The sequence below is a fragment of the Microbacterium sp. 10L49 genome, assembly GCF_056395125.1.
Window position 1 is genome coordinate 789,723 of record NZ_JBFTIW010000001.1, and the last position, 56,580, is coordinate 846,302.

General features: G+C 68.9%; 52 protein-coding genes, 1 tRNA gene and 1 other RNA gene (2 of these 54 running past the window's edge). 24 read left to right on the forward strand and 30 right to left on the reverse strand.

Annotated elements, in window-relative coordinates:
• Positions 1-178, forward strand: partial view of an ABC transporter permease gene (locus tag AC1DCT_RS03760; protein WP_477427554.1) — the 3' end only. Its footprint begins 1,355 nt before the window's first position; the window shows 178 of its 1,533 coding nt (coding positions 1,356-1,533); the start codon falls outside the window, past its left edge; it ends in the stop codon at positions 176-178.
• A complete protein-coding gene (locus AC1DCT_RS03765; protein ID WP_477427556.1) occupies positions 175-1,299 on the forward strand; it encodes an ABC transporter ATP-binding protein in 1,125 nt (374 codons plus the stop codon). The genes AC1DCT_RS03760 and AC1DCT_RS03765 overlap by 4 nt, the downstream gene beginning before the upstream one ends.
• Positions 1,300-1,372: 73 nt before the next feature.
• Here AC1DCT_RS03765 and ilvC read toward each other — a convergent pair whose 3' ends face one another.
• From ilvC to AC1DCT_RS03800, 7 genes are all read right to left on the reverse strand, one after another.
• Positions 1,373-2,401, reverse strand: a complete 1,029-nt coding sequence (gene ilvC, locus AC1DCT_RS03770) for a ketol-acid reductoisomerase (RefSeq protein WP_440732068.1) — start codon at positions 2,399-2,401, stop codon at positions 1,373-1,375.
• 90 nt (positions 2,402-2,491) lie between these two features.
• A complete protein-coding gene (ilvN, locus tag AC1DCT_RS03775; RefSeq protein ID WP_477427558.1) occupies positions 2,492-3,001 on the reverse strand; it encodes an acetolactate synthase small subunit in 510 nt (169 codons plus the stop codon).
• Between the two features lie 2 nt (positions 3,002-3,003).
• Positions 3,004-4,806, reverse strand: a complete 1,803-nt coding sequence (locus tag AC1DCT_RS03780) for an acetolactate synthase large subunit (RefSeq protein WP_477427560.1) — start codon at positions 4,804-4,806, stop codon at positions 3,004-3,006.
• Positions 4,796-5,221 carry a hypothetical protein gene (locus tag AC1DCT_RS03785; protein ID WP_477427562.1) on the reverse strand — a complete coding sequence of 142 codons (426 nt, stop codon included), beginning with the start codon at positions 5,219-5,221 and terminating at the stop codon, positions 4,796-4,798. The genes AC1DCT_RS03780 and AC1DCT_RS03785 overlap by 11 nt, the downstream gene beginning before the upstream one ends.
• A gap of 9 nt (positions 5,222-5,230) precedes the next feature.
• On the reverse strand, positions 5,231-6,019 hold the full coding sequence (gene otsB / locus AC1DCT_RS03790) for a trehalose-phosphatase (RefSeq protein ID WP_477427563.1): 789 nt from the start codon (positions 6,017-6,019) through the stop codon (positions 5,231-5,233).
• Positions 6,016-7,434, reverse strand: a complete 1,419-nt coding sequence (locus tag AC1DCT_RS03795; protein WP_477427565.1) for an alpha,alpha-trehalose-phosphate synthase (UDP-forming) — start codon at positions 7,432-7,434, stop codon at positions 6,016-6,018. The genes otsB and AC1DCT_RS03795 overlap by 4 nt, the downstream gene beginning before the upstream one ends.
• Before the next feature lie 74 nt (positions 7,435-7,508).
• Entirely contained in the window at positions 7,509-8,753 is a 1,245-nt protein-coding gene (locus AC1DCT_RS03800; RefSeq protein ID WP_477427567.1) for an MFS transporter, read from the reverse strand.
• 201 nt (positions 8,754-8,954) lie between these two features.
• On the opposite strand from AC1DCT_RS03800, the gene AC1DCT_RS03805 reads away from it, so the two are divergent.
• Positions 8,955-9,239 (forward strand): hypothetical protein, encoded by a 285-nt coding sequence (locus AC1DCT_RS03805; protein ID WP_440732074.1) that lies wholly within the window; start codon positions 8,955-8,957, stop codon positions 9,237-9,239.
• 39 nt (positions 9,240-9,278) lie between these two features.
• On the opposite strand, the gene AC1DCT_RS03810 is transcribed toward AC1DCT_RS03805, so the two are convergent.
• From AC1DCT_RS03810 to AC1DCT_RS03825, 4 genes are read right to left on the reverse strand one after another with little or no spacing between them, the layout of a single operon-like run.
• A complete protein-coding gene (locus tag AC1DCT_RS03810) occupies positions 9,279-9,725 on the reverse strand; it encodes a GNAT family N-acetyltransferase (protein ID WP_440732075.1) in 447 nt (148 codons plus the stop codon).
• A gap of 56 nt (positions 9,726-9,781) precedes the next feature.
• Positions 9,782-10,966: an acetyl-CoA C-acetyltransferase gene (locus AC1DCT_RS03815; RefSeq protein WP_441976151.1), complete on the reverse strand. Its 1,185-nt coding sequence runs from the start codon at positions 10,964-10,966 to the stop codon at positions 9,782-9,784.
• Between the two features lie 2 nt (positions 10,967-10,968).
• Entirely contained in the window at positions 10,969-11,613 is a 645-nt protein-coding gene (locus tag AC1DCT_RS03820) for a 3-oxoacid CoA-transferase subunit B (protein ID WP_477427569.1), read from the reverse strand.
• Position 11,614: 1 nt separating this feature from the next.
• Positions 11,615-12,406 carry a CoA transferase subunit A gene (locus AC1DCT_RS03825; RefSeq protein ID WP_477427571.1) on the reverse strand — a complete coding sequence of 264 codons (792 nt, stop codon included), beginning with the start codon at positions 12,404-12,406 and terminating at the stop codon, positions 11,615-11,617.
• Between the two features lie 105 nt (positions 12,407-12,511).
• Here AC1DCT_RS03825 and AC1DCT_RS03830 point away from each other — a divergent pair, with 105 nt between their 5' ends.
• The 6 genes from AC1DCT_RS03830 (at position 12,512) to AC1DCT_RS03855 (ending at position 16,881) form a co-directional block, all read left to right on the forward strand.
• The gene (locus AC1DCT_RS03830) at positions 12,512-13,309 is read left to right on the forward strand and encodes an IclR family transcriptional regulator (RefSeq protein WP_477230633.1); all 798 of its coding nucleotides are present in this window, start codon (positions 12,512-12,514) and stop codon (positions 13,307-13,309) included.
• A 156-nt stretch (positions 13,310-13,465) separates the two neighbouring features.
• Complete coding sequence (locus AC1DCT_RS03835; protein WP_477230634.1) at positions 13,466-13,897, forward strand: MarR family winged helix-turn-helix transcriptional regulator; 432 nt, start codon at positions 13,466-13,468, stop codon at positions 13,895-13,897.
• Positions 13,894-15,123, forward strand: coding sequence for an MFS transporter (locus AC1DCT_RS03840; protein ID WP_440732080.1), 1,230 nt, complete (start codon positions 13,894-13,896; stop codon positions 15,121-15,123). The genes AC1DCT_RS03835 and AC1DCT_RS03840 overlap by 4 nt, the downstream gene beginning before the upstream one ends.
• A 100-nt stretch (positions 15,124-15,223) precedes the next feature.
• The gene (locus AC1DCT_RS03845) at positions 15,224-15,499 is read left to right on the forward strand and encodes a hypothetical protein (RefSeq protein ID WP_477427572.1); all 276 of its coding nucleotides are present in this window, start codon (positions 15,224-15,226) and stop codon (positions 15,497-15,499) included.
• 15 nt (positions 15,500-15,514) lie between these two features.
• Positions 15,515-16,369, forward strand: a complete 855-nt coding sequence (locus AC1DCT_RS03850) for a transposase (protein ID WP_477427574.1) — start codon at positions 15,515-15,517, stop codon at positions 16,367-16,369.
• A gap of 179 nt (positions 16,370-16,548) precedes the next feature.
• Positions 16,549-16,881, forward strand: coding sequence for a DUF7882 family protein (locus tag AC1DCT_RS03855; protein ID WP_440732083.1), 333 nt, complete (start codon positions 16,549-16,551; stop codon positions 16,879-16,881).
• A gap of 114 nt (positions 16,882-16,995) precedes the next feature.
• Here AC1DCT_RS03855 and AC1DCT_RS03860 read toward each other — a convergent pair.
• Positions 16,996-17,068: transfer RNA gene (locus tag AC1DCT_RS03860), tRNA-Lys, on the reverse strand.
• 164 nt (positions 17,069-17,232) lie between these two features.
• Between AC1DCT_RS03860 and AC1DCT_RS03865 the strand changes: the two genes are divergently transcribed.
• The 9 genes from AC1DCT_RS03865 (at position 17,233) to AC1DCT_RS03905 (ending at position 33,147) form a co-directional block, all read left to right on the forward strand.
• Entirely contained in the window at positions 17,233-18,078 is an 846-nt protein-coding gene (locus AC1DCT_RS03865) for an inositol monophosphatase family protein (protein ID WP_477427576.1), read from the forward strand.
• Complete coding sequence (locus AC1DCT_RS03870) at positions 18,078-18,656, forward strand: hypothetical protein (protein ID WP_477427578.1); 579 nt, start codon at positions 18,078-18,080, stop codon at positions 18,654-18,656. The genes AC1DCT_RS03865 and AC1DCT_RS03870 overlap by 1 nt, the downstream gene beginning before the upstream one ends.
• 46 nt (positions 18,657-18,702) lie before the next feature.
• On the forward strand, positions 18,703-21,888 hold the full coding sequence (locus tag AC1DCT_RS03875; protein WP_477427580.1) for a tetratricopeptide repeat protein: 3,186 nt from the start codon (positions 18,703-18,705) through the stop codon (positions 21,886-21,888).
• 424 nt (positions 21,889-22,312) lie between these two features.
• Positions 22,313-22,852, forward strand: a complete 540-nt coding sequence (locus AC1DCT_RS03880; RefSeq protein ID WP_477427582.1) for a HutD/Ves family protein — start codon at positions 22,313-22,315, stop codon at positions 22,850-22,852.
• A gap of 431 nt (positions 22,853-23,283) precedes the next feature.
• Positions 23,284-23,430, forward strand: coding sequence for a hypothetical protein (locus AC1DCT_RS03885; protein WP_477427583.1), 147 nt, complete (start codon positions 23,284-23,286; stop codon positions 23,428-23,430).
• 142 nt (positions 23,431-23,572) lie between these two features.
• Positions 23,573-27,511 (forward strand): helix-turn-helix domain-containing protein, encoded by a 3,939-nt coding sequence (locus AC1DCT_RS03890; RefSeq protein WP_477427585.1) that lies wholly within the window; start codon positions 23,573-23,575, stop codon positions 27,509-27,511.
• 911 nt (positions 27,512-28,422) lie between these two features.
• Positions 28,423-30,129 (forward strand): SIR2 family protein, encoded by a 1,707-nt coding sequence (locus AC1DCT_RS03895; RefSeq protein ID WP_477427586.1) that lies wholly within the window; start codon positions 28,423-28,425, stop codon positions 30,127-30,129.
• 23 nt (positions 30,130-30,152) lie between these two features.
• Positions 30,153-30,707, forward strand: coding sequence for a hypothetical protein (locus tag AC1DCT_RS03900; RefSeq protein ID WP_477427588.1), 555 nt, complete (start codon positions 30,153-30,155; stop codon positions 30,705-30,707).
• A complete protein-coding gene (locus tag AC1DCT_RS03905; RefSeq protein WP_477427590.1) occupies positions 30,700-33,147 on the forward strand; it encodes an AAA family ATPase in 2,448 nt (815 codons plus the stop codon). The genes AC1DCT_RS03900 and AC1DCT_RS03905 overlap by 8 nt, the downstream gene beginning before the upstream one ends.
• Here the strand turns inward: AC1DCT_RS03905 and AC1DCT_RS03910 are convergent.
• The 3 genes from AC1DCT_RS03910 to AC1DCT_RS03920 all read right to left on the reverse strand — a co-directional run bounded on the left by AC1DCT_RS03910 (position 33,144) and on the right by AC1DCT_RS03920 (position 34,786).
• Positions 33,144-33,446, reverse strand: coding sequence for a hypothetical protein (locus AC1DCT_RS03910; protein ID WP_477427592.1), 303 nt, complete (start codon positions 33,444-33,446; stop codon positions 33,144-33,146). The two genes, AC1DCT_RS03905 and AC1DCT_RS03910, sit on opposite strands and share 4 nt — an antisense overlap.
• Before the next feature lie 455 nt (positions 33,447-33,901).
• Positions 33,902-34,271, reverse strand: a transfer-messenger RNA (tmRNA) gene (gene ssrA / locus AC1DCT_RS03915).
• Positions 34,272-34,450: 179 nt separating this feature from the next.
• Positions 34,451-34,786 carry a hypothetical protein gene (locus AC1DCT_RS03920; RefSeq protein WP_477427594.1) on the reverse strand — a complete coding sequence of 112 codons (336 nt, stop codon included), beginning with the start codon at positions 34,784-34,786 and terminating at the stop codon, positions 34,451-34,453.
• A 181-nt stretch (positions 34,787-34,967) separates the two neighbouring features.
• On the opposite strand from AC1DCT_RS03920, the gene AC1DCT_RS03925 reads away from it, so the two are divergent.
• Positions 34,968-35,624, forward strand: a complete 657-nt coding sequence (locus AC1DCT_RS03925; protein ID WP_441976063.1) for an SIMPL domain-containing protein — start codon at positions 34,968-34,970, stop codon at positions 35,622-35,624.
• A 36-nt stretch (positions 35,625-35,660) separates the two neighbouring features.
• Here the strand turns inward: AC1DCT_RS03925 and AC1DCT_RS03930 are convergent, their stop codons facing one another.
• Both AC1DCT_RS03930 and hflX read right to left on the reverse strand, forming a co-directional pair.
• A complete protein-coding gene (locus tag AC1DCT_RS03930) occupies positions 35,661-37,607 on the reverse strand; it encodes an MSCRAMM family protein (RefSeq protein WP_477427596.1) in 1,947 nt (648 codons plus the stop codon).
• A 95-nt stretch (positions 37,608-37,702) separates the two neighbouring features.
• Positions 37,703-39,208, reverse strand: coding sequence for a GTPase HflX (hflX, locus tag AC1DCT_RS03935; protein ID WP_477427598.1), 1,506 nt, complete (start codon positions 39,206-39,208; stop codon positions 37,703-37,705).
• Positions 39,209-39,282: 74 nt separating this feature from the next.
• Between hflX and AC1DCT_RS03940 the strand changes: the two genes are divergently transcribed.
• The gene (locus tag AC1DCT_RS03940) at positions 39,283-39,924 is read left to right on the forward strand and encodes a class I SAM-dependent methyltransferase (RefSeq protein WP_441976060.1); all 642 of its coding nucleotides are present in this window, start codon (positions 39,283-39,285) and stop codon (positions 39,922-39,924) included.
• 106 nt (positions 39,925-40,030) lie between these two features.
• Here AC1DCT_RS03940 and dapF read toward each other — a convergent pair whose 3' ends face one another.
• Positions 40,031-40,903 (reverse strand): diaminopimelate epimerase, encoded by an 873-nt coding sequence (dapF, locus tag AC1DCT_RS03945; RefSeq protein WP_477427600.1) that lies wholly within the window; start codon positions 40,901-40,903, stop codon positions 40,031-40,033.
• A 165-nt stretch (positions 40,904-41,068) separates the two neighbouring features.
• On the opposite strand from dapF, the gene AC1DCT_RS03950 reads away from it, so the two are divergent.
• Both AC1DCT_RS03950 and AC1DCT_RS03955 read left to right on the forward strand, forming a co-directional pair.
• Complete coding sequence (locus AC1DCT_RS03950; RefSeq protein ID WP_440732094.1) at positions 41,069-41,689, forward strand: ClpP family protease; 621 nt, start codon at positions 41,069-41,071, stop codon at positions 41,687-41,689.
• Position 41,690: 1 nt separating this feature from the next.
• Positions 41,691-42,329: a ClpP family protease gene (locus tag AC1DCT_RS03955; RefSeq protein ID WP_440732095.1), complete on the forward strand. Its 639-nt coding sequence runs from the start codon at positions 41,691-41,693 to the stop codon at positions 42,327-42,329.
• Here the strand turns inward: AC1DCT_RS03955 and AC1DCT_RS03960 are convergent.
• A complete protein-coding gene (locus AC1DCT_RS03960) occupies positions 42,311-42,682 on the reverse strand; it encodes a helix-turn-helix domain-containing protein (protein WP_477427602.1) in 372 nt (123 codons plus the stop codon). The two genes, AC1DCT_RS03955 and AC1DCT_RS03960, sit on opposite strands and share 19 nt — an antisense overlap.
• Before the next feature lie 169 nt (positions 42,683-42,851).
• Between AC1DCT_RS03960 and AC1DCT_RS03965 the strand changes: the two genes are divergently transcribed.
• The gene (locus AC1DCT_RS03965) at positions 42,852-43,103 is read left to right on the forward strand and encodes a DUF4242 domain-containing protein (protein ID WP_440732097.1); all 252 of its coding nucleotides are present in this window, start codon (positions 42,852-42,854) and stop codon (positions 43,101-43,103) included.
• Between the two features lie 16 nt (positions 43,104-43,119).
• A complete protein-coding gene (locus tag AC1DCT_RS03970) occupies positions 43,120-45,687 on the forward strand; it encodes an ATP-binding protein (RefSeq protein ID WP_477427604.1) in 2,568 nt (855 codons plus the stop codon).
• A 32-nt stretch (positions 45,688-45,719) separates the two neighbouring features.
• On the opposite strand, the gene AC1DCT_RS03975 is transcribed toward AC1DCT_RS03970, so the two are convergent.
• The 11 genes from AC1DCT_RS03975 to AC1DCT_RS04025 all read right to left on the reverse strand — a co-directional run.
• The gene (locus AC1DCT_RS03975; protein WP_477427606.1) at positions 45,720-46,187 is read right to left on the reverse strand and encodes a GNAT family acetyltransferase; all 468 of its coding nucleotides are present in this window, start codon (positions 46,185-46,187) and stop codon (positions 45,720-45,722) included.
• Complete coding sequence (miaA, locus tag AC1DCT_RS03980; RefSeq protein WP_477427608.1) at positions 46,184-47,158, reverse strand: tRNA (adenosine(37)-N6)-dimethylallyltransferase MiaA; 975 nt, start codon at positions 47,156-47,158, stop codon at positions 46,184-46,186. Before miaA ends, AC1DCT_RS03975 begins: the two co-directional genes overlap by 4 nt.
• Positions 47,155-48,708, reverse strand: coding sequence for a tRNA (N6-isopentenyl adenosine(37)-C2)-methylthiotransferase MiaB (gene miaB, locus AC1DCT_RS03985; protein WP_477427609.1), 1,554 nt, complete (start codon positions 48,706-48,708; stop codon positions 47,155-47,157). The genes miaA and miaB overlap by 4 nt, the downstream gene beginning before the upstream one ends.
• A 98-nt stretch (positions 48,709-48,806) precedes the next feature.
• On the reverse strand, positions 48,807-49,637 hold the full coding sequence (locus AC1DCT_RS03990; RefSeq protein ID WP_477427611.1) for a regulatory protein RecX: 831 nt from the start codon (positions 49,635-49,637) through the stop codon (positions 48,807-48,809).
• A gap of 28 nt (positions 49,638-49,665) precedes the next feature.
• Positions 49,666-50,718 (reverse strand): recombinase RecA, encoded by a 1,053-nt coding sequence (gene recA / locus AC1DCT_RS03995; protein WP_477427612.1) that lies wholly within the window; start codon positions 50,716-50,718, stop codon positions 49,666-49,668.
• Between the two features lie 272 nt (positions 50,719-50,990).
• The gene (locus AC1DCT_RS04000; RefSeq protein ID WP_440732105.1) at positions 50,991-51,215 is read right to left on the reverse strand and encodes a DUF3046 domain-containing protein; all 225 of its coding nucleotides are present in this window, start codon (positions 51,213-51,215) and stop codon (positions 50,991-50,993) included.
• A gap of 4 nt (positions 51,216-51,219) precedes the next feature.
• On the reverse strand, positions 51,220-51,528 hold the full coding sequence (locus AC1DCT_RS04005) for a helix-turn-helix domain-containing protein (protein ID WP_233309681.1): 309 nt from the start codon (positions 51,526-51,528) through the stop codon (positions 51,220-51,222).
• Between the two features lie 141 nt (positions 51,529-51,669).
• A complete protein-coding gene (locus AC1DCT_RS04010) occupies positions 51,670-52,209 on the reverse strand; it encodes a CinA family protein (RefSeq protein ID WP_477427614.1) in 540 nt (179 codons plus the stop codon).
• Positions 52,209-52,796 carry a CDP-diacylglycerol--glycerol-3-phosphate 3-phosphatidyltransferase gene (gene pgsA, locus AC1DCT_RS04015; RefSeq protein WP_441976050.1) on the reverse strand — a complete coding sequence of 196 codons (588 nt, stop codon included), beginning with the start codon at positions 52,794-52,796 and terminating at the stop codon, positions 52,209-52,211. Before pgsA ends, AC1DCT_RS04010 begins: the two co-directional genes overlap by 1 nt.
• Positions 52,796-55,597, reverse strand: a complete 2,802-nt coding sequence (locus tag AC1DCT_RS04020; RefSeq protein WP_477427616.1) for a DNA translocase FtsK — start codon at positions 55,595-55,597, stop codon at positions 52,796-52,798. The genes pgsA and AC1DCT_RS04020 overlap by 1 nt, the downstream gene beginning before the upstream one ends.
• A gap of 93 nt (positions 55,598-55,690) precedes the next feature.
• Positions 55,691-56,580, reverse strand: partial view of a ribonuclease J gene (locus AC1DCT_RS04025; RefSeq protein ID WP_441976048.1) — the 3' portion only. 787 nt of this gene lie beyond the right edge of the window; the window shows 890 of its 1,677 coding nt (coding positions 788-1,677); its start codon lies off the right edge, out of view; the stop codon is at positions 55,691-55,693.

Genomic DNA, 56,580 nt, shown 5'->3' on the forward strand with positions numbered 1-56,580 from the left:
CTGGAGCCTGTCGAGCGAGATCGACTTCGCCGGCGCGGCGCCCTATGCGACGCTGCTGATCGTGCTCTCCGCCCCCATGACCTACCTGCTGTTCCGCCAGTCCACGGTGCTCTCCACCGCGGACGCGTCGGCCGGCCGCTCCACGACATCCGCCCCCACGACCGCGGAGACCGCATGACCGCACACAATCTCGGATCCGTCGGCGCCGTGCCCTCCCCCGGCACGGGCCCACTGCCGACCGCGCACCTGCAGGTCGCCGGCGTCACCGCCTCCTACGGAGGCCATCGCGTGCTGCACGGCGTCGATCTCGCCGTGCAGACCGGCGGCATCACGGCCATCGTCGGCGCTTCGGGCTCGGGCAAGACCACCCTGCTGCGGATCATCGCCGGCTTCGAGCGCCCCGACGAGGGCGAGGTCGTGCTCGGCTCCGCCACGGTCGTCGGGCCCGGAACCTGGGTGCCCGTGCACCGCCGCGACATCGGCTACGTCACGCAGGACGGCGGGCTCTTCCCGCACCTGACGGTCGCGCGCAACATCTCCTTCGGGCTGGACGATCTCAGCCGAGCCGAACGGAACCGCCGGGTGGCCGAGCTGCTGGACCTCGTTTCGCTCCCGAGCGACGTCGCCGACCGGCGCCCCGATCAGCTCTCCGGAGGACAGCAGCAGCGCGTCGCGATCGCCCGGGCGCTTGCGCGCGAGCCGGAGCTGATGCTGTTGGACGAGCCGTTCTCCGCGCTCGACACCGGCCTGCGCGCCGCGACGCGCGAGGCGGTGGCGCGAATACTGACGGACGCCGGGACGACGACCATCCTCGTCACGCACGACCAGTCCGAAGCGCTGAGCTTCGCCGACCAGGTCGCCGTCATGCGCGACGGCCGCCTGGTGCAGACCGGGCATCCGTTCGTGGTGTACACGCGCCCCGTGGACCGCGGCGTGGCGGAGTTCCTCGGCGATGCGATCGTGCTGGATGCGTGGCTGGACGGGTCCCTCGCCTCCTGCGCGCTCGGCTATGTGCCTGTGCGCAACCCGCCGGCGCGAGGCCACGTGCAGCTGATGCTCCGGCCGGAGCAGGTGCAGCTCGTCGCCGACTCGCCCATCCGCGCGACCGTGGAGAAGGGCGTGTACTTCGGCGCGGAATCGTCGGTGCGGATCCACCTGGAGCCGCGCGCCGACACCGATCCTCGGTTGTCCGCGGAACCGCCCACGATCACGATCCGCCACTGGAACGCGGCTCTGACCCGGCCCGGCCAGCGCATCGCCCTGCGTGTGGTCGGCGAGGGCGTGGCCTTCCCGGTGTAGCGCCGCGCCGTCGCTCATGGACGAAGAGCGGGCGCCCCCCGAAAGGCACGCCCGCTCCGTATGGCTGGCGAGGTCAGCGCGCGGCGCTGCCCTCGACGTAGTCCTCGTCCTGCGACTTCCAGGCGAACAGAGCGCGCAGCTCCTTGCCCGTGGCCTCGATCGGGTGGCCCTGCTCCTTCTCGCGGAGGGCGAGGAACTCGACGGCGCCGTTGTCCTGGTCCTCGATGAAGCGGGTCGCGAAGGCGCCGGACTGGATGTCCGCGAGGACCTCCTGCATGCGCTGCTTGACGCCGGCGTCGATGACGCGGGGGCCGGAGACGTAGTCACCGAACTCGGCGGTGTCGGAGATCGACCAGCGCTGCTTGGCGATGCCGCCCTCCCACATCAGGTCGACGATCAGCTTGAGCTCGTGCAGCACCTCGAAGTAGGCGATCTGCGGCTGGTAGCCCGCCTCGGTGAGCACCTCGAAACCGGCCTGCACGAGGTGGCTCATGCCACCGCAGAGCACGGCCTGCTCGCCGAACAGGTCGGTCTCGGTCTCCTCGGTGAAGGTCGTCTTGATGACGCCGGCGCGGGTGCCGCCGATCGCCTTCGCGTAGGACAGCGCGGTCGCCCAGGCGGTGCCCGAGGCGTCGCGCTCGACGGCGATGATGTCCGGGATGCCGCGGCCGGCCACGAACTCGCGGCGCACGGTGTGGCCCGGAGCCTTCGGCGCGATCAGGATCACATCGACGCCCTCGGGCGCGTCGATGTAGCCGAAGCGGATGTTGAAGCCGTGCGCGAAGGCGAGGGTCTTGCCCGCGGTCAGGTTCGGCGCGATCGACTCGCTGTAGATGCCGCGCTGGTGCTGGTCCGGCGCGAGGATCATGATGAGGTCGGCCCACTGCGTCGCCTCGGCGACGGTCTTGACCGGGAAGCCGGCCTCGGTCGCCTTGGCGATCGAGTTCGAGCCCTCCTTGAGGGCGATCGCGACCTCGACGCCGCTGTCGCGCAGGTTCATCGCGTGCGCGTGGCCCTGCGAGCCGTAGCCGACGATCGCGACCTTCTTGTTCTGGATGATCGACAGGTCCGCGTCTGCGTCGTAGAAGATCTCGGTGCTCACTGTTGTTTTCTCCTTGTTGGGGTTCTGGATGCCGGGCCGCCCGCCTGCTTCGACACGCTCAGCAGTCGAGGGACCGGCCGTGGTTCTGTGTCAGCCGCGCAGCACGCGCTCGGTGATGCTCTTGCCGCCTCGGCCGATCGCGAGCAGGCCCGACTGGGCGAGCTCCTTGATGCCGAACTGCTCGAGCGCCCGCAGCAGTGCGTCGACCTTGCCCTTGTCGCCGGTGACCTCGACCACCAGCGCTTCGGGGGCGTAGTCCACGACGGACGCGCGGAAGAGGTTCACGACCTCCAGCACGTTCGAGCGGGTGTTGTTGTCGGTGCGCACCTTGACGAGCATGTGCTCGCGCTGCACGGACGCGTTCTGCTCCAGCTCGACGATCTTGATGACGTTGATCAGCTTGTTCAGCTGCTTGGTCACCTGCTCGAGCGGGAAGTCCTCGACGTCGACGACGACCGTGATCCGGGAGACCCCGGGAACCTCGGTCACGCCTACGGCGAGAGACTCGATGTTGAAGCCGCGACGCGCGAACAGACCGGCGACACGGGTCAGCAGACCCGGGGTGTCCTCCACCAGGAGGCTCAGCACATGCGTGGACATGATCAGTCCTCCTCGTCGAAGGCGGGCGCGTGGTCGCGCGCGTACTGGATGTAGCTGTTGCTGACGCCCTGCGGCACCATCGGCCACACCATGGCATCCGCGCTGACGACGAAGTCGATCACGACGGGGCGATCGTTCGTCTCGAGCGCGAGCTTGATGGCGGCGTCGATCTCCTCCTCCTTCTCCACGCGGATCGCGAGGCAGCCGTAGGCCTCCGCGAGCTTGACGAAGTCGGGGATCCGGATCGTCCCGTGCCCGGTGTTCAGGTCGGTGTTCGAATGCCGGCCCTCGTAGAACAGCGTCTGCCACTGGCGGACCATGCCGAGGGAGGAGTTGTTGATGATCGCGACCTTGATCGGGATGTCGTTGATGACGCAGGTCGCAAGCTCCTGGTTGGTCATCTGGAAGCAGCCGTCGCCGTCGATCGCCCAGACCACGCGCTCGGGCTGGGCGACCTTGGCGCCCATGGCGGCCGGCACGGCGTAGCCCATGGTGCCGGCGCCGCCGGAGTTCAGCCAGGAGTTGGGGCGCTCGTACTTGATGAACTGCGCCGCCCACATCTGGTGCTGCCCCACGCCCGCGGCGTAGACCGCCTCAGGGCCGGTCAGCTCGCCGATCCGCTGGATCACGTGCTGCGGCGACATCAGGCCGTCCTCGGGCGGCGTGAAGCCGAGCGGGAACTCGGCGCGCAGACCGTCGAGGTACGCCCACCACTCCTCGATGTCGCCCTTGGCGCCGCCGGTGATGCTGCGGAACGCCACCTCCAGGTCGGTGATGACCTCGCGCACGCCGCCCACGATCGGCACGTCGGCCGTGCGGATCTTGGAGATCTCGGCGGGGTCGATGTCGACGTGCACGACCTTCGCGTTCGGGGCGAACAGCTCGGCCTTGCCGGTCACGCGGTCATCGAATCGCGTGCCGAGCGCGACCAGCAGGTCGGCCTCCTGCAGCGCCAGCACCGCGGGCACCGTGCCGTGCATGCCGGGCATGCCGACGTGCTGCGGGTGCGAGTCGGGGAACGCGCCGCGCGCCATCAGCGTGGTGACGACGGGGGCGCCGGTGAGCTCGGCGAGCGCGAGCAGCTCCTCCGAGGCGCGGCCGCGGATGATGCCGCCGCCGACGTACAGCACGGGCTTCTTGGCCTCGGCCAGCAGCGTGGCCGCGGCCTGGATCTGCTTGCCGTGCGCCTTCGTCACCGGGCGGTACCCGGGCAGGTCGTACTTCGGCGGCCAGACGAACGGCGCCGTCGCCTTCTGCGCGTCCTTGGTGATGTCCACGAGCACGGGACCCGGTCGACCGGTCGAGGCAATCTCGAACGCTGCCGCGATCGCACCGGGGATGTCCTCCGGGCGCTTGACGAGGATCGAGTGCTTCGTGATCGGCATCGTGATGCCGACGATGTCTGCCTCCTGGAACGCGTCCGTGCCCATCAGCGTGGAGAACACCTGGCCCGTGATCGCGACGATCGGGATCGAGTCCATGTACGCGTCGGCGATCGCCGTGACGAGGTTCGTCGCACCGGGGCCCGAGGTCGCGATGGTCACGCCGACCTTGCCGGACGCGGTGGCGTAGCCCTCGGCGGCATGCCCGCCGCCCTGCTCGTGGCGGACCAGGATGTGCCGGAGCTCGGTCGAGCTCATCAGCGGGTCGTAGACCTCCATGATCGCGCCGCCGGGGATGCCGAACACGTCGGTGACGCCGAGGAGCTCGAGGGATCGGACGACGGCCTGCGCGCCGGTGAGAACGGGCGCCGCTGCCGGACGGGCAGGCGGACGCGGGACGGCTGGAGCGGTATCAGCGGTCATGAAGGTTCCTTGCGATGGTGAACGATCGGCGGAAGCGGCGGGACGATGCCCCGTCGCGGACGACTCTCCGACCCGGTCCGCCGGGGGCGGACCGCAGGGGTCGGGAATGCTGGGCTGGAACGCCTCGGGTGCAGCGCGGAGAGGTCGGCTCGACGTCGCGACGAACGCCGTCGCGGTAGGAGCCCGGCTCTGGCGTCTCGGCGAGTGGGCCGAGATCGCGAGCCGCGATATCGACCCGAATCAGATCACCATCGCGCCCGGCGATCTGCGCGACCACCGGAGCTCTGTGTTCGATTCGGGATCCGGTTGTGCCGATCACGTCTCGAACGTCCATCAAGCCTAACGCATGATCGGCCATGCTCCCGACGGCGGCGTGCGCGACGGACGGACGACCGGATCCGTGCTGCGCGCGCATGGAAGCAGTCTATTGCGCGGCCGCTCTGGCGTCCGCCAGGGCGTCGAGCAGCACGGCGAACGCCGCCGGATCCGCGACCCGCAGCGTCGCCGCCGTCTCGCCGGCGCCGATCCGCACGCCGAGGTCCGCGCCGCCGAGCGTGCGCATGCCGTCCTCGTCGGTGACGTCGTCACCGGCGAACAGCACGGCGGTGGCGCCGACGTGCTCGCGCAGCCGCGAGAGCGCCGCGTCCTTGCCCTCGTCGCGCCAGGAGTATTCGCGCAGATGGTGCCCGGTGCGCCGCCGCCATGAGGGGATCCGCTCGGGCGCCCACTTCTCGACGCGCACGAAGGCCAGCTCCTCCTGCCCTGGCGCGGCCGACCGCGTGTGCACGCCGAACCCGAACGTCTTCGGCTCATAGACGACGCCGTCGAGGTCGCCGATCAGTTCGCGCAGTTCGGCGATCACCTCGTCCCGATCCCCCGGCTCGGTGGAGAGATCGGTCTCCTCCCCCGTGTCAGGGAACCAGAACTGCGCGCCATGGGATGCGGCCAGCAGGATCCTGGATCCGTCCTCGTGCTCGGTGATCTCCCGCAGATCATGCAGGCTGCGGCCGGATGCGTACGCGACGAACGTCTCCGGCAGGGCGGCGAGCCGGTTCACCGCGGCCACGGCCGCCGGCAACGCTCTCGCCGTCATCGGATCGACCACGTGCGGCGAGACCGTGCCGTCGAAGTCGAGCGCCACCAGCAGTCGCGGGGTGCGCGCGATCGCGGCGAGCGCGGGATCGGTCTCGGCAGCGGTCCAGTCGCGGGTCATCGTGCACTCCGTACGTTCTCGAGGGCCGCGAGGAACTCCCGCGACCAGGCGTTCACATCGTTCTCGAGCACCCGCTTGCGCAGGGCCCGCATGCGCCGGGACTGCTCCCGCGGCGGCATCTCCACCGCCTGCATGATCGCGTCCTTGAGCCCCTCGATGTCGTGCGGATTCACGAGCACGGCCTGACGCAGCTCATCGGCGGCACCGGTGAACTCGCTGAGCACCAGCACGCCGCGGTGATCCCCGCGGGTGGCGACGTACTCCTTCGCCACGAGGTTCATGCCGTCTCGGAGCGCCGTCACGAGCATCGCGTCCGCGGCGAGGTAGAGCGCCACCATCTCCTCCCGCGGGAACCCCTGGTGCAGGTAGCGGATCGCCGTGTGGTCCATGGTGTCGTGGTCGCCGTTGATGCGCGCCACGGCCAACTCGATCTCGTCGCGCAGCTGCACGTACGCGTCCACCCGCTCGCGACTGGGGCTGGCGACCTGCACGAGGGTGACGTCCTCGACGGAGATCCGCCCGGCGTCCATCAGCTCCCCGAACGCCTTGATCCGGTGCCGGATCCCCTTGGTGTAGTCGAGCCGATCGACCCCGAGCAGGATCTTCTTCGGACTGCCGAGGCCCTCGCGGATCTCCGCGGCACGGGCGCGCACATCGGGCCTCGCGGCGAGCTCGGTGTAGGGCGTGGTGTCGATCGAGATCGGGAAGGCACGGGCGACGGCCGTGCGGGGGCCGCCGTAGGGCACGGACACCGTGGAGCCCTTGACGTCCAGCCGCAGCCGGCGGCGCACCGCGGCGAGGAAGTTCGTCGCGTCCTGCGCGCGCTGGAAGCCGACGACGTCGGCGCCCAGCAGACCCTGCAGCACCTGGTCCCGCCAGGGCAGCTGGGCGTAGAGCCCGTGCGCGGGGAACGGGATGTGGTGGAAGTAGCCGATCGTGACGTCGGGACGGCGCTCGCGCAGCATCGCGGGAACGAGCTGCAGCTGGTAGTCGTGCACCCATACCGTGCCGCCCTCGGCGACCGCGCTCGCGGCCCGCTCCGCGAACCGCCGGTTCACCCGCACGTACGCGTCCCACCACTCGCGGTGGTACTGCGGCGAGGAGATCACATCGTGGTAGAGCGGCCAGATCGTATCGTTCGAGAACCCCTCGTAGTACTCCTCGACGTCCTGCGTCGAGAGCGCCACGGGCAGCAGCCGGATGCCACCCTCGGTGAACGGCTTGAGGTCGAGGTCCGGCTGTCCGGCCCAGCCCACCCAGGCGCCGTCGACGGACTGCATGACGGGCTCGAGTGCGGCGACGAGACCGCCCGGCGAGCGGCGCCAGATCACCTCGCCGTCGGGGCCCGGAACACGGTCGACCGGCAGTCGGTTCGCGACGATCACGAAAGAGGCGGTGGGTGTGGACGAAGTCATGGGAACGCTCCTCACGGCAGCGGCGGATGCCTCCTCCAGGCTAGTCACCCGATGCGCCCCGGCGTCGTCCCGCGTCAGGAAGCGCTGCGTCCGCCCCGCGCCAGCACCGCGTTCACGAGGCCCGTGAGCAGCACCAGGCCCGCCGCGATCACCGGCAGCAGCAGGGACGCCTGCGCCCCCGAGGCGTCGGCGACCTGGCCCGTGACCACGGCGCCGGCGGCCTGCCCGACGATCATCGCGGATCCGAGCATCGTCATGACGGTGGCCGACCGATCAACGGGTCCGAATGCGGCGCCCAGGCTGAACTGGGTCACCAGGGTGGGACCGATCCCGCATCCCATCACGGCCAGCGCGACGAGCATGGCCAGAGGGTCCCGCACCCAGAGCAGCATCAGGCTCCCCCCGAACAAGATGCCCGCGAACAGCAGCCAGCGAGCAGGCGGGGAGAACCGGGCGGGCAGCAATGCCACACTGAGCGCCAGGATCGCGGATCCCACCCCGAGCGCTCCGTAGAGCAGCCCCGCCTCCTCCGGGCGCCCGTGCTCGGTCATGAACGCCGTAAGCGAGGTGAGCATCGCCCCGAAGAACACGCCGACGCCGAGCATTCCGGCCACGACGATGAGCAGCCGGGGCCGGAACAGCGCCGACACCCGCGACGTGGCGCGGCCGTCGGCGCCGCGCTGCGTCGACACATGAGCGGCGGTGGGGTGCAGGGCGAACGCTCCCACGAACACGAGGATGAGTGCGGCGGCGAGCACGAGCGGCATCCACGGAGCGATCGCGGTGGCCAGCACACCGACCAGGAACGGCCCGAACACGAACACCGTCTCGTCGGCCGCGGACTCGTACGACATCGTCGACGATGTCGTACGCGCTCTCCGCTCGGCCGGGACGCGCTCGGCGATGATCGTGACCAGCCGCGATCGCGACATCGGAGAGACCTGCGGAGCGGTGGCGCCGATCGCGAACGCGCTGAGCAGCACGAACGGCTCGGCGGCGGACGAGTAGACGACCAGCGTGAACACCACGAGGGCCGCGGCGTTGGCGACAGCGACGACGGCGAGCACGATCCGCTGACCACGGCGATCGGCAGCGGCGCCCAGCAGCGGACCGAAGCACGCGCTGCCGATGCCGACCGCAGCCGAGGTGAGTCCGCCGAGAGCCACCGAGCCGCGGGCTGCGACCACGACGGTCAGCACGCCGACGACCATCATCGCGAACGGCAGGCGGGCGATGAAGGCGATGACGAAGTAGGACAGCCCGACCCTGCGGAACAGGCTGGGAACGGCGGGGACGGGCGAGGTGCGCGAAGAGGTCATTGCGGAACAGGTCTCTGGCGTCGCCGCACGAGGGGGACGCAGTCAGGTGCCGCCGCTTTCCGCCGGAAGAGCCGGCGGCCGGTAATGCACAACGGTGATCGGCCCAGTGTATCGGGAGCGCCATCGTTCGGCGCAGAGCGCATCTCCACGGAGCGCGCCGCTTCTCCTCCCGCCGCGGATGCGCTGGTTAGACTCGGTCGCATGCGCAACTACCTCTTCGCGAGCGGCCTGTTCAGCGCGATCACCGGTGGGATCGCGCTGCTGCGCGGCACCCGGGACGCGCCGATCACCTGGCGCGCCGTCCTGGCGTGGCTGAGCTGGGGAATCACGATCGCCCTCGCGGTCGGAGCCATCGTGGACTTCCGCCGCGACGAGCGCGGTGAGTCCGTGTCTTACGACTCCCCCGTTGCGCCGGTGCAGTACAAGCGCGCGAAGAAGGAGCTGAAGGCCGAGCTCAAGGCGCAGCGCAAGGCCGACAAGGCCTGACCCGGCGCATACTCGCGCCGGCTCGGACGAGCCGCTGCGTCAGACCAGATCGATCTGGTAGTGGATGAAGCCGCTGCGCTCGGCGACGCGGTCGTAGAGGCGCCGTGCCGTGGTGTTGCTCTCCGCGGTGAGCCAGTAGAGCTTGTCGCTTCCGGCGGCCCGCGCCGCCTCGGTCACGTGAGCGATCAGGGCGCGGCCGACTCCTCCGCCACGGACGGAGGGATCCACGAAGAGGTCCTCGAGGTACGTGTAGCCGGTCTTCGACCAGGTGGCCGGGTGCGCGAACCAGTGCACGATCCCGACCGCGCGGCCGTCGTCGTCGCGCGCGATCGCCCCGTGGATCTCGCCGGACGGATCCGTGATCCGGGCGAAGGTCGATGCGGTGACGTCATCGGCGAGCGCGGACTCGTAGAACGTCAGATACGCCTGCCAGAGCGGCAGCCAGTCGTCGCGGTCCGCCGCCGTCAGAGCCTGGATCGTGGTCATGCGCCGATCCTACGGGGCGGCGCTCCGGCCGCAGGACCGGGCGCCGCCGCGTCGTCTCAGCGCGTGAGGATGAGCGCCTCGCCCTGACCGCCGCCGCCGCACAGCGCCACCACCGCGGTGCCGGAGCCGCGGCGCACGAGCTCGTGCGCCATGTGCACGGCCAGCCGGTTGCCGCTCGCTCCGATCGGGTGTCCGATCGCGATGCCGCCGCCGTGCACGTTGACGATCGCCGGATCCAGGCCGAGCACAGCCTCGGAGCGGGCGACCACGGCCCCGAACGCCTCGTTGATCTCGACCAGATCCAGGTCTGCGGCGGTGATGCCCTGCTTCTGCAGCGCCTTCTGGATGGCGTTCGCCGGCTGCTCCTGGAGGGAGTTGTCGGGACCCGCGGTCTGTCCGCTGGCACCGACTGTGACGAGCACAGGCCATCCCTGGGCCTCGGCGTTGGCGCGCGTGGTGACGACGACCGCGGAGGCACCGTCGGAGATCTGCGAGGAGTTGCCCGCCGTGATGGACCCGCCCTCGGCGAACGCCGGCCGCAGCCCCGCGAGCGTCTCCACGGTCGTCTCGGGCCGGATGCCCTCGTCCGCCGTCAGCACCACCGGCTCACCGCGCCGCTGGGGCACGCTGACCGACACGATCTCGCCCTCGAACACGCCGCCGTCCCTGGCGGCGGCAGCGCGCTGGTGCGACCGGGCCGCGACCTCGTCCTGCGCCTCGCGGGTGAGCCCGAAGCGCGGGTTGTGCCGCTCGGTCGACGCCCCCATGCTCTCCTTGTCGTAGGCGTCGGTGAGGCCGTCGTACGCCATGTGGTCGAGCACCTCGACGGATCCGTAGGTCCAGCCGTCGCGGGAGCCCATCAGCAGGTGGGGCGCCCGCGTCATCGACTCCATGCCGGCGGCGACCACCGTGAGCGCGTCACCGGTGCGGATCATCCGCGCCGCGTCGATGATCGCCGTGAGCCCCGACAGGCATACCTTGTTCACGGAGTGCGCAGGCACGTCCCATCCGATGCCCGCCCCGATCGCGGCCTGCCGCGCGGCGTTCTGCCCCGATCCGGCGGCGAGCACCTGCCCGACGATGACTGCGTCGATCTCGGCCGGATCCACGCCGCCCTGCTCGAGCGCGCCGCGGATCGCGAACGACCCCAGCTGCGGCGCCGTGAACGGGGCCAGCTGACCCTTCAGACGCCCCTGCGGCGTGCGCGCCGCCGCGACGATGACGATGTCGTCTGCACTCATGGTCACTCCAGTCCTTCCGCGACCAGCAGCGTCGGCTGGGTCGCATCCTTCACATCCTGCACGCTCACGCCGGGCGCGAGCTCGACGAGCCGCAGTCCCTCGGGCGTGATGTCGATCACGGCCAGATCCGTGATGATCCGATGCACCACCGCGCGGCCGGTGAGCGGCAGCGAGCATTCGTCGACGATCTTCGCGGAGCCGTCGCGGGCGACGTGCTCCATCAGCACGATCACGCGCCCTGCGCCATGCACCAGGTCCATCGCGCCGCCGGGACCCTTGACCATCTTCCCGGGGATCATCCAGTTCGCCAGATCCCCCGTCGCGCTCACCTGCATCGCGCCGAGGATCGCGGCGTCGATCTTGCCGCCGCGGATCATCCCGAAGCTGAGCCCCGAGTCGAAGAACGCGGCTCCGGGCAGCGTGGTGACGGTCTCCTTGCCGGCGTTGATGAGGTCGGGGTCGACCGCGTCCTCCGCGGGATACGGGCCGACGCCGAGGATGCCGTTCTCGGACTGCAGCACGAGGGTCACGCCCTCGGGAACGTAGTTGGGCACGAGCGTAGGGAGCCCGATACCGAGGTTCACGTAGGAGCCGTCGGACAGCTCGCGGGCGGCGCGCGCCGCCATCTCGTCGCGGGTCAGAGCCATGTCAGGCCTCCCTTGTTCCGGCGGAGGCCGAGGGCCGCACGGTGCGCCGCTCGATCCGCTTCTCGATGTCGGATCCGACCTCGACGACGCGGTGCACGAACACGCCGGGCAGGTGGACGTGATCGGGGTCCAGCTCCCCCGGCTCGACGAGCCGCTCGACCTGCGCGATGCAGATGCGGCCCGCCATCGCGGCGAGCGGGTTGAAGTTGCGCGCGGCCTTGTTGAAGATCAGGTTGCCGTGCCGGTCTCCCAGGGCCGCGTGCACAAGCGCGAAGTCGGTGGTGATCGCCTCTTCGAGCACGAAGTCGCGCGGCTGCCCGTGCATCTCGAAGGTGCGCACGTCCTTGGCGGGCGACGCGATCGCGATCGACCCGTCGCCGGCGTAGCGCCGCGGCAGACCGCCCTCCGCGACCTGGGTGCCGACACCGGTCTGCGTGTAGAAGGCGGCGATGCCGGAGCCCCCGGCGCGGAGCTTCTCCGCCAGAGTTCCCTGCGGCGTCAGCTCGAGCTCCAGCTCGCCGGACAGGAACTGGCGCTCGAACTCCTTGTTCTCCCCCACGTATGACGAGGTCATCTTGCGGATCCGCTGCGCGCCGAGCAGCAGACCCAGCCCCCAGTCGTCGACGCCGCAGTTGTTGCTCACCACGCTGAGCCCCGAAGTGCCCTGCACCAGCAGAGCCTGGATGAGCGCGCTCGGGTTGCCGGAGAGCCCGAACCCGCCGACGGCGAGCGAGGCCCCGTCCGGGATGTCGGCCACCGCGTCCGCCGCGGAGGCCCATTGCTTGTCGATCACTCGCCACTCCTTCGTGTGGGATACGACTTCCACTCTGCGCCGGTGCGCCGGGGCGTTCAAGCCCGCGCTTGCGATGTGGTCACCCACGTCAGTAGCGTCCACATCATGGAACAAGCGTCGCCCGCAAAGCGCTCGGTACCCGGCGCCCAGGCGATCGCGCGCGCCGCGGAGCTGCTCCGCCTCGTCACGGCCGCACCCGACGGCGCCGCGCTGCAGCGGCTCGCCGCGACCTCGGGACTCAGCCGCTCGACCGTGCATCGGCTGCTGTCGGCACTGCGCGCGGAGGGCCTCGTGGACCAGGATCCGCAGACCGCTCTCTGGATGCCCGGACCGGAGCTCTATCTCATGGGAACAGTGGCCGCGGCGCGCTACGACATCACCGAGCTCGCCCGCGACATCGTGCGCTCCCTGGCGGTGAAGACGGAGGAGAGCGCGTTCCTCTCGGTACGGAGAGCGGATGAGACCGTGTGCCTTCTGCGCGAGGAGGGCGCATTCCCCATCCGCTCCTTCGTGCTCAGCGAGGGGGTGCGCTTCCCGCTCGGCGTCGCCAGCGCCGGGCTCGCGATCCTGTCCTTCCTGCCCGACCACGATGTGGATGCCTATCTCGGGCGGCACCCCGAGCTCGGCGAGCGATGGGGACGCACGCACACCGAGACACCGCTGCGCCGTCGCCTGGCCGAGACCAAGGCGTGCGGGTACGCGGTGAACCCCGGGCTCATCGTCGAGGGCAGCTGGGGCATGGGGGCCGCGGTGTTCGACCGCGACGGTCGTCCGGAGTGGGCCCTGAGTCTCACCGGAGTCGAGTTCCGCTTCGGCCCCGATCGCCTGCCCGCGCTCGGACGGACGCTGCTCGCGCACGCGCATCAACTCTCCGCCCGGATCGCCGGCCGCGCCGCGCGCTGACCGCCGGGGCCACCGGCCGAGCGCGTCGACGCCCCGGCATGGTCGCTCCGTTCACTGGTCGCGTAATGCGGTTCTGATTGCGCCAGAACCGCAATCTGCGACCAGTGAGCGTGCGAACCCTTGCCATATGCATACCATTGGATATATACTTCAGGTATGAATCACGGCGAGATCCTGCAGTCGATCGTGTTCTCGACGCACACGCTCACCCGCATCGCCGCTCAGGAGGCCGGAAACGACGCTCCTGCCGCGCAGTGGCGGGCACTGAGCCTGCTCGACGGGCAGGACGGGCAACGCGTCGGAGAGCTCGCGAAGGCGAGCCGCACCACGCAGCCCGGGATGACCCGGATGCTCGGCCAGTTGGAGCACGAGGGGCTTGTACTGCGCTCCCCCGACCCCGAGGACTCCCGGGCGACGGTCGTGACGATCACGGCCGACGGGCGTCGCGCCCTTCAGGCATGGCGCGAAGAGTTGCAGCAGATCCTCGCGCCGCGATTCAGCGACCTCGACGACACGGACTGGCAGCACCTGGCCCGCGCCGCGGAGATCCTGCGCACGCATTCGCTTCTGGAAAGGACAGCACGTTGAGTACCACCGGTTCCTCGGTATCGATCTGGAGACAGCCCGCACAGGTGTGGGCGGTCGCCTTCGCCTGCGTCGTGGCGTTCATGGGCATCGGATTGGTCGACCCGATCCTCCCCGCCATCGCCAAGTCCCTCGAGGCGACGCCCGTTCAGACCGAGCTGCTGTTCACCAGCTACCTGCTCGTCACCGGTGTGGCGATGCTGTTCACGAGCTGGATCTCCAGCCGCATCGGGGCCAAGGCCACCCTGCTGATCGGCCTCGCGCTCATCGTGGCCTTCGCGCTGTTCTGCGCGCTGAGCGGCAGCGTCGACGCGATCATCGGCTTCCGCGCCGGCTGGGGCCTCGGCAACGCGCTGTTCATCTCCACGGCGCTCGCGACGATCGTCGGCGCCGCCAGCGGCGGCTCCAGCGCCGCGATCATCCTCTATGAGGCCGCCCTCGGTCTCGGCATCGCGATCGGACCGCTGCTCGGCGGGCTCCTCGGCGAGGTCGCCTGGCAGGGACCGTTCTTCGGCGTCGTGGCACTCATGGCCATCGGCTTCATCGCGGTGCTCACACTGCTGCGCGGACCGTTCGAGAAGCGCGAGCCGGTGCCGTTCTCCGCGCCGTTCAAGGCTCTCGGCCGTCCGGCCCTGAGCGTGCTGGCCGTCGCCGCCCTGTTCTACAACATCGGCTTCTTCGTGCTGCTGGCGTTCTCGCCGTTCCCCCTCGGGTTCAGCGCTATCGGCATCGGCCTGACCTTCTTCGGCTGGGGCATCGCGCTGGCGGTCACGAGCGTCTGGGTGGCGCCGATCCTGCTGCGCCGGATGCCGATCACCCGGATCATCCTGTTCGTGCTGCCGCTGCTGGCGATCGACCTGATCGTCGCCGGAGTCCTGGTGGCGACCCCGATCGCGCTGGTGATCTGCATCATCGTCGGCGGTCTGCTGCTCGGCATCATGAACACCGTGCTCACCGAGGCCGTCATGGAGGCGACGGATCTGCCGCGCTCGGTCGCATCATCGGCCTACTCCGCGGTGCGATTCATCGGCGGCGCCGTCGCTCCTCCCCTCGCCGCGCTCCTGTCCCACCTGTGGGGTGACACCGTGCCCTACCTGTTCGCGGGGGTCTCCGTGCTCATCGCCGCACTGGTGGTGCTCTTCGGGCGCCGTGCGCTCGCGCACATCGACCGTGGCTCGCACGATGCCGCAGAGGATGCGGAGGCGATCCTCATCGGCGACGCCGCCTGAGGATCCGCACCCGACCCGAACGGGTGCCGCGAACGGCCCGTCCCGCACAACGCTGCGCGGGACGGGCTTCGTCGTCGGTGCCGGGCTCTACGCTGGAACCATGCTGATCGGTGTCATCCGCCCTGTCGAATCCAAGACCCACACCGTGCAGGCCGAGGAGCTGGACGAGATCCAGGATCTGCTCGCCGCCGAGACCCCGAAGGGATGGCAGCTCGCCTCGGCCCCCGTCGCGATGGCCAAGAAGGACACCGTGCTGACCGCGAAGGGGACCATCGTGCGCCGTGACGGCGTGCAGGAGATCGAGGCAGACGACATGCCGGCGCTCGAGGCGAAGGTGCCGAGCGGCTATCAACTGCTCTCGGTGCGGGTCGTCTGAGCGCCGGAGCCGATCGTGACCGACCTCGAGGCGATCGCGGCCGACCTGTACGCGGGTCCGCCCGGCGACTTCGTGTCCGCGCGGAACGCCCGCGCGAAGGAGGCGGAGGACGCAGCCGTCGCCGATCGGATCCGGGCCCTGCGGAAGCCGAGCGTCGCCGCGTGGGTCGTGAACGTCTTCGCCCGCGAACGAGCGCAGCAGCTCGACCAGGCCCTCCGGCTGGCCGACGAGCTGCGGGAGGCGCAGGCTGACATCGACGCGGTGACGCTCGCCGAGCTCACCCGCCAACGCCGTGCGCTGACCGAACAGCTCGCCGCCGAAGCCGCCGCCCTGGCGACAGCGCGCGGCGAACGCATCACCACGGCAACCCGCGACGCCGTCCGCCAGACGATCACGGCTGCATTCTTCGATCCCGCCGCCGCCGCGGCCGTCGCATCCGGCCGGCTCGTGCACGAGCTCGAGCCCTCGGCCGAGTTCCCCCTCGACTTCGACACGATCCTGGGCGGCGGCGCACCGTCCGGCCGCCCTACCCCGCCCGAGCCCGTGGACGAGGTCAAAGCCCGGCGGGAGCTGCGGAAGGCCCAGGCCGCATTGCACGATGCCGAGCAGGCTCATGTGCGCGCCACGCGGGAGCTCGGCGCGGCCGACCGCGATGTGCGGGACGCCTCGGGGCGTGCGGCGCAGCTGGACACGCGGATCGCCGACCTCGAGGCCGACCTGGTCCGCGCGCACGCCGCCGCGGTAGCCGCGCGCACCGAGGCCACCGCTGCTGCAGACCGCCGGACTCAGGCCGACGACCGTGCGACGGCGACCGAGAAGGCTGTCGAGGCCGCACAGCGCGCCGTCGATGCGCTGAACGCCGAAGCCTGAGCCGGCCCGGCCTGAGGCGCCTCACCGACGCTTAGCGGCCCAAGGGGCGACTCGTCAACCCCACCCCTTCACCGCCGGATCTGTGGGACTCTAGAGGAGTTCCCCACATGCGATCACTCGGATCGCGCCTCTTGGCACGGGTTTCCGTGGCGACGAACAGGCGAAACGGGTGACCCCTCATGGGCGTACTTTTCTACGGCAGTGCCGAGCACGCGATCGAGATCGACGACGTCGCTCTCGCACACCTCAAGGTCGTGATCGCGACCAAGCTCCGACGGAACGAGAGCTTCACGCTGTCGTGGATGCACGACAGCGGCCAGCCCCTCGGCCGGTCCACGATCTGGCTGCATCCGTCCATCGAGCTGCGGTTCGCGTTCGAAGAACCGACTCCCCCGCCGCTCGATCCGGCGAGGATCCAGGCATACGCGAACTCCGCGAACACGTCCGGCGGCATCCTCGTCCCGGAAGAACACATTCTCGGATCGAGCCGCGGTGTCGTACTCACGGCCTGAGCTCGCCGGCAACCCGCAGGAGTGATCAGCCTGCTCCGTCCCGGTGCGGGCCTCGAGCTCCCTGGAGCGCAGAAAAGCCCCGGTAGATGGCGAGATCTAATCGGGGCTTATCCGTGCACCCCCTCGGACTTGAACCGAGAACCCACTGATTAAGAGTCAGTTGCTCTGCCGATTGAGCTAGAGGTGCGTATCTGGCCGGTTCCCCGGCCGAGGAATCACATTACCAGCGGATCCGACGGAAGCGAAATCGGGGCCGGGTCCGCGTGCATCCCTGGCGTGTCGTCCGCCCGGAGTGCGCTCTGGGCCGCGTTCGCCCAGGGTTCCTCCGCTCGCCGCCGGTATCCTGAAGACGTGTCTGAGACCCGCGCCGAAGCCGATTTCCAGAGCGACCTCGACCTCGCTCTCCGCCTTGCCGATGCCGCCGACGCGCAGTCGCTGCCGCGCTTCGACGCCGCAGATCTGAACGTGTCGCTCAAGGCCGATCGCTCCCACGTCACGGATGCGGATCTGGCGACGGAGCGCGCGATCCGGGAGATCCTGCAGGCCGAGCGCCCGGAGGACGGGATCCTCGGTGAGGAGTACGGCACCTCGGGCGACACGCACCGGCAGTGGATCGTCGACCCGATCGACGGCACCGCGAACTTCCTTCGCGGCGTGCCCCTGTGGGGAACGATGATCAGCCTCGCCGTCGACGGTGTGGCCCGGGTCGGTGTCGTCAGCATGCCGGCGCTCGGCCGACGCTGGTGGGCCGCCCCCGGCCTGGGCGCCTGGGCTTCGACCGATGCGGAGCCGCGCCGGATCCGGGTGTCGGAGGTCGCGGACCTGGATGACGCGAGTGTGAGCTTCCAGAGCATCTCCCAGTGGGACGAGGCCGGGCATCTCGACACGCTCATCGCCCTGAGCCGGCGCGTGTGGCGCGACCGCGCCTACGGCGACGTGTTCTCGTACATGATGCTCGCCGAGGGCCGCATCGACATGGTCGCGGAGTTCGGCGTCAAGGAGTACGACATCGCGGCGGCTTTCGCGATCGTCGCCGAGGCGGGCGGCACGGCCACGGCGTTCGACGGCGCGCCCACGCTCTCCGGGCGCTCGGCGCTCGCCACGAACGGCGTCTTGCACCCGGCGTTCCTGGAGCAGCTGCGCACGTCGGTGGCGCAGCCCGACCCGGCGGGACAGCAGAGCCCGGCCGCTCCCTGATGCGCCTCCTCGCACGCGTGATGCTGCCGCTGGGGCTCGCTGTCGGCGTGCTCACGGCAGCCACCGCGTGCGGCGGCGGCGCCTCCCCCGGCGTCACGGCCAAGCCCACGCCGGACGCGACGAGCACCGTCCCCGAACCGGCGGCGCAGCCGTCGACGGATGCGCCGGCGACCCCTCCCGCCGCGCTGAGCTGCGAGACCCTGATCCCGTCCGACACCGTCGTCGCCCTGCACAAGCAGGGGTGGGCCGCGATGAAGCGCGACTTCGCCTTCGGGCCGGATGCGCTGCCCGGCGGCATCGAGTGCCTGTGGTCGGATCCGGCCACCGCCTCCGACCGCGGTCTGCTGTACGGGTGGGCGCCGATCTCCTCCGCCGAGGCGAAAGCCCGCCAGGAGCAGCTCATCGCATCGGGCTGGACCCGTGAGGACAGCGACCGGGGTGTGTACATCACGGCCGATCCGCGCGCCTCGCTCAGCAAGGACGAAGACGGCTACGGCATGACCTATCTCTTCGGCCCGGGCTGGGTGACCGTCTCCGATACGAAGCAGGGCCTGGTCCTGATCGAAACCCGGGGATGATCGCGAGTTGCCCGCCACCCCGCGGCCTTCTACTGTCGAGAGCGTGATGGCAGATGCGCTCCAGTCCGCGTGGTCCGACGTCGCGAGCCAGGATCCGGTGCGCATCGCCCAGGCCCTCGACGCCTTCCGCGGCCTGCTCCCGCAGGCGCTGATGACCGAAGGGGAAGGCGGCGAAGCGCACCGCAGCGCGCTGCGCGGACTGGCCTACGGCCTGGACGAACTCGGCCGCGAGGACGATGCCCGAGAGTTGTACCGCACCCTCGCGGAGGTCTGCGAGACCGCTCTCGCCGATCCGGCGTATCTGGACGAGCACCGCCAGCAGCTCTTCGACGACCGCCTCTACGCCCGCGCCGCCGAGCAGATGGTCGGGCAGACGTCGGCCTCCGCCGCCGTCGTGGCGGCGCTGGACGCCCTCATCGCCGAGGGCGAGCACGAGCTCGGCGGCGCGCACGGCCGCGTGCTGTGGCTGCTGGACCGGCGCGCCCAGCTGCTCACCCGGATGAACCCGGCGGAGGGTCTGCATGCTTACGACCTGCTCATCGCCCGCGCCGCGGCCGCGGCCGAGCAGAGCGAGAACCACTTGACGGCGCTCGCAGCGAAGGCCACGGAACTCTCCCGGCTGGACGAGGACGAGCAGTCCGCCCTGATCTGGGGCCAGGTGCTGGACGGGCGCCGTGCGTTGCTGGGAATGGACGCGCCTGCCACGCTCGACGCCTGGTGGTGGCGCGCGAGGACCCGCTACTGGTCGGGCGACGCGTCCGGAGCCGATGCCGACCTTGCATTGCTGATCCCGGCGCTGCAACGGCAACGCGGCGAGGACGACATCCTCACCCTGGACGCGATGAAGTTCCGCACCACGACGCTGCGGGTGCTCGCCCGCGACGGAGCGGCCGCTGAGGATCCGCTGCCGCTGGTGCGCCGGATCGCCGTGCTGGAGACCGGGCGCTTCGGCCCGGGCGCCGACCAGGTGCTCACCTCCCGGATGATGGCGGTCGAGGTGCAACTCGATCGCGCGGACAGCCCAGGAGGGTGGCCCGGGCTGATCGCGGAGGCCCGTGAGATCGTCGACGACACGGCGGACCACCCGCCGGGCTCCTCGCTCGCGCTGCGCTCGCGCGACCTCCTCGCCCGCGTGCTGCGCGACGCCCGCGAGCAGGAGCCGTCGCCTGCGCTCATCGAGACCGCGCTCACCACAGCCGTCGCCCGATGCACGCATCTCGACCGTGCTGTCGAGGGGCTGCCGCGCGCCGGCGTCGCGGCGGAAGCCGATCCGGGGTCAGACACGGATCGGACGGCCGACGCGGATCCGGATCCGTCCCTCGCCACGCCGCAGCAGCTCGCGAATGACATCGCACACGCATGGACCGATCTGTCCCGATGGCACGAACCGCACTCCCCCGAAGCCCTGGACGCGCTTCGGGCAGGCGCCGACCGACTCCGCGGGTTCGGCGCTGCCGGGCGCCGGAGCGAGATCGACGTGCGGGACGACCTCGGCTCAGCCCTCCGCGATGCCGGCCGTGGATCCGACGCTCTCGCCGAGTTCGAGCGGTCGCTGGAACTGGAGCTGAGTCTCGCCGCGGAGGCGTCGACCGCCGAGGACCGGCACACCGCCGCGACCAGGCTCGCGCAGTCCCGGTACGCGCTCGGCGCCACGCTGCGCGGTATCGGACGCAACGCGGAGGGCGAGGCGCTGCTCGCCGACGCCATCGAGATCGCGCAGCACGATGGCGCCGCCCCGCGGATCATCTCCGAGCTCCGGGACACCCGCGCGCTCGCCCTGCAGGATCTGGGACGCAGCGACGAGGCCGCCGCCGAGATGCGTGCGCTCTACGAGGCGTCGGGAGACGTCGGCCACGCGATCGACCTCGCCGCGGTGTATCTGCGCAGCGACCGTGCCGCCGAGGCGGAGGCGCTGCTGCGGCCCGTCCTGGCCGAGTTGGAGGCGGAGGGATCCGCCGAGACCGCCCAGGCCTCCCGCGTCATCGGCAATCTCGCCCTCGCCGCGTGCCAGCTCGGCCGCGATGCCGAAGCCGCGGCGACCTACGACCGGTTGTACGGGCTGCAGTCGCGCATCCTCGGCACGGAGCACCGCGACACTCTCATCACTCTGCACAACCGTGCGCAGGAGGAACGGCACCTCGGCCGCTTCGGCGAGGCGGTCCGTCGCTTCGAATCGGTCCTCGCACGGCGCACGGCCGCTCTCGGCGCCCGCGATCCGCACACTCTCAGCACGCTCTCCGCCCTCGCCGGCACGGTCGCCGATGCCGGTGACCTGCCCCGCGCCAGGGAGCTGACCGAGCGCGTCGTCGCAGAGACACGAGAGGTCCTCGGCGAGACGGATCCGCAGACGCTGCACCGCATCCGCGATCTGGACGGGATCCTCGCCCGTCTCGGCGACGCCCAGCAGGATCGCGATATGCTGGCCGACCAGGTCAGGGCCGGGTTCGCATCGGGAGAGGGCGCGTCCGACGACGGATCCTCCTCCTCGCCCGGGCTCGCGACGCTGCGCTTTGCCGACCACCTCGCCCGGCAGAGTCGCTACGGCGATGCCCTCGTCGAATACAGCCGCGCCCGCGACGCGCTGAGCGCGAGCGCCGGCATCGACTGGCTGCGGGCCGAACGCGGCGCCGCCGAGTGCTCGAAGCGGCTCCGCGCATACCGTGAGGCCGCCGACGCTTACGCGCGCATCGTGCCGCAGCTCGAGCGGCTGCTGCCCGGCGACCGGTGGGCCCTGGCAGACGCACTGAACGACCGCAGCCTCGCTCTGTCGCATCTGGGACGTGTCGACGAGATGGCCGACGTGCAGCGGCGGGCGATCCAGGTCGCCGACGGCGCCGGCTCCGACCCCGGGCGGGCCGTGCAGTTGCGCATCTGGCTCGGTCGACGCCTGGCCGAGGCCCAGCGCTTCCCGGAAGCGCTCGCGGCGTACGACGATGCCGCCGAGACCGGCACCCGAACGGTCGGCGCGGAGCACGCGATCACGCTCGACGCCACCGACGATCGTGCCGAGACGCTGATCTCGCTCGGACGGCATCGCGAGGCGCTGCGGATCTACCGCACCAACATCCCCGCCATGGAGCGCGTGCTCGGCGCCGACTCCGCGGCTGTGCGACGCGCTCGCGGCAAGCAGAAGGCGTCCGCCCAGCAGACCTCGAAGACCCGCTCGGCGATCGTCGGTGGCGTGATCGTGGCCGCGATCCTCGTCTACGTCATCGTGTCGCGGATGGCCTGAGGCGCCGGCTTCCTCGCAGAAATCTATGAAAGCGCATCCGGCTCTTCCGCCGGACGTCGGGCTGCGGGATCCTCAGCATGTGCCGTCATCGTCGACGGCGATCCGAACGCACGACCCGAGCACGAGGAGCCGGAGCCGACGCCCGAACAGGCCGCGCAGATGATGGACGCCTGGAACGGCTGGGCCGCACGAGCCGGTGACGCGATCGTCAACTTCGGCGACCCGACAGCGCCCGTCTCGCCCGGCGCCGACCCCACCGTGGGCGGCTACTCCCTGTTGCAGGCCGGCTCCTACGACGAGATCGCCGCGCTCCTCGAGGGCCACCCCGCACACCGCCATGGGCGGCACGATCGACGTCTACGAGACCCAGCCCGTGACGGGCGGCTGAGCAGAGAGCACGGCGGCGCACTCTACGATCGGCATCATGACGCTTCCGATCCTCGAGTACGCCGCCCTCGTCCCGCGAGCGTGGAAGAACGGTCGCGGGGTCACCCGGATCCTGTTCGACGACGCCGACGCCGCGGACGCATGGACCTGGCGGATCAGCATCGCGGAGATCACCGGTACGCAGCCGTACAGTGCCTACCCGGGCGTGCATCGCGGGCAGGTCGCGCTCGGCCCCGGTTCGGTCGACCTCGTGATCAACGGCCGGGCCGTGACGCTCGCGGTCGACGACGTCATCGCGTTCGACGGCGAGGACGAGGTCACGGCGACACCGCGCGAGGCCGGGTTCCTCGACCTGAACGTCATGACACTGCGGGACACCTGGGACTCGACGGTGCAGGTCCTCGACGCTCCGACGGTGAGCGCCGAGCCCGGAGGTCCGACGGTGCTGATCGCGCTCGACGACCTCGGCACGCTCGATGACCGACCGCTGGCACGCCTCGACGCCGCCCTGCTCGAGCCCGGCACGGCCTGCACGCTGCGCGGTCGCTTCGTGGTGGCGCGACTGCGCCGGATCTGAGCGCACGCACGAAGAAGCCCCTGGGATCCGTATCGAAGACACGGGTCCCAGGGGTTTCCTCCAGCGACAGCGGCTTGGTTCTGACGAGCGGAGCTCGTGGTGGAGGTCCTGCGCCACTACTCAAAACACGGGGACGGCGGAAGATCAACGATCTCACTTGTCGATCAAGCCGTCAGATGCCGCGCGGAAGCTCTCGGCCACCATGCACCTGCGGAGATTCAAACCCCGCCTCGCCCACGGGTGAAGGCGCTCACGTCCAGCGAGATCGATGAGCTCCTCGCCGCTTACGAGGCCGGCGACTCGACGTACGATCTGGCCCTACGGTTCGGCATCCGTCGAGAGACGGTCATTGGTCACCTTGAACGCCACGGCGTCACACGGCGAGCCAAGCCACGAGTTGAGCTCGAAGCCGAGACTCGTCGGATGACCGGATGACCATCGAACTCGGCACGCGCGGTACTCCGGTCAGCACCATTGCGAAGGGACTCGAACTCACCGGCCGGGTCGTGGCGCGGACGCTCGATGCAGAATGCATCCGACGACGCACCGTCGACCGCAAGCCGAACCTGACGAACTGAATTCTAGGTGCGGGCGCGACAACACTCCTTCTGTGAACCATTGCCCCAAACGCAGCGCTGCGGAGGCTGTGCGCGTGATTGGGAGGCGCTTGACTCGCAGGGGAGCCTGTACACAAAGTCAACAATTTGACAGATTACTGTCATGAATGGTGACTCGGGCGAGTTTCTGAACGTACGACAGACGGCCACCGCCCTCGGTGTCCACGAGAACACGGTACGCAACTGGGTGAAGTCAGGAGTTTTGGTGTCGTCCCGCGTTCCCGGCTCCTCGGCGCACCGTTTCTCGCGCGAGTACATCGAACGAGTGGCACGAGAGCGAGGCGAATCGAAGTCCGTCGCTGCCCCTTCGTTCAGCGCCATCGGGCCGGAGCTTGCTCGCGCCATAGACATTGATCGATGGGGCGCAACGCTGGATGCCAAGGGCGCGTTCCCTGACCTTATCCGCCGCCTCCTCGCCAGTACGCCGGGCATTACAAATCTCGAGATGCGCGCCCATGAGGGCGTAGCGGCACCTGGGTGGGACGGCGCCGCGAACTCGATCGGTGCCACGGTGCTGCCGTCCGGACCGCTTCGCTTTGAACTAGGCACGGATGCGAAACCTAAGCAGAAGGCGCAGAGCGACTACGACAAGCGCGTCCCTCCAGTTGCCGAAGACTCCGGTGCAACGTTCGTGTTCGCAACGCCTCGAAATTGGACGGGAGGTCAAAACTGGGCCATCGAACGAGCGCGCGATGGGCATTTCGCTGGAGTGCGCATCCTGGACGCTCATTCGATCGAAGCGTGGTTGCTCACGGCGCCAGCTGTGCACTATTGGCTGTCTGAGCGTCTGGGCTATCGGCCGCGCGATGCGTACACGATCACGACATGGTGGGATCGATTCTCATCGCGTACCAGCCCGAAGCTTCCGGAGAGCTTTTTCATCGCGGGTCGCGAGTCCGAGTCTGAGAAGCTCGCGAGCTTCCTTAGCGCGGGACCTAACGCTGAACCGATAACGGTCTCTGCTCCGTGGACCGACGAGGTCATCGCTTTTGTCTTCGCCGCGACCGCAAATGTCGACCGTGCTCGCGAGCGGATTGTCGTCGTGCAGGACGAGTCTGCGTGGCAGCGGATCTCGGAGTCCCGTGAGCAGCTGATTCTCATTCCGCTGCATAGGGATGGGCTCGACCTGGCCGCTGCGACTGACCGCGGCCACCAGGTGATCTTGCCTGCCGGCACCGACGATATCGTGCACGGAGACCGGCACATAGCTCTCCCGCGAATCGGACGGGCCGAGGGTGCTGCAGCATTGCGCGAGGTCACCGATCAGGATGTGGACGAGCTCGTAGCGCTCGCGCGCAGGAGCATGCCAGCCCTGTTCCGGAGGATTGGGCGCGAGTCCCGCTATCATCTCCCTCCCTGGGCCGAACAAGCAGATACGTCCGCGGTTATTGCTCCGCTGATCTGCGCTGGCTCATGGACGAACTCGGACGGTGACCGGGAGGTGATCGAACGACTCACCGGAGTATCAAAGGCTCAGATCGAGCGCCTCCTGAGTTCGCTCGCCACCAAGCCGGACCCTCCGTTCGTGCGCTCTGGGGGCAACTGGACACTCGCGTCCCCTGCGGAGGCGGCACTCAGCCTCCTCCCGAAGCTCACCACGGACAATTACCGGGTCTGGTCCGATGTCGCATTTGAGGTGCTCCTGGAAACAGACCCGTACGACGGAATGAGCAGTTTCGAACGGATGCAGGCGCAGGCTAGCGGTGTACGGCCGCCAACTTCCGGGACTTTGAAACGTGGAATCGCAAATGCTCTCGCGCTCGCCGCAGCCACGAGCGACGATCTACCCACCTTCCAGATTCAGCTTCAGATCGACCGGATCGTTTATCGACTCCTGACAGAGGCGAGCACCCACGAGGGCACTGGTTGGAGTCTGCTCTCAACATCGTTGCCTGCTCTCGCCGAAGCGTCACCCGACATCTTCCTCGATGCGGTCGACAACGATCTCAGCGCCACCGAACCGCAGTTGGCCGGCCTCTTTCGAGACAAGTCCACCGATTTCTGGGGCTCCTCGTCCCCGCACCCCAGTCTGCTCTGGGCACTCGAGCTGCTCTGCTGGTCCCCCGTCTACTTCTCGCGCAGCGCGTCGATGCTGGCCAAGCTCACGCGAATCGACCCGGGGGGAAGACTCAGCAATCGCCCCACCGATAGCCTCGCGAGTGTCGAACTCGGCTGGCTCGTGAACAGCGGTGCGAGCGTTGACGACAAGATCGAGTTTGCTCGCCAGCTCCACCAACGAGACCCAGAGGTGGGATGGAAACTCATCCTCGCCTTACTTCCCTCTCGTCACGCTGTGGCGTTCCCACCACAGAAGCCGAAGCATCGAGACTGGACCGCCTCGAGGGAATCGGTGACGTGGGCGGACTGGGGCAAGTTCACTGAGGCGATCACGGGCTTGTCCGTCGATGCCGTCGGAGTCAACGCCGCTCGATGGTGTGACCTCATTCCGAAGGTCGATGAGATACCGCAGGCCTTCCGCTATATCGCGCTCGACGCGCTCCAGCAGGCCACGCAGACAGACACCTGGTCTCAGAGCGAACGAACGTCCATCTGGCGGGCAATCGAGAAGGAGACACTCCAACATCGCGAGTTCAGCTCGAGTGAGTGGGCGATGCCGGAAGAGCATGTGGTGCGCCTCGAGGCCATCGCTGCTGCTATCGAGCCAGCCGACGATCCAGAGCGCTTCGTGAGCGCCTTCGGGTGGCGGACCCCGATCCCGGGGGTGTCCCGGTCAACCGACGAGTACCGCGTCGAGCGAGATCGTCTGCAGCGCGAAGCGGTGGAAATTGTTCTTCCGCAAGGAATCGATGCACTCACCAGGCTTGCCCTCGCCGTCGAAGACGCGCGCGCGCTCGGCACCGCCCTCGGTGCTCGAACCGATGCGCCTGACGACGAACTTCTCGACTGGCTCGACAGCGACCAGCAAAACCTCGCCCAGGTCGCGCTCGCATTCGTTGGACGCCGCATCACCGAGAACGGCCTGTCGGGGCTCACGACAATTCTCAACTCGGGTCACGTCGAGAGCGAGCGCGCCCAGATCAACGCCTTGGGCATGCTTCCATTCGGACGCGCGGTGTGGGAGTGGGCTTCGACGCTTTCGGATCCGCTCCAGGACCGCTATTGGAGAAGCGTCCGCGCTTTCCAGGTCGAGCCAGACGAACTCGAGGACGCCCTTCGCCTCCTCTGCGACCGCGGACGTCCGTGGCAAGCACTCGAACTTCTCTCTTACTCACTGGACAATGAACCGAAGCCAACAGTGTCGATTGTCGAGTTCGTTGTAAATGCGCTTGTGATGACGGACGAGCCACTCACGGACCATCAGATGACGTCGTACTACCTCGAACAGGCACTCGCCTACTTGGAGCAAGAGACACCCGATCACCCACGACTGCCGGTATTCGAGTTCACCTTCTTCGATCTTCTCCATGATCATCGACCATCGACAGCCCTCTACAGGCTGTTGAACGCGAACCCCGCCGAATTCGTCGCGCTCGTCAGCACGGTCTATCGAGGCGAGAACGAGCCAGCTGGCGATCCATCCGCCCATGATCAAGCACGCGCGCACCTGGCGTGGAGTGTGCTTCATGAGTGGAGCGAGATTCCTGGTGCGCGACCTGATGACGCGATCGACGCGGAGCACCTCACGACTTGGGTCCGGGCGGCACGGCTCGCCTTCTCGGAGAGCGCACGGGCTTCCATCGGCGACGAGGTCATCGGTGAAGTTCTCGCCACTAGCCCTATCGGCACAGACGGCGCGTGGCCTGCCGAGCCAGTGCGCGAGATCATCGAGGGCACCGGCAGCACACGGCTCGATACCGGGCTTGCGATCGGCCGCTATAACCAGCGCGGCGTGCACTCGCGCAATGTCTTTGACGGCGGAGCCCAGGAGAGGGCGCTGGAAGAAACCTACCAAGCATGGTCGACGCAGATCAGCAGCAAGTGGCCCCGCACGGCCAGAATTCTCCGCGGCCTAGCCGAGGACTACGCGCGTGAGGCCGAACATCACGATGCCGACTCGGAGCGACGTTCCGACGACGGATAGGGTCGCTCCCGCAAGAACGCCCCCGGAGTTCGTGCTTGATCGTGACCCCAAATCCTCAAGGAACGCTCGACTCGTCCGCCTCGTCGGGTCGATCCGATGATCCTGACTGAGCTTCGGGGAATACAAACACAGGAACGAGAAAACCCCAGGTCAGAGCGACCCAGGGTTTTCCTCGCGTTCTACAGTGCGACAGCGGCTGAGGCCAGTCTCAAGACACATGTACCGACGAAGCACGAGCGCAATACCTGTTCAGAGGCATATTCACTTGAGCCATCGCCTGTCTCATCGACCGCCTCTTCGTGGACGTCCTGAGAACCTACTCGAATAGCCAGGGGTCCGAAAAGCCGGTACTTGCGCTGATCTCGGATGCCGCCAGAGGCAAGACACCTAGAGAGAATCGAAACAAGAAGAGCCTCCAGAACCGAGTCCGACGGCTCAGCGACAGTGAGGTGGAAGAGCTTGTTCGGGCCTATAGCGGGGCGATTCCGTCTACGCGCTTGGGCACCGGTTCGGCATACACCGCACGACCGTGGGCGAGCACCTCAAGCGCGCGGGCGTGCAGACGCGCAGCGTGAAGAAGCGCACGCTGACGAGCGAGGAGATCACGGACGCCCGCCGACTACGGGAACAGCAGATGTCGGTTGCGCGGATCGCGACTGTGATCGGGACCACCGAGTACGCAGTCCGACGCGAGCTCAGGCGGTTATAGGTTGATGTCCGGGTAGTCGCCTCGACGACGACCCGGACATGCGAGTAGTCGCGCAACAAGGGTTCGCGTCCGAGCCGGCTCAGTGCCAGCATGGACTAATGCACCCGTTCCTCGCCTCGGCCGAACGCCCTCATGACGAGTCGTCTGTTGCCCCGGCGGGAACGAACTGATGAGCCTTTCGCCGGTGCGTACGGTCGCTGGGGTGCTGGCACAGCTTGAGCAGTCGTTCTCGGACTTTGCTACCTCGTTCGAGGCTGGCGATTACGTCCTGTGGCTAGGATCGGGCATTTCGCGCGACGTGGTTCCCAACGTTCAGGAGCTCCTTGTCCGCGTCCTTGAAACGCTCCGAACCAACGTCGATCCCGCCAATCCTGACTGTCCGTACCTCACAGCGCTCAAGGAGGCGCTGACCCTCGCCGGCCTGTCTCAAGGTCAGATCGATGCCATCGACCTCACCGTCCCCGTGGCCTCGTGGGCAGACTGCGACGGAATTACTTGGCGCTTGACCTCGAGGTATGACGAGGTCCTCGACATCCCCGTGTCGGGAGAGCCCGCTGACTACCTCGTCTGGTCTGGCTTGGACGTCCCGGCCACCTACGGCGACCCTGCACTCGAACCGGATGTGGAGCACCTCTGCATCGCTCTACTCATCCTGGAGGGCGTTGTCGGCTCGGCTGTCACCGCCAATTGGGACGGGCTCATCGAACGGGCGCTCGCCGAAGTGGCCGATGAGCCAGATGCGGTCGTTCGTGTCATTGTCCGCGGAGAGGACTTTCGGCAGAGCCGCCGTCGGGCGCAGCTGATCAAGTTCCACGGATGCGCGGTGCGTGCACGCGACGATGAGATTACGTATCGGGGTCTTCTCATTGCGCGCCACCAGCAGATTTCCGGCTGGACCGAACGGAACGAGAACCGGGTGATGCGCACGCACCTGGAGCTCCTTTACACCGACCATCCCTCCCTCGTCATCGGCCTCTCGCTCCAAGACGCAGACATGCACACGATGATCACCCGATCAATCGAAGACCTCCAGCGACCTTGGCCACACACACCGCCGGCAGTTGTCTTGGCCGAGGAGCAACTACAGCCGCACCATCGTCATGTCCTCCAGGCGACCTACCGCACTGAGTACGAAAGTCACCCCTCCGAGATCAACGATTCGGCGATTCTCGGTTCCTACGCGAAGCCGACATTGCTGGCCTTGCTTCTCTGGACACTGACCGACAAGCTCTTCGCGGTATTGTCGTGCCTGCCAGTCAACTCATCTTGGAGCGAGACCGAGGTCGAGCGTCTGCGCGTCGACCTCCTTCACGTCCGGGACACTTTGGCTGGGCACGCGGAGCCGAACAACCGTGCATTCTTCACTCAACTGCTCGACCTAAGCATCTTGGTGCTCCGCGTCTTCCGGACCGGACGCGCTCCAGCCATTGGTGCCTCCAAGTACGAACCGCTCTCCGACCGTCCAATCCGTGATGCCTTGCAGAACCCCGATTTCCCGGCAGCAGCGTTCGGCCGGCTGGCAGTGGCGATCTCGCTGCTCGGACGCGGACACTTCGCCGGCGACTGGACAATCCGTCCGGGGACGACAAGTGCAGCGGAGGAGGGCGTCCTTCGACTCGCCGCGCCGCGGAGCGCCGCAGCCCCTCGCGAGGTACGCGTCTTCCTCGTCAAGGACACCGCCGCCGCGATCGCCCTCACGGTGGATGGGCTCGCCGACGAGGACGACCCAAACACGCTCATCGTGCTGGCCGAACGGGAACCGACCGCTGTGGTGCGTTCGCCGCGGCCGAAGTATGGGCGCGTCGGCTCCACCGGCGCCGCCCGGATCAACATCGAGGATCTGCACGACGCGGCGGAGTCGGCGGACAATCTGTACGCCGCTTTCAAGCTCGCTGGAGGTTTCTCGTGACCGGAACACCGAACGCTGAGCTGGTGATGACCGTGCTGGAGCGTGGCGGTTACCAGCGGCTCCCTAAGCCCTTGATCGTCACCGGAATGGAGTTCGATTTCGAAGCGGCCGCCCGGGGTACAGGACGTTCTCATGACCTCGTCCTGGTGGCCACTGACCGACTGCCAACGCTCCGTCTTCAGCGGCTCATCGCGGGTCTGGCGCGTTCTCTCGATCTCGCGCAGTCCAGGCGGCCAGTCACTCTCGTGATCGTCGGTGAGCTTTCCGCCGGCGACCGAAGCGAACTCGACCGCCACGCCCGCGTGCTGCACATTGAGTCCGCTGATCCTAGCGAGGAGGAGGTCGAACGCGCGATCGCCGTGCTCCTCCCCCTCGATCTGCCTGCGGCCGTACTCATGCACGGAAGCGACCCCGTAAACGAGGTCTTGGCAACCCTTGGGCTCGGACCGGACACATCCGAGCGCATCACGCTGGTACGAGCGGCGATCGAGGGCCCCAACGAGGTTCGTGAGGCGCTACGCACCTATGTCAACGCCGGTGTCGTCGGAACTGCGCCCGAGGGCGCCCTCGATGACTGACGTCCCTATCCGCCGCATCACGATCTCCGACTTCCGACGTCTGGAAGGCACTCGGACGCTGCCGCTCGACGCCCCGATCGTATTGATCCACGGAGCCAATGGCGCGGGGAAAACAAGCGTGCTCTCAGCCCTCGAACTCGGCCTGACGGGGCAGATCCGAAGTCTGCAACGACAAGACCCTCGCTACACCGCTCACCTGCCCACCCTTGGGCAGGACTTCGCCACCGTTCGTGTCGAGGTAGATCGCTCGTTCGCTGACAGCGACAGCCCCGCGGCACCCCTGACTGCCGGCGGCAGCAGAATCGAAGGCGCCCCGGCCCTGACCGCCGAGGCCGCCAACTTCTACGGCGAACGCTGCTACCTCGACCAAGCCTCTCTTGGGCGCCTCCTCGAGCTTTACCAGCACCGAGAAGGCAAGCAAGAATCGGCCCTGGCGCAGTTCGTCAATGAGCTCCTCGGCCTCGAACAACTCGATGCCCTCCGCACGGGTCTGAGCGCCGCCAACGACCTACGTTCCCTCAAGAAGCTTGCCGATCGCCTCGATGACGCTGCCATGCGAGCCGACCATGCCGAGGCGGATCTCACAGAGACCACCCAGGACCTCACGGATGCCAGGGCCCAGATCGGTCAGGCTCGTGCGGCAACCCAAGCCGCTGCCAGATCCCTGAACCTCGACCCGTCTGAGAGCTCGTCCGCTGACGCCGCTGCTGGCCGGACCGATGCGAACTCGGATCAACGCCTCGTCGCTGCCATCCGCCGTGCCGTAGCCGACCAGAACGTCGATACTGAACGCACGCAACTGCTGCCTCTCCAGCGGGACCTCATCGCTCTCGGCGGACGCCTGGACGCCACCGCTGCACGTACCTCGGCCCATGACCTCACGCACGCGCGCGATCAGCTAAACGAAGCCGCGCAGCAAAGGGACCGCTGGGACCGTGAGGTCCGACCTGGCATCGAGGCGTGGGCGCAGGCAGCCCGCGCAGCCGGAGTCGTGCTCGATACTGACCCAGGCGCGGACGTCGCCCGGACTCTGAATGAGGTGCAGCGTCTCGTCGACTCCCAAACGGCGTTGCGGACCGAGCAGCAAACTATCCGGTCCCGCGTCGACTCTGACCAACAACACCTGGACTCGCTGCAGGAGCGCCTCCTCGACGCGCAAGAGCACGCGACGGCACTCGTCGAAGGCCTCGCATCCATCCGCACGGTCCTCACGAGCGAAATCTGCCCAGTCTGTGATCGCGACTACGCGGAACTCGGGTCGGAACACCTGGGCACTCATGTCGACGCCAAAATCACTCGGCTCAGCCAGCAGGGGCAACTTCTCCTCGATCTACGAAAAGAACGCGATGCCCTCCGGACCACGATCACGCGCGCCCAGACCGAGCTAGAGGCGACCACCGCCGCTCTGCTCGAACCAACGCAGGCGCGAGAGCTCGAGGAGCGCGTGACCGAGCTCGCACGCCTTCGCGATGCGTGGCAGCCCTTGCGTCCCGCAGCTGAGGCCGGCCAGGCCAACCGTACGGCTGAGACTCGAGCACGTCATCGCGTGGAAGAGCTGGAAACAGCGTCGAGCGAAGAACAGTTCGCCCGAACTGAACTCGCACGATGCGCGAGCATATTGGGTCGTCCGCTCCCGGACGGCGACACGGTCCGAGAGATCTGGGAGGTCTTGTCCACCGAAGTGAGATCGCGTCTCGATGAGATCGGCGAGCAAGCGGCTGCGCAGCACGACGCGATCTCGGCTGCGGAACAGATGGATCAAGCTCTCCAGCGCCACGCCGACGCCATTTCACGAGTAGCTGACGCGGCACAGCGAAGGAGCGAGTGGGAAGCTTGCGTCAAGGAAGGCCGTCGGCGGCAGGCAGTAGCCCGCGCTGTCTTCGATGCAGCAACCGAAGTCAGAACCAATGTCGTCCAACGCGTCTTCACCCAGTCGCTCAACAGCGTCTGGATGAGCATCTTCTCCCGCCTCGCTCCAAAAGAAGGATTCATCCCGTCGTTCGGTATCCCTACGTCGTCAAAGGCCGGCTTGGAACTGACGCTTCGCACTGTTCACCGCGGGGGACGGGAAGGAGGTTCCCCGCAGATGATGCTCAGCGCGGGAAACCTCAACACCGCGGCACTATCGCTCTTCCTCGCTCTTCACCTCGCCGTGGATCCCGTGATTCCGTGTCTCGTCTTCGACGACCCTGTACAGGCAATGGACGAGGTTCACGTCACCCAGTTCGCCGCGCTCATCCGAATGATGGCAAGACAGCACGAACGTCAAGTAATCATTGCCGTTCACGAGCGCGAGCTCTTTGACTACCTCGCCCTTGAACTTAGCCCTGCTTATGAAGGCGACGAGTTGCTGACAATTGAACTTGGCGAGCGATCACTCGACCTCGATCATGGAATCACCCGACACGCGTGGTCACACGACGCGGCGATCGCAAGCTAGGCCAGCGGGTTCATCTTCTGTTCGGATGCCTGTGCAAGGAAGGTCGCATGCCACGACTGAACCGCGCAGAGTTCTTTGCCCGCCGCACGAGTCTTCACACCGACTGTGCTACTGGCGGGCACCTCCTCCGACGTCTGACAGTGGAACAGCAGTGGGCGCTCCAAGACTTCTATCTGTTCGGCCACGACCTCTCCGAGTCCGACGTCATCGCTCGTCGCGACGCGGCAGTCGCCGCGCAGCCCGACCTGGCGAAGTCGGCTGGCCTCGCCTACCGTTCCTTTGCCACCCTCGATGCTCAAGCGCGCCAGCGGGCGGAGGCCGCGATCGCCCCCCCCCCTTCGCGCGCAACACCACCTCGAGCCCGCACTACGTCGACGCAGACGCGGCCCCAGCAGACTCATCGCGTGGTCGGACCCTGATCGGCCCACCGACATGAAGCTCCTCGCCGAGGCACTCGTCGAACTCGCCAAGCAACGCGAAGCACAGGACAGAACAGAACCGCTGGTCCCGAGGCACCCCCACCCGATGGCCCAACACGGACGAAAGGACAGCGCGTAAGACGTACCGATGGCCTCCAGCCACCTGCCGGGAATCAAAACGGAAAAAAGAAAACCCCAGGTCAGAAGACCTGGGGTTCCCTCGAACTCCAACAGACGCGACAACGGCCACAACCAATGAGACGGAGAACGTACCGATAGGGACCGAAGAAAGTTCCTGATCAGAGTAACTTTCATATGTCCCTTCGGGCGTCCCTTCGTGGAGCTGGGGGGAATCGAACCCCCGTCCAACGCTGAGTCTCCACGCCTTCTCCGGGCGCAGTCTGTGCAGACGTTCTGCTCGGCTCCGACCTTTGTCACAGACACCTAAGTCGACAAGCCCAGCCTGGGAAGAGTCCCACGTGACGTCCAGACGCCGTCACGCAGCAAGATTCCTAGATGACGCCAGGATCCGTATCGGAATCACATACGGCCTGACGGACTATCGGGCTCGCTTACGCAGCGAGGGCGAAGTCAGTGCGCTTTGCATTGGCACTTATTGTTTTGCAGGGAGCGTTCACGAGATAACCCTGCATCCTCGGCCCGCTTCTCGTGGATTCACAGGCGCTGTCGAAACCGATCAGCCCCGTGGTCCTTCTTGCGAAGGAGCCGCTGTCACTCTGTGGAATTACCAGCGGGAGCCGTAGCACCCGAGCATCACAGACTACAACGGATCCGGAAGCCGCGCCATTCCGGGCCGACCGCGACGATGCCCCGGCGTCTCCCCCGGGGCATCTTTGCCGATCAGTGACGACGATGTCGCGTGATCACTTGCCGCCGCCGTTGCACGCCACCCCCGGTGACGGCACGAACTCCTTCAGGCCGGCTTTCACGAACGACCCGTAGGACTGCACGCCGTGATACCTGTCGACGCCGCCAGGGCTCTGATTGCCCCGCACCGCGATGGCGTCGTCGTCGAAGCCCGGAGGGTTGTTCTCCACCGAGTCCATCCTGTCGAGCCCTGAGTAGGCGCATTCGGACGCGGCGTGGGACGGTCCGGATGTCGGATCTCCGTTCCCGTTGGTCTCGCCTGCATATGCCGCGCTGGATCCCGCTGCAACGAGCCCCAGCGCGATCGCACAGGCGATCGCCAGTCGTTTCATCTGGTCTTCCTCCTTCACGCAGTTCTCTTCGCCGTGGCGCGGAACTGCGCCGCGGTGGCCGAAGTCTACGCGCGCACCGAGGTGGCGTGAAGGGCGGGCGGGCATCACACCCGCCACGGGGGGCGTCGTCGTGGTGGTCTCTCCAAGACGGCGAGATGGGGCCGTGCCGTAGAGTCGCGGCATGAGCGAGGTCGTCATCACCGTCCGCGGCGAGCACGAGGTGCGGATCGCGCCCGAGCGCGCCATCGTCACCCTGTCCGTCGCACTGGACGGGCCCGACCGCGAGGCGGTCGTCTCACGGACTCTGGCACTGGCCGACCCGGTCCGTGCGAGCATCGTCGCGCGCGAGGGATCCGGCGCCGTCGAGTCGTGGTCGAGCCGCCGGCTCGCCGTGCGCTCGGAGCGCCCCTGGAGCAATGACGGCACGCGGCTCGCGCTCGTGCACCACGCCTCGGTCGACTTCGCGGCCACCTTCACCGACTTCGCCGAGCTCTCCACGTGGGTGGCCGAGGTGTCCGCCTGGGACGGCGTCTCCGTGTCCGGAACCTCCTGGATCCTCACTCCTGAGACGCGAGCACGCGTCGAGCAGGAGGTCGCCGCCGAGGCAGTGCGAACGGCGGTCACACGGGCCGGCGCCTATGCGACCGCGCTGGGCCTGACGAGGGTCGAGCCGATCGAGATCGCGGATGCCGGCCTGATCACCGACCACACCGCCGCGGACATGGCCCCGAAGGCGATGCGCGCATTCGCCGCTCCCCCCTCGGGCGCCGGGCTCGAGCTGCAGGGCGATGACCTCACCGTCTCCGCGACCGTCGAGGCGCGGTTCGTCGCGGCCTGAGCGGCGACGGACCGCGCCTCGCGGGCGGTCTCGGACTCAGGCCCGCCTGCGACGTGCGACGATCACGGTGATCGCCCCGGCCAGCAGCAGCACGAGCGCCGCGCCGAGCGCGGGGAACGGATCCGCTCCGGTCGCCGGCAGCGCCCCCGCCCCTGTGCCGCCCGGGACCGTCGTCGGCGCGGGCGTCGGCGTGATGCTCGGGGACGGCGTGGGGGTCGGTGTGACCGCCACCGGCGTCAGGACGAAGTCCTGGCCCTCGATGAGCTCCCCGGCATCCGTGAGCGTGACGGAGCGGCTGACCGGCGTGGCGCCGGTGTATCCGTCGGGCACGGTGACTGCGATTGTGTATTCCCCCGGCGGAAGGTCACCGAGGGCGTAACCGCCGTCGCCGTCCGTCGTGACCGTGACGGCGCCGTCGGGCCCGGTCACCGTGACGGTGGCGTTCGCGATCGCACCGCCGTCCTGCGCGGTGACCGCACCCGCGACGGATCCGAGACGGGCGAGTGCGAAGTCGACGTCGGTGACGTCCAGCGCCCCGACCGCCTCTGCGCGGGACGCGGCGCCGGAGACGGCATAGCCCTGGGGCGCCTGAACGGCGACCGTGTAGTCGCCGGAGGGAAGCCGTGGGAAGGAGTAGGTGCCGTCGGCGGCGGTCAGGGTCTGCGCCGTGCCGTCCGGACCGTCCGCCGTGACGACCACTCCGCCGACTCCGTGACCTGCCGCGGTCACGGTGCCCGACAGCGTCGGCAGCTCCTGCAGGACGAAGTCCTTCCCGGTGATCGGCGTCTCGTCGTTGCCCGGCACGGTGAACGGGCTCGGCGAGGAGATCACCGAATAGCCGTCGGGTGCGGTGATGGTGACCGCGTGGATCCCCACGGGGACGTCGTCGAGCAGATAGGTGCCGTCGGCGGCTGTGACGACCGTGCGTCCGCCGTCGAGCGTCACCGTCGCACCGGCGACCGGATTGCCGTGCTGGTCGCGCGCGGTTCCCGACACCGGAACCGGAACGATGTCACGCACCGAGAAGTCGGCCGTCCCGTCAGCATTCGAGACGTCCACCGTACGGGAGGGGTCGTCGGAGATCTTGCCCGTCGGCGGCGTGATCTGCACGCGATAGCCGTCGGTGGCCAGCACATCGGGGAACGAATAGGTGCCATCGGTCGAGGTCGTGGCCTCACCCAGGACGGACCCGTCGGATCCGATCAGACGCACGACGGTGCCGTCCGAGGGCCCACCGGTGCTCGTGTCTGTCACGGTGCCCGAGATCGTGCGCGTGATGGCCGCGAACCACGTCTGGTAGACCGGGAACCCGGCGCGGCGGGTGAACGCGAACGTCAGGGAGGCGATCGGCGCGTTCGGTTCGAACCAGGCGGACGCCCCGCTCGTGTCCGTGGCGGTCGGGTTGCCGGTGAGCGTCGTCGTGGCGGGGTCCCAGCTCGGCACGTCCGCGGCATCGCCCGTGCAGGACGGCTTGCCGGCGAGGCCGGGGGCGCAGTAGTTGAACCCGCTGCGGAAACCGAGCTGTGCGGCGGTGAGCGTATGCCCGTCAGGACCGAGAGCCGTGATCCTCACCTTGTCGGCGTCGATGTCGCCCAGCACGAACGTCCAGTTGACGGTCGGCGTCGGTCGAGTGAAGGTGTAGGTGGTCTCGGAGGGAGACGTGGCGTTGTCGGCGCGCGGGCGCAGGTTCAGATACTGCTGGTCGCGGCTGCTGCCGTACTTCGCCCCGACGTCGGTCGATGCGGCCAGCCAGACGCTGGCACCGGAGATCACACCGACGGATCCGCCGCGCGAATCGCTGGTGTAGTCGGCCTGCAGCTGCGGCGAGGCGATCTGCACGTGCCCCGAGTACGCGCCGCTGGACCCCTGCATATCACCCCAGTCGGCCCAGGGCGTGCCGGTCGCGGCGGAGGCGGGCACGCCGAAGGCGAGGGCGGTGAGCGCTGTCAGAGCGGCGGCGGCGAACGCGACGGTACGTCTCATACCGATATGTTGGCAGAGATCCGCGCCCGCCGCCGCCCAAGGCGCCCTCCGACGAGAAGACCTCGATCGCCCGGAAGCGCTCGCGGCCGCCGCCCTCAGACCGCGAACGGCGCGAGTTCCGCCGCGAGCCTCTCGTTGACGTGCGCATGGATGCGGGTCCCCGCCTCCTCGTGCGCGACCTCGATCAGCAGGCCGGTCTCGTGCACCGCCGCGACGAGATCGCCGCGGTCGTACGGCACGACGGCATGGATCTCGACGGCCGGCTTCGGCAGCACCTCGTCGATCGCGGCACGCAGCTCCGCGATGCCCTCACCGCTGCGCGATGACACGAAATGGGCCCCGGGAACGAGCCCGCGCAGCACCATCCGCTCATCGTCGCTCAGCAGATCGGCCTTGTTGAACACGATGATCTCGGGGATGCTGCGCGCTCCCACGTCGCCCATCACGTCGCGCACCGTCTTGATCTGCCCGGCCGGATCCGGGTGGGATCCATCGACGACGTGAACGATGACGTCCGCGTCGGCGACCTCTTCGAGGGTCGAGCGGAACGCCTCCACGAGCTGGTGCGGCAGGTTGCGCACGAAACCGACGGTGTCGGTGAGCGTGTAGACGCGGCCGTCCGTCGTCTCCGAGCGGCGCACGGTGGCGTCCAGCGTCGCGAACAGGGCGTTCTCGACGAGCACGCCCGCGCTGGTGAGCGCGTTGAGCAGGCTGGACTTGCCGGCGTTCGTGTACCCCGCGATCGCCACGGAGGGGATCGTGTGGCGCTTGCGCTCAGCGCGCTTGGCCTCGCGGGCGGGCTTGAAGTCACGGATCTGCTTGCGCAGCATGGCCATGCGGGTGCGGATGCGACGGCGGTCGAGTTCGATCTTCGTCTCACCGGGTCCGCGCGAGCCCATGCCCGCACCGCCGGCGCCGACCTGGCCACCGGCCTGACGGCTCATCGACTCGCCCCAGCCGCGCAGCCGCGGCAGGAGGTACTCGAGCTGCGCGAGTTCGACCTGCGCGCGCCCTTCGCGGCTCTTGGCGTGCTGGCTGAAGATATCGAGGATCACCGTGGTGCGGTCGATGACCTTCACCTTGACGACGTCCTCGAGGGCACGCCGCTGGGAGGACGCGAGCTCCGTGTCGGCGATCACCGTGTCGGCGCCGACCGCGGCCACGATGTCCTTGAGCTCCTGGGCCTTGCCGCGACCCAGGTAGGTGGCGGGATCCGGGTGCGGCCGACGCTGCAGCAGGCCGTCCAGCACGACGGCACCGGCAGTCTCGGCGAGCGCGGCGAGCTCGCGCAGGGAGTTCTCGGCGTCCTCCTGCGCGCCCTGCGGATACACGCCGACCAGCACCACGTTCTCCAGTCGGAGCTGGCGGTACTCGACCTCGGTGACGTCCTCGAGTTCGGTACTCAGGCCTGCCACGCGCCGCAGCGCGTGCCGGTCCTCCACCTCCCACTGCTCGCCGTCGGCGGAGGTGTAGCCGGCGGTGGCCGTGTCCTGCAGCGCCTGTGCGGATCCGAAGACGTGCGATTCCGCCCGTCGCTCCGCTGCTGCCAGGACGCGCTCGACCGCGTCGCCGTGCTCGTCTTGTGTCGTGGACTGCGTCATCCGCACCTTTCTCGTGCCCGCCGATTCAGACGGGCGCCTTAACTTTAGCTGTGAGTGTCCGCTACGCTCGCTCCATGGGCTCGGACCACTACTTCACTGCGGCCCCCGCCAGCCCCGAGAACCTCCGCAGGATCAGGGTGACCCTCGCGGGCAAGGAGATCGAACTCACCACCGCGGCCGGAGTCTTCAGCCCCGATCACGTGGACGTCGGTACCTCCGTGCTCCTCGCGAACACTCCGCCTCCGCCTCCCGGCGGGCATCTGCTCGATCTCGGGTGCGGCTGGGGTCCGATCTCGTTGTCGCTCGCTCTCGCCGCGCCGCACGCGACCGTGTGGGCCGTGGACGTGAACGAGCGGGCGCTCGACCTGGTCCGTCGCAACGCGGCGGAACTCGGCCTCGATAATGTCAACGCCGTCACACCCGACGATGTTCCCGCCGACGTGAGCTTCCGCACCATCCGCTCCAACCCGCCCATCCGGGTCGGCAAGAGCGAGTTGCACGATCTGCTGGAGCGGTGGGTTCCGCGTCTGGACGAGCGCGCCGACGGTTGGTTCGTGGTGAGCCGCAACCTCGGAGCGGATTCGCTGCAGCGCTGGCTGGCGACCACGTTCGCCGACGGATACAGCGTCTACCGCGCGACGACCGGCCGCGGCTTCCGCGTGCTGAAGGTGCGCCGGCACGGCACGCCGCGCACCGAAGCCATCGAGCTGCCCTAGCCCAGGCACCGGCCGCTGCGCCTGTCGAAGCGTCCGACCCATGGATCCGGGCCCTTCGACGGGCTCAGGGACCGGATACGCGGTCCCTGACGGCGAACTAGCTCGATCAGACGAGTTCGATCTCGCCGGAGAAGGCGAGCTGGGCGGGTCCGGACAGGAACGCGTGCTCGCCCCCCGCTCCCGGTGCCATCGTCACCCGGAGCGTTCCGCCCGGAACTTCCACGAGCCACTCGTCGGGAGCGCCCGCGCCGGCCCAGTGCCGCACCGCGAGAGCGGTCGCCACCACGCCGGTTCCGCAACTGAGGGTCTCCCCCACGCCGCGTTCGAACACGCGCATGCGCACCCGGCCGATGCCGTCCTGCACCAGCGGTTCCGCCGGCACGACGAATTCGACGTTCGCGCCGTGCTCGGGCATCGGAGCGAGCTCCGGGCCGTTCGTGAGCTCGAGGCCGTCCAGCTCCGCGTCGGAGGCGATCGCCACGACCACGTGCGGGTTGCCGACGTCGATGCCGAGGCCCGGACGCGGAACGCTCAAGCCCGTCGCACGCGCCAGCGGATCATGGCCGGAGAGCCGCCACCCGCCGATGTCGACCCGGTAGCCCTCCGCGCTGCGCGTGACCTCGCGTACACCGGCGCGCGTGCCGATGGAAAGCGCTTCGCCCTCGGCGAGCTCCGCGAGGCCGGTGCGGAGAAGGTAGTGCGCGAACACCCTGACTCCGTTGCCGCACATCTCGGCGATGGACCCATCGGCGTTGCGGTAGTCCATGAACCACTCCGCGGCCGGGTCCTCTGCGAGCGCGGCGGTCCCCTCGGGGAGCGCGGCGGAGCGCACCACGCGCAGCAGGCCGTCCGCGCCGATGCCGAAGTGGCGGTCGCACAGGGCGGCGACCTGGTCGGCCCCGAACTCCAGCGCACCGTCGGGGTCGGCGATGATGACGAAATCGTTGCCCGTGCCATGCCCCTTGGTGAATGCGACCATGCCTCGATTCTAGGGGCGGCGCTTCTGCGGCCGCTGCGCGGACGGCACCCTCCCCGCGGCGGTTCCGCCCGCTCGGAGGCGCGGTTCCGCCCGCTCTGCCGGGAGCAGATCCGCTCCCGGCAGATCTGCTGGCGCCGCCCTCGCACGTCGCCGCACGCTGAGGTCATGACCGATGACATGCCCCGCAACCTCTTCGACGCCGACACGCGGCGGATGCTGTTCGCGCGCCGGGTGCTCGTACTCGACGGCGCGCTCGACGACGACAACGGCGTGCTGCTGATGACCCAATTGCTCGCCCTGGCCGCCGAGGATCCGGACGCCGACATCACGCTCTGGATCCACTCCCCCGGCGGCTCCGTGCCCGCGATGCTCGCGATCCGCGACCTCATGCGCACCGTGCCGTGCGACGTCGCCACGATCGCCTTCGGGCTCGCCTGCAGCGCCGGTCAGTTCCTGCTCTCGGCCGGGACGAAGGGCAAGCGCCGTGCGCTGCCGCACAGCCGGATCCTGCTGCATCAGGGATCTGCGGGCATCGGCGGAACCGCCGTCGATGTCGCGCTGCAGGCGGCGGATCTGCGGCACACGCGCGACACCGTGCTCGGTCTCGTCGCCGACGACACCGGGCAGAGCATCGAGCGCGTCTTCGAGGACTCGCTGCACGACCGCTGGTACAGCGCCGAGGAGGCGCTCGCCTACGGATTCATCGACGAGATCACCACGGACTTCGCCGCAGTACTTCCTCGTCCCACTCGCCGGAGCATCGGCCTGACCGCAGAAGGAGCCTGACATGGCCTCGTTCCTCGTCCCCAACGTCATCGCGACCTCGTCCCGCGGCGATCGCGTCCTGGACGTCTACTCGCATCTGCTCGCCGAGCGGGTGATCTATCTCGGGACGCCGCTGGATGCCGACGTCGCCAACGTTCTCGTGGCACAGCTGCTGCATCTCGACGCCACCGGCAGCGACAGGGACATCCAGCTCTACATCAACTGCGAGGGCGGCGATCCCAGCGCCATGCTCGCCGTCTACGACACCATGCGCTTCATCCGCTCAGATGTGGCGACGTTCTGCATCGGGCAGGCCGTCTCGGTCGGTGCGGTCCTGCTGGCGGCCGGTGCCGCGGGCAAGCGCGCCGCGCTCCCGCACGCCAGGGTGATCCTGCATCAGCCCGCCGCGCAGGGCCGCGGCACGATCCCCGACCTCATCCTGCAGGCCGACGAGGTCGTGCGCGTGCGCGACAGCCTGGAGCAGATCCTCGTCGCGCACTCGGGGCAGAGCGCCGAGCGACTGCGCACCGACACGGATCGGGACCTCGTGCTCACCGCGGAGGCCGCTCGGGAGTACGGACTCGTGGATCAGGTCGTGACGCAGGCTCCCCCGAGCGCGCTCCCCGCCGGAGCGGGAGACGCTCAGGCGGCCAGCGCGTAGGCGGCGCGCGCGGGCTGAGCGGGCTGCCGGATCGGCGTCGCCGAGCCGATCGTGATCCGCTCGGCGACGCCGAGGGTGAGATCGAGGAGGGTGAGATCGAGAGCACCGGACACCGCGGCGAGCATCTCGCTGGATGCCTCCTTGCGTCCGCGCTCCATCTCCGACAGGTACTGCGGCGAGACGCCCGCACGCTGCGCCGTCTCAGCGAGCGTCTCGCCGCGATCCGTGCGGGCGTCGCGCAGCAGCTCCCCCACAACGCTCCGCCAGAGCCGCTCGGGTTCGCCGCCCGGGCTGGTGCGTGGCCCGTGCGCGGTGGTGCGATCAGTGCGGAAGGGGTCAGTGGTCGCGGTCATGGCGCCATGCTAGGCACGGCTCCTGCGCGGACGCGACCGGATCCGCTCTGAGCAGAATCCCGCTCGATCGCCCGCCGGAAGATGGGTGAGTTCCCCGATTCCGGATGCGCCGTCGAGCGATGGAATCGAAGAGCGGAACAGCTCCGCGCCCTCAAGGAAGGAAACGCTCATGGCGCTCTTCATGGATGTTCACACGCTCGACGGCCCGGTGGCGATGGCCGACGTCGCCGCAGCGCATGCCGCGGATCTGGCCACGCAGGATCAGCATGGCGTGCACTACCTGCGGTACTGGGTCGATGAGTCCGCGGGCAAGATCTTCTGCCTCGTCGACGCCCCCGATGCGGAGGCCGCGAACACGGTGCACCGCGAGGCTCACGGTCTCGTCGCCGACGAGATCCATCTCGTCAACGAGGGTGTCTGAGCGGTTGAATGGAGACGTGCTCGTCGAACGGGATGCCCTCCTGGCCGAGCTCGTCACCGATCTCGACGACGCGCTCGCCGGAACCGGCCGTGTCATCTTCCTGGGCGGCGAGGCCGGAGTCGGCAAGACCGCATTGGTGCGGTCGCTCGCCCGGTTGGCGCGCCCGCGCTGCCGTGTGCGGATCGGCGGTGCGGACAACGTCACGACACCGGGCGCGCTCGGTGCCTTCCAGGACGCGATACCGGAGATCGCCGCATCCGTCACCGCCGGCGGGGACCGGATCCGACTGTTCCGCGAACTCAGGGATCTGATCGCGGCGGCCCCCGCCCTGCTCGTGCTCGAGGATCTGCATTGGGCGGATGAGGCGACCTTGGACGCGGTCCGGTATCTCGCTCGCCGCATCGAGACGTCTCCCGTCCTCGTGGTGGCGACCTATCGGCACGACGAGATCACCGCCCGTCACCCGCTCACCGCGCTGCTCGGCGATCTCGCCACAACCGCCGAGGTGCGCCGGCTGCTCGTACCGCCGCTGACCGTCGACGGCGTGGCACGACTCATCTCGGAGTCCGGCGACGCGGTGGATCCGACCGCCCTCCACCTGCGCACCGGAGGGAACGCGTTCTTCGTGACCGAGAGCCTGGCGATCGGAGGCGTTGCGCTTCCCGCCACGGTCAGCGACGCGATCCTCGCCCGCGTCTCCCGGCTGACTCCTGCCGCCCAGGACGTGGCAGCGGCCGCGGCGATCCTGGGGGCGGGCGCCGATGCCGAGCTGCTCGCGCGTATCAGCGGGCAAGCGCTGGACGCCGTCGACGAGTGCACGGATGCGGGCGTACTCATCGAGGTCGGCGGATCCCTGGGGTTCCGTCACGAACTCGCACGCGAGGCGGTCGAGCAGAGCCTGTCGGCCGTGCGCCGTCGGCAGCTGCACGGACGAGCGCTGCGTGCCCTGGCCGAACGGACCCCCGAGGACCACCGCACCCTCGCACACCACGCGGCGGGCTGCGGCGACGAGGCCGCCGCGATGGCGCATGCCGTCGCCGCCGCGGAGAAGGCTGCACGCGGCAGCGCGCACCGGGAGGCGGCGGAGCATTACCGCCTCGCCGTGCGGCATTGCATCAGCGCCACCGAACGGGCGGAACTGTTCGTCGCGCTTTCCTACGAGTGCTATCTGACCGACCAGCTGCCGGAGGCGCTCACCGCACGACAGCAGGCGCTCGAACTGCACGAGGTCATCGGCGACGCCCTGCGGCTCGGCGACGACGAGCGGTGGCTCTCGCGCCTCTCCTGGTTCTCCGGGCACGGGAACGATGCGCAACGCTACGGCCTGCGAGCCGTCACCACCCTGGAGCAACTGGCACCGGGTGTGGAGCTGGCCTGGGCGTACAGCAACTACGCCCAGCTGCGCATGCTCGCCGAGGAACCCGAGGAGGTCGAGCACTGGGGGCGAAAGGCGCTCGAACTCGCTCGCGCTCTGGGCAGTCCTGACATCGAGAGTCACGCGCTCAACAACCTCGGCACCGCCGAACTCCAGTCCGGCCGGGTGGAGCAGGGTCAGCGGGATCTGACCCGCAGTCTCGACATCGCCCGAGCCGCCGACCTTCCCGAGCATGTGGCGAGGGCGTACACCAATCTCGGCTCCTCAGCGGTGCTGCAGAAGCGCCTCGCCGATGCGCATGTGTTCCTGAGCGCCGGGATCGCGTTCTGCGAGGACCGTGACCTCGACTCGTGGGCCGGATACATGACGGCATGCCTCAGCCTCGCGCTCGCCGACGAAGGCCGCTTCGACGAAGCGCTGGCCTCCGCCGATCCGCTGCTGGACCACGCCGGAACGGCGCCGGTCTCCCTCATGCCCGCAGCCGGAGCGGCCGCCCGGGTCCTTGCTCGACGCGGATCCGACGCGACGCCGAGGCTGGCGCTCGCGCAGCGTCTGGCGGCGGAGGCGGGCGAGCTGCAGCGCCTCGCACCCGCGGTGTGCGCCGCCGCCGAGCACGCCTGGCTCACGGGCGACGCAGGGGCCATCGGCGCGCTGACGGCATCGACGTGGGAGCTCGCTCTCGCCCACGACGAGGAATGGGCCACGGGCGAGCTCGGGTGGTGGCGCATGCTCGGTGGGGCGCCCTTCGCCGCCGCCGGTCGCGTGGCGGAGCCGTTCGCGCTCATGCTGACCGGCGATCCGCGGGCGGTGCAGGCCTGGACGGACCGGGGCTGCCCCATCTGGGCCGCGTACGCGGCGATGCTCGATCCGGACGTCGCCGTCGTCGACCACGCTGTGCGCGCACTCGATCAGCTCGGCGCCGTTGCAGCGATCGAGGCGATCCTGCGCACCCGGCATGCACACGGGCTCGCGCTCCCGCGCCGTCCCCGCGCGCAGGCTCGCGGCAACCCCGCCCAGCTGACGGCGCGCGAACTCGAAGTGCTCGGTCTTCTCGGTGAGGGCCTGTCGACCCCGGAGATCGCCGAGCGCCTCATCCTGTCCCGGCGCACCGTGGAGCACCACATCGCCGCGGTGCTCCGCAAACTCGGCGAGCCCACCCGTGGGCGCGCGGTCGCCGCGGCGTCCCGGCGAGGACTGCTGCCGGTGTGACGGCCGCGAGCCGGATCCGGTCCGCGGCCCGATCAGATGTCGTGGATGAGGCGCTTACCCGTGTTGCCTACCTCGAAGCGCTCATAGCCGAGCGCGTCGTAGAAGCCGAGCACCTGCTCGTTGCCGGCCCGCACCATCAGCTGCACCTTGGGGCACCCCATGGCGAGCAGGAGCCGCTCGGCCTCGGCGACGAGCGCGCGGCCGATGCCGGCACCGCGCCGGTCCGAGACGCTGGCGAGGTAGTACAGCCAGCCGCGGTGCCCGTCGTAGCCCGCCATCACGGATCCGACGATCCGTCTGGTGTCATCCGGGCCCGTTCCAGCACCGTCCGCGACTGGTTCCTCGGCGACGAGGAAGAGTTCGGGCTGCACTGCGAGCTTGCGCTCGATGTCGGCGCAGGGGTCGTTCCACGGGCGGGTCAGCCCCGCGTCCTCCCAGAGGGCGACGACAGCATCGGTGTCGCGCCGGTCGAAGGTCCTGATCGTGAACCCAGTGGTCATGCTCGTTCCTCCACGATGGCCTGCACGTCGATCGGCGCGAGCGCGTCGACCCACTCCGCCTCGGCGTATCGCCGGAACCAGGACACCTGGCGCCGCGCGTACCGACGGGTCAGCGCCTGGGTCTCGGCGATCGCCTCGTCCTGCGTGAGCACGCCGGTCAGCTGGGCCAGCGCCTGCGCGTAGCCGATCGCACGCCGTGCCGTCGTGCCCTGCTCGAGTCCATCGCCTCGCAGGCGCTCCACCTCGGCCAGCATGCCCTGCTCCCACATCCGCTCCACACGGCGGTCCAGGCGCTCGACCAGCGACGCCCGCTCGACGCCCAGCGCCAGCACGCGCGTGCGCGGACGCCACAGCAGCGGCTGCTCGGGCAGCGCGGCGCCGTGGGTGCGCTCACCCTGTGCGAGCACCTCGAGCACCCGCACGATGCGGCGGCCGTTCTTCGGATCGACCCGTGCGGCGGTCGCCGGATCCTGCTGCTGCAGCCGCGCGAGCAGCGGGCCAGGACCGTGCTGGTCCAGTTCCGCCTCGAGACGCGCACGCAGCGCGTCGTCTCGCGGCGGGAAGCGGAAGTCGTACAGCACGCTGGAGACGTAGAGACCCGATCCGCCGACGAGGATCGCATCCGCGCCGCCGGAATGGATCTGTTCGATCGCGCTGCGCGCATGCGGTTGATACCAGGCCACCGCCGCGTCCTCGGTGACCTCGAGCACGTCGAAGAGGTGATGCGGGATCCCCCGCCGCTCGCTGACCGGGAGCTTTGCGGTGCCGATGTCCATACCGCGGTAGAGCTGCATCGCGTCGGCGTTGACGATCTCCGCGCGCCGTCCGCGCGCCTCCAGCGCGTGTGCGAGGTCCAGCGACAGGTCGCTCTTACCCGTGCCGGTCGCACCCACGATCGCCCACAGACGTGGAGCGCTGTCGGCGGACTCTTCGCCCGGCTCAGGGACCGACACTCCGCCCGGTGCGCTCACACTCCGGCGCGGAGCGTCGGCAGCCCCAGCGACACCGCGCGCGGCGCCCCGCCGGCGGCTGCGGGCGCGGCCGGCACCGCGCACGACTCCGACTGCGCGCGGTCCCAGGCATCGCCGCCGCGCGTGCGGCGGATCCGCAGCGGCGCGCCGTCGACCGCATCCGCGAGCAGATGGAACGGTGCCGCGTGCGTGATCGTCACGGTCACGACGTCGCCCGGACGCGGGCGCTCCGAGCCCTCCGGCAGTTCGAAGTGCACCAGGCGGTTGTCCTGCGCACGGCCGGTGAGCCGGTGCGTCTCTGCATCCTTCTTGCCCTCGCCCACGGAGACCACGACCTCGACCTCGCGGTCGAGCTGCTTCTGGTTCTCCTCCAGCGAGATCCGCTCCTGCAGGGCGATCAGCCGCTCGTAGCGGGCCTGCACGACCTCCTTGGGGACCTGGTCCGCCATGGTCGCGGCGGGTGTGCCCTCGCGGATCGAGTACTGGAACGTGAACGCGCTCGCGAAGCGGGCCTGCTCGACCACGCGCATCGTGTCCTCGAAGTCCTCCTCGGTCTCGCCGGGGAAGCCGACGATGATGTCGGTCGTGATCGCCGCGTTCGGGATCTTGGCGCGCACGCGGTCGAGGATCCCGAGGAACTTCTCGCTGCGGTAAGAACGGCGCATCGTGCGCAGAATGCGGTCACTGCCGGACTGCAGCGGCATGTGCAGCTGCGGCATGACGCTCGGCGTCTCCGCCATCGCGTCGATCACGTCGTCGGTGAAGGCGGCCGGGTGCGGACTGGTGAAGCGGATCCGCTCCAGGCCCTCGATCTCGCCGGCGGCGCGCAGCAGTTTGCCGAACGCCTCGCGGTCGCCGAACTCGACGCCGTAGGAGTTCACGTTCTGCCCGAGTAGGGTGACCTCGATCGCGCCGTCCTCGACGAGCAGGCGGATCTCGTTGAGGATGTCGCCGGGGCGGCGGTCCTTCTCCTTGCCACGCAGACTGGGCACGATGCAGAAGGTGCAGGTGTTGTTGCACCCCACCGAGATCGACACCCAGCCGCTGTGCGCCGAATCACGGCGGGTCGGCAGCGTGGACGGGAAGACCTCGAGCGCCTCGAGGATCTCGAGCTCGGCCTCGCCGTTGTGGCGAGCGCGCTCGAGCAGCCCCGGAAGGGACCCCATGTTGTGGGTGCCGAAGACCACGTCGACCCAGGGCGCCTTGTCGAGCACGGCCTGCTTGTCCATCTGCGCCAGGCAGCCGCCGACGGCGATCTGCATGCCGGCGTGCTTGTCCTTGCGGCTCTTCAGATGCCCCAGCGTGCCATAGAGCTTGCCCGCGGCGTTGTCGCGCACCGCGCAGGTGTTGATGATGACGATGTCCGCCTCGTCGTCGACGGCGGCGCGGACGTAGCCGGCACTCTCCAGCGAGCCCGACAGACGCTCGGAGTCGTGCACGTTCATCTGGCATCCGAAGGTGCGCACCTCATAGGTGCGCCGCTGCCCGGCCTCATCGAGCGCCGCGGCGGAGGGCGCGATGAGCGTGGGCTCTGAGAGGGGAATGGTCATAGTGCCTGCCATTCTACTTTCGCCTGGCGGGAACGAGCCCCGCCGTTCGGCGCGGAGATTCCCGCGTCGACACCGTACCCGGGGCTCAGCCGCCGGGCTCAGCTCTCTTCGAACCGCACCCGCCCGACGCCCGAACCGCGCTGCGTCTCACGCCAGGCCGTGCGCGCCGCCGTCAATGCCACGCTCCCGCCGTACCCGCGACGGGACAGCTGCCCGACGAGCCGGCGGACGGCGGTCCCCTCGTCGTAGCGACGCAGCCCCGCCACCTTTGACCGCGCGTAGTCGAGCGCCCGCTCGGCGTCATCGTCGTCCAGGACGGACAGCGCCTCGTCGGCGATCTCCCTCGGAATGCCGCGCTGACTGAGCGTGCGAGCGATCGCCACGCGTCCCTGTCCCTTGCGCTCAGACCCCGAGGTCACGAGGAGCTCGGCCAGGGACGCGTCATCGAGATACCCGCGCTGCTCGAACTGCTCGACCAGGAGCTCGCGCTCGTCGGCCGGGACGCCGTTCTCTCGTAGCACGTCTCGCGCTTCCCTGCTGGAGAGCTGCTTGGAGCGGAGCTTGCGCACCAGCAGCTCACTCGCGTCGGGGATCGGATCGTTCGGGGTCGAAGCGTCCCCCGTGCTGTGCCGACCGACGGCACGCAATCCTCGTCGGTCGGGCGAGAACGCCGCGCGCTCGGACGCCCTCGCCTCTCCTGGAGCCAGAGCCGCGGCGGCCGGATGCCGGGAGCTGGGCCCCCGACGCTCCGCCGCGGATTCCTCCGCCCAGGTCGACCGCCACTCCGCCGCCGTGGGCGGAGTGGCGGGTGTCGAGCTCGCCGGGCGCGGGCGTGCTCCGTCGGCCCCCGCACCGCGCCCACCGAACAACGGGATCACGGGGGCGAGGCGCTCGTCCTCGGACGATGCCCCGCCCCTCTCATCGCTCACGGATCACCCCGGTCGCCGAGCTTCGCGGTCAGGCCGGACGCCGCTGCGCCAGCTCGTCGGACGCCGTCGGAGCAGCGGCCGCTACACCACCGATGCCCAGCTTCTGCTTGATCTGCGTCTCGATCGTCTCGGCGATGTCGGGGTTCTTGAGCAGGAAGTTGCGAGCGTTCTCCTTGCCCTGGCCGAGCTGGTCGCCGTCGTAGGTGTACCAGGCGCCGGACTTCTTCACGATGCCGTGGTCCACGCCGAAGTCGATCAGGCTGCCCTCGCGGGAGATGCCGACGCCGTAGAGGATGTCGAACTCGGCCTGCTTGAACGGCGGGGCCATCTTGTTCTTCACGACCTTGACCCTGGTGCGGTTTCCGACCGCCTCGGTGCCGTCCTTCAGCGTCTCGATGCGGCGGATGTCGAGACGGACCGATGCGTAGAACTTCAGCGCCTTGCCGCCCGCGGTGGTCTCCGGCGAGCCGAAGAACACGCCGATCTTCTCGCGCAGCTGGTTGATGAAGATCATCGTGGTGTTGGTCTGGTTCAGGCCACCCGTGAGCTTGCGCAGCGCCTGGGACATCAGTCGCGCCTGCAGGCCGACGTGCGAGTCGCCCATCTCGCCCTCGATCTCCGCACGCGGCACGAGAGCGGCCACGGAGTCGATGACGATGAGATCGATGGCCCCCGAGCGCACCAGCATGTCCGCGATCTCGAGCGCCTGCTCACCGGTGTCGGGCTGGGAGACGAGCAGCGCGTCGATGTCGACGCCGAGCTTCTTGGCGTACTCGGGGTCGAGGGCGTGCTCCGCGTCCACGAAAGCGGCGATGCCGCCGGCACGCTGGGCGTTGGCGATCGCGTGCAGGGTCAGCGTGGTCTTACCCGAGGACTCCGGGCCGTAGATCTCGACGATGCGCCCCCTCGGCAGTCCGCCGACGCCGAGCGCGACGTCGAGCGCGATGGATCCGGTGGGGATGACCGCCACGGGAGCGCGCTCATCGCTGCCCAGCCGCATGACCGAGCCCTTTCCGAACTGCTTGTCGATCTGGGCGAGGGCGGTCTCGAGGGACTTCTCGCGGTCTGCGGGAGAGGGCATGGGGTGCTCCTTCGTGTCGTGAACTGCCGCCTGTAGGCTGTCGCGGCCGCCCCGGGTGGGGCGAGCTCTCCGACAAGGCGTATGACCTCGTGGTCATGTCCAACACGCTAGGAGGAGCCACCGACATTCAGTCGGAGTCCGCGGGAACCGTGCAGAACCTGCTCACGAGATCATCTGTGCAGGACGATACGCGCATCTCGAACATGTCTTCGACGACACGCCGAGGAGAACGAGGAATGGATCGAACACCACGCGGCCGGATCCGACCGGAGTCAGCGCCGCCGGGGCTCGAGCCGACCCGCGCCGTATCGGCGCGATTCAGGCACGTCCATCTCCGCGCACAGCGCCAGCCACACATCCCGCGGGGGGACGCCGGCTTCCAGAGCCTGAGCGGCGGTACGACCGCCGACGGCCCTCAGCACGAGGTCCTCGACGAGGGCGCCGCCACGGGATCCGAACTCGGCATCGACCGCCCGGAGGAACTCGCTGCGTCGCATCCCGTCAGCGCAGCGACAGCTCGGACTCGACCGAGGCCACCAGTTCGTCGGGGACGACGTCGGGGATGACCTGCAGGCCCTCGAGCTCGGCGATCCTGTCGCCGACCTCGCGCATGATGGTGGAGATGGGCACGTCGAGCGCTTCGGCCACCGAGGCGAGGATCTCGCTGGAGGCCTCCTTCTGTCCGCGCTCGACCTCGCTGAGGTATCCGAGCGCGACGGACGCCTTGCCCGCGACCTGGCGGAGCGTGCGCCCCTTCTGCAGACGGAAGTCCCGCAGCACGTCACCGATCTCCTGTCGTACGAGAATCATCGGGACCTCCTCTCCCCCATCGCCCGGCCCCAAGCGCCGGATCGGATGGTCAGTCTAACCCGACCTGTCAGGTTCGACACTACTGTTTCGTTCTGTGCGTTGAATGTGAGCACACTCGACTCAACTTCGTCGAGAAGCACTCTATTCCCGGTCATCCCGACCGGGCGCGGCGGCATCGATTCCCGTCCCGATCACCACGTCGAGGAGCAGTTCCAGAGCCGCCTGCACCGCGGCCGCGCGGATCGCGGATCGATCTCCCCCGAAGCTGAACGCCCGGCTGGTCGCGCGCTCCGCCACACTCACCCCGACGTGCACCGTACCGACCGGCTTGCCGCCCTGCGGCGTGGGCCCGGCGACACCGGTCGTCGAGACGCCCACGTCCGCTGCGCGCCCATCCACCGCCAATGCGGTGCGGACGCCTGCCGCCATCTGCTGAGCCACCTCCGGATCCACGGGACCGTGTGCGGCGAGCAGGAGCGGATCCACTCCCAGCACGGAGGACTTGATCGGCGTGGCGTAGGCGACGACCGCCCCGTTGAGCACGTCCGATGCTCCCGGGGTCGCCACGAGCGCCGCGGACAGAGCCCCACCGGTGAGCGACTCGGCGACGGCCAGCGTCATCCCGCGCTCACGCAGCGCATCGAGCACGGCGGCCGCGGCGCGACCCGTCGCATCGGACATCAGGACACCGAGCCCCGGTCCGTGCGGGATCCGCGCACCTGCGCCACGACGTAGTCGATGCCGCTCAGGATCGTCAGGATGAGCGCGATCACCATCAGCACGGTGGTCGTGATCGACCACGCCGGCAGTCCGATCCAGACATGCAGCGGCAGCAGCGCCCAGGACAGCGCGACGGCCTGCACCGTCGTCTTGATCTTGCCCATCCATGCGGCGGCGACGACGTGCTCCTTGACGATCATGAAGCGGTGCACGGTGATGCCCCACTCCCGCACCAGGATGACGAGCACCAGCCACCACCACACCTCGCCGAGGATCGCGAGACCGATGAAGCCCGCTCCGGTGAGCAGCTTGTCGGCGATCGGATCCCAGAGCTTGCCGAAATCGCTGACCAGGTCGTATCTGCGGGCGAGGTAGCCGTCCACCCAGTCGGTCGAGATCGCCAGGATGAACAGCCCCGCCGCGACCCACCTCAGCACGGGCTGCGTGATTCCATTCGTCCCGCCGAGCAGCAGGAGCACGAAGAAGACGACGGCGAGAGGGATGCGCGCGACGGTGATCGCGTTCGGCAGCTGCCGCGGGATCGCCATCAGTCGCGCCCCGTCAGACCCCAGGCGTCCTCATCGGTCTCCGCCTCGACCTCAGGAAGCCCGCGGTACTGCGCCTCGAGCGGATCCTCGCCGTAGCGGTCGTCGGAGCCGTAGGACGCCGCGGGCGCCGGAGCGGCGGGATGCGGTGGCACCCCAGCCGCAGGCATGGGCGCGGCGGCGGTCGGAGCCGCGTGCGCGGAGGGCGGATCCTCGCCGCGCAGCTTGGCCAGCACCCCGGGCAGCTGCTCGGTGGTGACCAGGACGTCACGGGCTTTGGACCCCTCGGAAGGGCCGACGATCTCACGGGATTCGAGCAGGTCCATGAGCCGCCCCGCCTTGGCGAAGCCGACGCGCAGCTTGCGCTGCAGCATCGACGTCGAGCCGAACTGCGAGGAGACGATGAGCTCGGCCGCGGCGAGGAGAAGTTCGAGGTCGTCGCCGATGTCCTCATCGACCTCCTTCTTCTTGCCCTCGACGGCCTCGGCCACGTCGGGCCGGTACTCCGGACGCGCCTGGCTCGTGACGTGCTTGACGACCGCGTCGATCTCGCTCTCGTCGACCCAGGCGCCCTGCAGCCGGAAGGGCTTGGACGAGCCCATCGGCGAGAACAGCGCGTCGCCCTGACCGATCAGCTTGTCGGCACCGGGGCTGTCCAGGATCACGCGGCTGTCGGTGACGCTGGTCACGGCGAACGCGAGGCGCGACGGCACGTTGGCCTTGATGAGGCCGGTGACGACGTCGACGCTCGGACGCTGGGTCGCGAGCACCAGGTGAATGCCGCTCGCGCGGGCGAGCTGGGTGATGCGGACGATCGAGTCCTCCACATCACGCGGTGCGACCATCATCAGATCCGCGAGCTCGTCGACCACGACCAGCAGGTACGGGTAAGGCTTGAGCACGCGCTCGCTGCCCGGGGGCACCACCACCTCGCCCGCGCGCACGGCACGGTTGAAGTCATCGATGTGGCGGAAGCCGAACGACGCGAGGTCGTCGTACCGCATGTCCATCTCCTTCACGACCCACTGCAGCGCCTCTGCGGCCTTCTTGGGGTTCGTGATGATGGGCGTGATGAGGTGCGGGACGCCGGCGTAGCTGGTGAGCTCCACGCGCTTCGGATCGATCAGGACCATGCGCACGTCGGCCGGGCGGGCGCGCATGAGCAGGCTCGTGATCATCGAGTTGATGAAGCTCGACTTTCCGGATCCGGTGGATCCGGCCACGAGCAGATGCGGCATCTTGGCGAGGTTGGCGACGACGATGCTGCCGCCCACGTCCTTGCCGACGCCGATCGTCATCGGATGCGTGCTCTTCTGCGCGGCCGGCGACCGCAGCACGTCTCCGAGCGCCACCATCTCCTTGTCGGCGTTCGGGATCTCGATGCCGATCGCACTCTTGCCGGGGATGGGCGACAGGATCCGCACGTCGTTCGACGCGACCGCGTAGGCGAAGTTGTTGCTCAGCTGCAGGATCTTCTCGACCTTGACACCGTGCCCGACCTCGATCTCGTACTGGGTCACTGTCGGACCGCGCGAGAAGCCGGTGACCTTCGCGTCCACGTTGAACTGGCTGAGCACGTTGGTGAGCTGCTCGATGACGCGATCCGTGGCCTCGGAGCGCAGCACCGGCGGCGGGCCCGCCTTGAGCGCGCCGGGCGAGGGCAGGATGTACGGGGCCACCGGAGCCTGCGGGCCGTCCTTGCCGGGACCATCGGTGCCGAAGCCATCGAATCCGGCCAGTTCCAGCTCGCCGGTGTCGCCGTCGTCGAGCAATGCGGTGCTCTGCTGCTCCGCCAGGGAGTCTGCGACGGCGCGCACGTCGGTCAGCACCTCGGTGGCCGCATCGTAGGGATCGTCGTCCTTGATGACGGCCTGATCGTAGGCAGGCGTCGCCACGACGGTGGGGGTGTCGTCCTGCGCGGTGAGCAGCTCGGTGAGATCCTGCGAGCCGAGCCCGCCATCGGGGTCCTCTTCGCGGCCCGTCTTGTTCCGCCGCCACCAGGGCAGCACGTCCGGGTCGTCGACCTTGTCCGCCTCGTCGACCGCCGCAGCGTCATCGGCGGGGGCGTTCTTCGAGGGGCGCTCGGCGTCGAACATCCACGCGTACAGGTCGCCCAGGCGCTGCCCGATGCGGTTCGGCGGCGTCTTCGTGAGGATCAGCACGCTGAGCGCCGCCAGCAGCGACAGCACGATGTATGCCGGGATCGAGGTCAGGTAGCTGAGCGGCTGGCCCAGCAGCCAGCCGAACAGACCTCCAGCGGCGCTGAGCGCGACCATGCCCTGTCTCGGCTGCGGCATGCCGCCGGCGACATGGCAGAACCCCGCCAGGGTGATCACGAACAGCCCGAAGCCGATCCCGATCCGTCCGTTGTCGTGCACGGAGGAGGGATGACGGAACAGCCAGCCGGCCAGGAGGAGCAGCAGCACCGGCATGATGAACGCGGCGCGGCCGATCAGGGCGCCCACGGAGTAGGCGCTGATATTGGTCGCGACCGTGTTGCCGATGAAGAACCACTCGTTCACGGCGCCGGCGACCGCGAGCAGCACGAGCAGGAACGGGAAGCCGTCGCGACGCTGGTCCTTCTCCAGCGTCTCCAGGCCGAAGGCGCGGAAGAGCCCGCCGACGCCGTGCGCGAGGCCCGTCCAGGCGCGCACCATCACGGGCGGCTTGTCGGGCTCGTCGACATACTTCCTCGGGGCGGGCGCGGCCTTGGGCTGACTGCGCGGCTTCGCCCCGGACGTGGAGCGACTGCGCGGCGAGGGCTTCTCCGCCGCGCTCTTGGTCGCATTCGAACTCCTGGGCATGCGTCCACGCTACGGCCGCAGACCGACATCGGCCCGCAATGACGCGGCTTTCCGCGGGATTGCGGCCTCATTCAGGCGCAGGATGCGGGTCGGTCACGCCTCGATGACGAGCGGCACGATCATCGGGCGACGACGCAGCTTCTGGTTGACCCAGCGGCCGATCGTGCGGCGCACGATCTGCGAGAGCGCGTGGCTGTCGCGCACGCCGTTGCCGGCCGCCTCCTTGAGCGCGGCGACGATCTTCGGCGCGACATCCTCGAACACCGAGTCGTCCTCCGCCACGCCGCGCGCGTGGATCTCCGGCCCCGAGATGATGCGCCCGGTGGTGGAGTCGACCACGACGATGACGGACACGAAGCCCTCCTCGCCGAGGATGCGCCGGTCCTTCAGATCCGCGTCGGTGATCTCGCCCACCGTGGAGCCGTCGACGTACACGAAACCGATGTCGAGCTGCCCCGCGACGCGCGCGACGCCGTCCTTCAGGTCGATCACGGTGCCGTTGGAGCCGACGATCGTGCGCTCCGCGTCGATGCCGGTGTCCTGCGCGAGCTTCGCGTTCGCGATCAGGTGCCGGTACTCGCCGTGCACGGGCAGCACGTTCTTCGGCTTGAGGATGTTGTAGCAGTAGATCAGCTCGCCCGCCGCCGCGTGGCCCGAGACGTGCACGCGGGCATTGGCCTTGTGCACGACGTTCGCGCCGAGCTTGGTCAGCCCGTCGATCACGCGATAGACGGCGTTCTCGTTGCCGGGGATGAGGCTCGAGGCGAGGATCACCGTGTCGCCGGGGCCCGGCTCGATCGCGTGGTCGAGGTTCGCCATGCGGCTGAGCACGGCCATCGGCTCGCCCTGGGATCCGGTCGACATGTAGACGATCTGATCGTCGGGAAGGTCGCGCGCCTTCTTGTAGTCGATGAGCACGCCGTCCGGCACCTTGAGGTAGCCCAACTGCTCCGCGATGGTCATGTTGCGGACCATCGAGCGCC

What these genes read in the sequence shown, in the direction of transcription:
- AC1DCT_RS04000 (WP_440732105.1), bottom strand. Translation starts at nt 51,215, where the DNA reads ATGCGACGCAGCGAGTTCCTCCGGGCGGTCGATGCCGAGTTCGGATCC.
- dapF (WP_477427600.1), bottom strand. Translation starts at nt 40,903, where the DNA reads ATGGTCGCATTCACCAAGGGGCATGGCACGGGCAACGATTTCGTCATC.
- otsB (WP_477427563.1), bottom strand. Translation starts at nt 6,019, where the DNA reads ATGACCCGCGACTGGACCGCTGCCGAGACCGATCCCGCGCTCGCCGCG.
- AC1DCT_RS03815 (WP_441976151.1), bottom strand. Translation starts at nt 10,966, where the DNA reads ATGAGTGCAGACGACATCGTCATCGTCGCGGCGGCGCGCACGCCGCAG.
- AC1DCT_RS03940 (WP_441976060.1), top strand. Translation starts at nt 39,283, where the DNA reads ATGGGCTCGGACCACTACTTCACTGCGGCCCCCGCCAGCCCCGAGAAC.
- AC1DCT_RS03870 (WP_477427578.1), top strand. Translation starts at nt 18,078, where the DNA reads ATGCGCCTCCTCGCACGCGTGATGCTGCCGCTGGGGCTCGCTGTCGGC.
- AC1DCT_RS03975 (WP_477427606.1), bottom strand. Translation starts at nt 46,187, where the DNA reads ATGACCACTGGGTTCACGATCAGGACCTTCGACCGGCGCGACACCGAT.
- ilvN (WP_477427558.1), bottom strand. Translation starts at nt 3,001, where the DNA reads ATGTCCACGCATGTGCTGAGCCTCCTGGTGGAGGACACCCCGGGTCTG.
- AC1DCT_RS03845 (WP_477427572.1), top strand. Translation starts at nt 15,224, where the DNA reads ATGCTGATCGGTGTCATCCGCCCTGTCGAATCCAAGACCCACACCGTG.
- AC1DCT_RS03930 (WP_477427596.1), bottom strand. Translation starts at nt 37,607, where the DNA reads ATGAGACGTACCGTCGCGTTCGCCGCCGCCGCTCTGACAGCGCTCACC.
- AC1DCT_RS03805 (WP_440732074.1), top strand. Translation starts at nt 8,955, where the DNA reads ATGCGCAACTACCTCTTCGCGAGCGGCCTGTTCAGCGCGATCACCGGT.
- AC1DCT_RS03795 (WP_477427565.1), bottom strand. Translation starts at nt 7,434, where the DNA reads ATGACTTCGTCCACACCCACCGCCTCTTTCGTGATCGTCGCGAACCGA.
- AC1DCT_RS03890 (WP_477427585.1), top strand. Translation starts at nt 23,573, where the DNA reads ATGAATGGTGACTCGGGCGAGTTTCTGAACGTACGACAGACGGCCACC.
- miaB (WP_477427609.1), bottom strand. Translation starts at nt 48,708, where the DNA reads ATGACCATTCCCCTCTCAGAGCCCACGCTCATCGCGCCCTCCGCCGCG.
- AC1DCT_RS04020 (WP_477427616.1), bottom strand. Translation starts at nt 55,597, where the DNA reads ATGCCCAGGAGTTCGAATGCGACCAAGAGCGCGGCGGAGAAGCCCTCG.
- AC1DCT_RS03880 (WP_477427582.1), top strand. Translation starts at nt 22,313, where the DNA reads ATGACGCTTCCGATCCTCGAGTACGCCGCCCTCGTCCCGCGAGCGTGG.
- AC1DCT_RS04005 (WP_233309681.1), bottom strand. Translation starts at nt 51,528, where the DNA reads ATGATTCTCGTACGACAGGAGATCGGTGACGTGCTGCGGGACTTCCGT.
- AC1DCT_RS03925 (WP_441976063.1), top strand. Translation starts at nt 34,968, where the DNA reads ATGAGCGAGGTCGTCATCACCGTCCGCGGCGAGCACGAGGTGCGGATC.
- AC1DCT_RS03855 (WP_440732083.1), top strand. Translation starts at nt 16,549, where the DNA reads ATGGGCGTACTTTTCTACGGCAGTGCCGAGCACGCGATCGAGATCGAC.
- AC1DCT_RS03960 (WP_477427602.1), bottom strand. Translation starts at nt 42,682, where the DNA reads ATGACCGCGACCACTGACCCCTTCCGCACTGATCGCACCACCGCGCAC.
- AC1DCT_RS03965 (WP_440732097.1), top strand. Translation starts at nt 42,852, where the DNA reads ATGGCGCTCTTCATGGATGTTCACACGCTCGACGGCCCGGTGGCGATG.
- AC1DCT_RS03780 (WP_477427560.1), bottom strand. Translation starts at nt 4,806, where the DNA reads ATGACCGCTGATACCGCTCCAGCCGTCCCGCGTCCGCCTGCCCGTCCG.
- recA (WP_477427612.1), bottom strand. Translation starts at nt 50,718, where the DNA reads ATGCCCTCTCCCGCAGACCGCGAGAAGTCCCTCGAGACCGCCCTCGCC.
- AC1DCT_RS04010 (WP_477427614.1), bottom strand. Translation starts at nt 52,209, where the DNA reads ATGTCCGATGCGACGGGTCGCGCCGCGGCCGCCGTGCTCGATGCGCTG.
- AC1DCT_RS03810 (WP_440732075.1), bottom strand. Translation starts at nt 9,725, where the DNA reads ATGACCACGATCCAGGCTCTGACGGCGGCGGACCGCGACGACTGGCTG.
- AC1DCT_RS03765 (WP_477427556.1), top strand. Translation starts at nt 175, where the DNA reads ATGACCGCACACAATCTCGGATCCGTCGGCGCCGTGCCCTCCCCCGGC.
- pgsA (WP_441976050.1), bottom strand. Translation starts at nt 52,796, where the DNA reads ATGGCGATCCCGCGGCAGCTGCCGAACGCGATCACCGTCGCGCGCATC.
- AC1DCT_RS03920 (WP_477427594.1), bottom strand. Translation starts at nt 34,786, where the DNA reads ATGAAACGACTGGCGATCGCCTGTGCGATCGCGCTGGGGCTCGTTGCA.
- AC1DCT_RS03820 (WP_477427569.1), bottom strand. Translation starts at nt 11,613, where the DNA reads ATGGCTCTGACCCGCGACGAGATGGCGGCGCGCGCCGCCCGCGAGCTG.
- AC1DCT_RS03835 (WP_477230634.1), top strand. Translation starts at nt 13,466, where the DNA reads ATGAATCACGGCGAGATCCTGCAGTCGATCGTGTTCTCGACGCACACG.
- AC1DCT_RS03905 (WP_477427590.1), top strand. Translation starts at nt 30,700, where the DNA reads ATGACTGACGTCCCTATCCGCCGCATCACGATCTCCGACTTCCGACGT.
- AC1DCT_RS03830 (WP_477230633.1), top strand. Translation starts at nt 12,512, where the DNA reads ATGGAACAAGCGTCGCCCGCAAAGCGCTCGGTACCCGGCGCCCAGGCG.
- AC1DCT_RS03875 (WP_477427580.1), top strand. Translation starts at nt 18,703, where the DNA reads ATGGCAGATGCGCTCCAGTCCGCGTGGTCCGACGTCGCGAGCCAGGAT.
- AC1DCT_RS03800 (WP_477427567.1), bottom strand. Translation starts at nt 8,753, where the DNA reads ATGACCTCTTCGCGCACCTCGCCCGTCCCCGCCGTTCCCAGCCTGTTC.
- AC1DCT_RS03955 (WP_440732095.1), top strand. Translation starts at nt 41,691, where the DNA reads ATGGCCTCGTTCCTCGTCCCCAACGTCATCGCGACCTCGTCCCGCGGC.
- AC1DCT_RS03885 (WP_477427583.1), top strand. Translation starts at nt 23,284, where the DNA reads ATGACCATCGAACTCGGCACGCGCGGTACTCCGGTCAGCACCATTGCG.
- AC1DCT_RS03785 (WP_477427562.1), bottom strand. Translation starts at nt 5,221, where the DNA reads ATGCGCGCGCAGCACGGATCCGGTCGTCCGTCCGTCGCGCACGCCGCC.
- hflX (WP_477427598.1), bottom strand. Translation starts at nt 39,208, where the DNA reads ATGACGCAGTCCACGACACAAGACGAGCACGGCGACGCGGTCGAGCGC.
- AC1DCT_RS03950 (WP_440732094.1), top strand. Translation starts at nt 41,069, where the DNA reads ATGACCGATGACATGCCCCGCAACCTCTTCGACGCCGACACGCGGCGG.